This window comes from Pseudomonas sp. Leaf59, from assembly GCF_920984685.1.
Classification (GTDB): Bacteria; Pseudomonadota; Gammaproteobacteria; order Pseudomonadales; family Pseudomonadaceae; genus Aquipseudomonas.
The window spans coordinates 1-47294 of record NZ_CAKLBR010000030.1; the positions used below are offsets into that span (position 1 = coordinate 1).

Annotated in this window: 40 protein-coding genes, 1 tRNA gene and 1 pseudogene; 16 read left to right on the forward strand and 26 right to left on the reverse strand. The window is 60.7% G+C overall.

Features of this window, described 5'->3' with window-relative positions:
• The first annotated feature begins 218 nt into the window (after positions 1–218).
• The 3 genes from LUB09_RS22585 to LUB09_RS22595 are packed head-to-tail and all read left to right on the forward strand — an operon-like array spanning position 219 to position 3784.
• On the forward strand, positions 219–878 hold the full coding sequence (locus tag LUB09_RS22585) for a paraquat-inducible protein A (protein ID WP_209988196.1): 660 nt from the start codon (positions 219–221) through the stop codon (positions 876–878).
• Positions 865–1488 (forward strand): paraquat-inducible protein A, encoded by a 624-nt coding sequence (locus LUB09_RS22590; RefSeq protein ID WP_231423749.1) that lies wholly within the window; start codon positions 865–867, stop codon positions 1486–1488. The genes LUB09_RS22585 and LUB09_RS22590 overlap by 14 nt, the downstream gene beginning before the upstream one ends.
• Positions 1481–3784: a PqiB family protein gene (locus LUB09_RS22595; protein WP_209988202.1), complete on the forward strand. Its 2304-nt coding sequence runs from the start codon at positions 1481–1483 to the stop codon at positions 3782–3784. The genes LUB09_RS22590 and LUB09_RS22595 overlap by 8 nt, the downstream gene beginning before the upstream one ends.
• A gap of 160 nt (positions 3785–3944) precedes the next feature.
• Here LUB09_RS22595 and mksF read toward each other — a convergent pair whose 3' ends face one another.
• The 3 genes from mksF to mksB are packed head-to-tail and all read right to left on the reverse strand — an operon-like array spanning position 3945 to position 8747.
• Positions 3945–6776 (reverse strand): Mks condensin complex protein MksF, encoded by a 2832-nt coding sequence (mksF, locus tag LUB09_RS22600; protein WP_231423750.1) that lies wholly within the window; start codon positions 6774–6776, stop codon positions 3945–3947.
• A complete protein-coding gene (gene mksE / locus LUB09_RS22605) occupies positions 6773–7480 on the reverse strand; it encodes an Mks condensin complex protein MksE (RefSeq protein ID WP_231423751.1) in 708 nt (235 codons plus the stop codon). The genes mksF and mksE overlap by 4 nt, the downstream gene beginning before the upstream one ends.
• Positions 7470–8747: an Mks condensin complex protein MksB gene (gene mksB / locus LUB09_RS22610; RefSeq protein WP_231423752.1), complete on the reverse strand. Its 1278-nt coding sequence runs from the start codon at positions 8745–8747 to the stop codon at positions 7470–7472. The genes mksE and mksB overlap by 11 nt, the downstream gene beginning before the upstream one ends.
• Positions 8748–8934: 187 nt before the next feature.
• Here mksB and LUB09_RS22615 point away from each other — a divergent pair, with 187 nt between their 5' ends.
• Positions 8935–9678: an energy transducer TonB gene (locus tag LUB09_RS22615; RefSeq protein WP_231423767.1), complete on the forward strand. Its 744-nt coding sequence runs from the start codon at positions 8935–8937 to the stop codon at positions 9676–9678.
• Positions 9671–10123 carry a ribosomal protein S18-alanine N-acetyltransferase gene (gene rimI / locus LUB09_RS22620; RefSeq protein WP_005784514.1) on the forward strand — a complete coding sequence of 151 codons (453 nt, stop codon included), beginning with the start codon at positions 9671–9673 and terminating at the stop codon, positions 10121–10123. Before LUB09_RS22615 ends, rimI begins: the two co-directional genes overlap by 8 nt.
• 119 nt (positions 10124–10242) lie before the next feature.
• Here rimI and LUB09_RS22625 read toward each other — a convergent pair whose 3' ends face one another.
• Entirely contained in the window at positions 10243–10647 is a 405-nt protein-coding gene (locus LUB09_RS22625) for a serine kinase/phosphatase (RefSeq protein ID WP_209988211.1), read from the reverse strand.
• 139 nt (positions 10648–10786) lie between these two features.
• On the opposite strand from LUB09_RS22625, the gene can reads away from it, so the two are divergent.
• Positions 10787–11431, forward strand: coding sequence for a carbonate dehydratase (gene can / locus LUB09_RS22630; RefSeq protein ID WP_003232867.1), 645 nt, complete (start codon positions 10787–10789; stop codon positions 11429–11431).
• Here the strand turns inward: can and LUB09_RS22635 are convergent.
• The 4 genes from LUB09_RS22635 to LUB09_RS22650 all read right to left on the reverse strand — a co-directional run bounded on the left by LUB09_RS22635 (position 11428) and on the right by LUB09_RS22650 (position 16654).
• Positions 11428–11958 carry an SET domain-containing protein-lysine N-methyltransferase gene (locus LUB09_RS22635; protein WP_209988214.1) on the reverse strand — a complete coding sequence of 177 codons (531 nt, stop codon included), beginning with the start codon at positions 11956–11958 and terminating at the stop codon, positions 11428–11430. The genes can and LUB09_RS22635 overlap by 4 nt on opposite strands.
• 148 nt (positions 11959–12106) lie before the next feature.
• Positions 12107–13276, reverse strand: coding sequence for a hypothetical protein (locus LUB09_RS22640; protein WP_209988217.1), 1170 nt, complete (start codon positions 13274–13276; stop codon positions 12107–12109).
• Between the two features lie 121 nt (positions 13277–13397).
• Entirely contained in the window at positions 13398–15098 is a 1701-nt protein-coding gene (gene acpA, locus LUB09_RS22645; RefSeq protein ID WP_231423753.1) for an acid phosphatase, read from the reverse strand.
• A gap of 137 nt (positions 15099–15235) precedes the next feature.
• Positions 15236–16654: a short-chain fatty acid transporter gene (locus tag LUB09_RS22650; RefSeq protein WP_209988222.1), complete on the reverse strand. Its 1419-nt coding sequence runs from the start codon at positions 16652–16654 to the stop codon at positions 15236–15238.
• A 185-nt stretch (positions 16655–16839) separates the two neighbouring features.
• Between LUB09_RS22650 and LUB09_RS22655 the strand changes: the two genes are divergently transcribed.
• Positions 16840–18129: an MFS transporter gene (locus LUB09_RS22655; protein ID WP_231423754.1), complete on the forward strand. Its 1290-nt coding sequence runs from the start codon at positions 16840–16842 to the stop codon at positions 18127–18129.
• A gap of 3 nt (positions 18130–18132) precedes the next feature.
• Here the strand turns inward: LUB09_RS22655 and LUB09_RS22660 are convergent, their stop codons facing one another.
• Entirely contained in the window at positions 18133–19503 is a 1371-nt protein-coding gene (locus tag LUB09_RS22660) for a GntT/GntP/DsdX family permease (RefSeq protein ID WP_231423755.1), read from the reverse strand.
• A gap of 298 nt (positions 19504–19801) precedes the next feature.
• Between LUB09_RS22660 and LUB09_RS22665 the strand changes: the two genes are divergently transcribed.
• Genes LUB09_RS22665 through LUB09_RS22675 form a run of 3 tightly spaced genes read left to right on the forward strand, consistent with a single transcriptional unit; the run spans position 19802 to position 25326 of the window.
• Positions 19802–21022: a TolC family protein gene (locus LUB09_RS22665; RefSeq protein ID WP_209988242.1), complete on the forward strand. Its 1221-nt coding sequence runs from the start codon at positions 19802–19804 to the stop codon at positions 21020–21022.
• A gap of 17 nt (positions 21023–21039) precedes the next feature.
• Entirely contained in the window at positions 21040–22152 is a 1113-nt protein-coding gene (locus tag LUB09_RS22670; protein WP_231423756.1) for an efflux RND transporter periplasmic adaptor subunit, read from the forward strand.
• 18 nt (positions 22153–22170) lie between these two features.
• Positions 22171–25326: a CusA/CzcA family heavy metal efflux RND transporter gene (locus LUB09_RS22675; protein ID WP_231423757.1), complete on the forward strand. Its 3156-nt coding sequence runs from the start codon at positions 22171–22173 to the stop codon at positions 25324–25326.
• Here LUB09_RS22675 and LUB09_RS22680 read toward each other — a convergent pair.
• The 3 genes from LUB09_RS22680 to LUB09_RS22690 all read right to left on the reverse strand — a co-directional run bounded on the left by LUB09_RS22680 (position 25232) and on the right by LUB09_RS22690 (position 29012).
• Positions 25232–26677, reverse strand: a complete 1446-nt coding sequence (locus LUB09_RS22680; protein ID WP_209988251.1) for a heavy metal sensor histidine kinase — start codon at positions 26675–26677, stop codon at positions 25232–25234. The genes LUB09_RS22675 and LUB09_RS22680 overlap by 95 nt on opposite strands.
• On the reverse strand, positions 26674–27348 hold the full coding sequence (locus LUB09_RS22685) for a heavy metal response regulator transcription factor (protein WP_209988254.1): 675 nt from the start codon (positions 27346–27348) through the stop codon (positions 26674–26676). Before LUB09_RS22685 ends, LUB09_RS22680 begins: the two co-directional genes overlap by 4 nt.
• A 344-nt stretch (positions 27349–27692) precedes the next feature.
• Positions 27693–29012: an OprD family porin gene (locus LUB09_RS22690; RefSeq protein ID WP_209988257.1), complete on the reverse strand. Its 1320-nt coding sequence runs from the start codon at positions 29010–29012 to the stop codon at positions 27693–27695.
• A 221-nt stretch (positions 29013–29233) separates the two neighbouring features.
• Between LUB09_RS22690 and LUB09_RS22695 the strand changes: the two genes are divergently transcribed.
• Positions 29234–29554: a DUF2790 domain-containing protein gene (locus LUB09_RS22695; RefSeq protein WP_231423758.1), complete on the forward strand. Its 321-nt coding sequence runs from the start codon at positions 29234–29236 to the stop codon at positions 29552–29554.
• Between the two features lie 13 nt (positions 29555–29567).
• On the opposite strand, the gene LUB09_RS22700 is transcribed toward LUB09_RS22695, so the two are convergent.
• A complete protein-coding gene (locus tag LUB09_RS22700) occupies positions 29568–30377 on the reverse strand; it encodes an AraC family transcriptional regulator (protein ID WP_231423759.1) in 810 nt (269 codons plus the stop codon).
• Positions 30378–30508: 131 nt separating this feature from the next.
• On the opposite strand from LUB09_RS22700, the gene ddlA reads away from it, so the two are divergent.
• Entirely contained in the window at positions 30509–31603 is a 1095-nt protein-coding gene (ddlA, locus tag LUB09_RS22705; RefSeq protein WP_231423760.1) for a D-alanine--D-alanine ligase, read from the forward strand.
• 226 nt (positions 31604–31829) lie between these two features.
• Here the strand turns inward: ddlA and ggt are convergent, their stop codons facing one another.
• The 4 genes from ggt to LUB09_RS22725 form a co-directional block, all read right to left on the reverse strand.
• Positions 31830–33641: a gamma-glutamyltransferase gene (gene ggt, locus LUB09_RS22710; RefSeq protein ID WP_231423761.1), complete on the reverse strand. Its 1812-nt coding sequence runs from the start codon at positions 33639–33641 to the stop codon at positions 31830–31832.
• Between the two features lie 54 nt (positions 33642–33695).
• Positions 33696–34475 (reverse strand): PhzF family phenazine biosynthesis protein, encoded by a 780-nt coding sequence (locus LUB09_RS22715; RefSeq protein ID WP_231423762.1) that lies wholly within the window; start codon positions 34473–34475, stop codon positions 33696–33698.
• Positions 34476–34622: 147 nt separating this feature from the next.
• Positions 34623–34699: transfer RNA gene (locus LUB09_RS22720), tRNA-Met, on the reverse strand.
• A gap of 290 nt (positions 34700–34989) precedes the next feature.
• Complete coding sequence (locus LUB09_RS22725) at positions 34990–35541, reverse strand: RNA polymerase sigma factor (protein ID WP_209988276.1); 552 nt, start codon at positions 35539–35541, stop codon at positions 34990–34992.
• A gap of 263 nt (positions 35542–35804) precedes the next feature.
• Here LUB09_RS22725 and LUB09_RS22730 point away from each other — a divergent pair, with 263 nt between their 5' ends.
• The 4 genes and pseudogenes from LUB09_RS22730 to LUB09_RS22745 all read left to right on the forward strand — a co-directional run.
• On the forward strand, positions 35805–36860 hold the full coding sequence (locus LUB09_RS22730) for a TyeA family type III secretion system gatekeeper subunit (protein ID WP_209988279.1): 1056 nt from the start codon (positions 35805–35807) through the stop codon (positions 36858–36860).
• Positions 36857–38950 carry a type III secretion system export apparatus subunit SctV gene (sctV, locus tag LUB09_RS22735; RefSeq protein WP_209988282.1) on the forward strand — a complete coding sequence of 698 codons (2094 nt, stop codon included), beginning with the start codon at positions 36857–36859 and terminating at the stop codon, positions 38948–38950. Before LUB09_RS22730 ends, sctV begins: the two co-directional genes overlap by 4 nt.
• 37 nt (positions 38951–38987) lie before the next feature.
• A complete protein-coding gene (locus tag LUB09_RS22740) occupies positions 38988–39887 on the forward strand; it encodes an FHA domain-containing protein (RefSeq protein WP_209990646.1) in 900 nt (299 codons plus the stop codon).
• A gap of 125 nt (positions 39888–40012) precedes the next feature.
• Positions 40013–40258: pseudogene (locus tag LUB09_RS22745) on the forward strand (EscU/YscU/HrcU family type III secretion system export apparatus switch protein); the annotation flags it as partial.
• An 83-nt stretch (positions 40259–40341) separates the two neighbouring features.
• Here the strand turns inward: LUB09_RS22745 and hrpT are convergent.
• The 9 genes from hrpT to LUB09_RS22790 form a co-directional block, all read right to left on the reverse strand.
• The gene (gene hrpT, locus LUB09_RS22750; RefSeq protein WP_209988301.1) at positions 40342–40545 is read right to left on the reverse strand and encodes an HrpT family type III secretion system protein; all 204 of its coding nucleotides are present in this window, start codon (positions 40543–40545) and stop codon (positions 40342–40344) included.
• Positions 40542–42674, reverse strand: coding sequence for a type III secretion system outer membrane ring subunit SctC (gene sctC, locus LUB09_RS22755; protein ID WP_231423764.1), 2133 nt, complete (start codon positions 42672–42674; stop codon positions 40542–40544). The genes hrpT and sctC overlap by 4 nt, the downstream gene beginning before the upstream one ends.
• A gap of 270 nt (positions 42675–42944) precedes the next feature.
• Positions 42945–43178 carry a hypothetical protein gene (locus LUB09_RS22760; RefSeq protein ID WP_209988308.1) on the reverse strand — a complete coding sequence of 78 codons (234 nt, stop codon included), beginning with the start codon at positions 43176–43178 and terminating at the stop codon, positions 42945–42947.
• A 99-nt stretch (positions 43179–43277) separates the two neighbouring features.
• On the reverse strand, positions 43278–43868 hold the full coding sequence (gene sctL / locus LUB09_RS22765) for a type III secretion system stator protein SctL (protein ID WP_231423765.1): 591 nt from the start codon (positions 43866–43868) through the stop codon (positions 43278–43280).
• The gene (locus tag LUB09_RS22770; protein WP_231423766.1) at positions 43846–44427 is read right to left on the reverse strand and encodes a type III secretion protein; all 582 of its coding nucleotides are present in this window, start codon (positions 44425–44427) and stop codon (positions 43846–43848) included. The genes sctL and LUB09_RS22770 overlap by 23 nt, the downstream gene beginning before the upstream one ends.
• Positions 44420–45193: a type III secretion system inner membrane ring lipoprotein SctJ gene (gene sctJ, locus LUB09_RS22775; RefSeq protein WP_209988314.1), complete on the reverse strand. Its 774-nt coding sequence runs from the start codon at positions 45191–45193 to the stop codon at positions 44420–44422. Before sctJ ends, LUB09_RS22770 begins: the two co-directional genes overlap by 8 nt.
• 4 nt (positions 45194–45197) lie before the next feature.
• Positions 45198–45563, reverse strand: coding sequence for a hypothetical protein (locus tag LUB09_RS22780; RefSeq protein ID WP_209988317.1), 366 nt, complete (start codon positions 45561–45563; stop codon positions 45198–45200).
• 86 nt (positions 45564–45649) lie between these two features.
• Complete coding sequence (locus tag LUB09_RS22785) at positions 45650–45805, reverse strand: hypothetical protein (RefSeq protein WP_209988320.1); 156 nt, start codon at positions 45803–45805, stop codon at positions 45650–45652.
• A gap of 214 nt (positions 45806–46019) precedes the next feature.
• On the reverse strand, positions 46020–46934 hold the full coding sequence (locus tag LUB09_RS22790) for a sigma 54-interacting transcriptional regulator (RefSeq protein ID WP_209988321.1): 915 nt from the start codon (positions 46932–46934) through the stop codon (positions 46020–46022).
• Positions 46935–47294 lie beyond the last annotated feature (360 nt).

The following is a 47294-nucleotide window of genomic DNA, read 5'->3' on the forward strand; positions in this document are numbered from 1 at the left end:
TGAAACGATGCATCGCCGATGGTAGTGTGGGGTTTCCCCATGTGAGAGTAGGTCATCGTCAAGATTAAATTCCGAAACCCCATTTGCGAAAGCAGATGGGGTTTTGTTTTGGGCGGTTGGAAAGTCAAGTAAGCCTTCGCCTATAAAATTGCACAGTTATTTCTGAACCAGACCACTAGAATAGGCGCCTAACCTTTTTTAGAGTAAGAGCCCTATCCATGCCCGAGCCGGTTGATGCCCCACAGGTGGCTGACTTACCACTGGACGATCTGGTGGCATGCCATGAATGCGACTTACTGATGCGTAAGCCTGTGCTCGCACGAGGCGAAAAGGCAGAATGCCCACGTTGCGGTTATGAGCTGTACGCTCACCGCCACAATGTCATTGAGCGCAGCCTCGCTTTGGTGATTGCTGCGCTATTGCTGTACATCCCCGCGAACTTTCTGCCCATCATGCAGCTCAATCTACTCGGGCAGACGTCAGAGGACACAGTGTGGACCGGCGTCGTCGGCCTGTTCGATACGGGCATGCAAGGCGTCGCAATTGTGGTGTTCCTGTGCAGCATGGGTATTCCGTTGCTCAAGCTGCTCTGCCAATTGGCCGTGCTGCTCAGCATTCGCTGGAAGATCGGCCGTAATTACGGGCTGCTGCTATACCGCATCTACCATCACATGAAAGATTGGGGGATGTTGGAGGTCTATCTGATGGGCGTGCTGGTCGCGATCGTCAAGCTCGCCGACATGGCTTCCATCACGGTGGGTGTGGGTCTCGTTTGTTTCATCAGTCTATTAGTGGTTCAGGTTCTGCTTGAGGTGGTGATGTCGCCCCACCAGATCTGGCAGGCGTTGTCAGGAGAGGATGATCATGCGGGCGATTGATGCAGGCATTCTGGTGTGTACCGAATGTCACGAGCTGAATACGCAAGAGCCGGATACCGATGAACAAACGTGCACCCGCTGTGGTGCGTTGATTCATCCGCGTCGGCCCGACAGCCTAACCCGCACATGGGCACTGCTGATCACTGCGGCGATCCTCTATATCCCCGCCAACCTGTTGCCCATTATGACCGTCAACTCACTCGGCCAGGGCGAGCCCAGTACCATCATGGCCGGTGTGATCCAGCTGGTGCAGCATGGGATGTTTCCTATTGCTGCCGTGGTGTTCATCGCCAGTATTCTGGTGCCGACGTTCAAGTTGGTGGGCATTGGTCTGCTACTGTTCTCGGTGCAGCGTCACCAACCGCTGTCCGCACAACAACGCATTGTCATGTACCGCTTTATCGAATTCATTGGCCGCTGGTCCATGCTGGATATCTTCGTGATCGCCATCCTGGTGGCGGTCGTAAACTTTGGGCGGCTCGCCAGCGTTGAGGCCAATCTCGGCGCTGCGGCATTCGCCAGTGTGGTGATCTTGACGATGCTCGCTGCAGTAACTTTCGATCCCCGACTGATTTGGGATAACACGGAGTCGGACGACGACCATGAGTGATTTGCCTAAAGCTAAAACCCGCCCAGCCTCCAACTGGTCAGCCATTTGGGTGTTGCCCCTGATTGCGCTGATCATCGGCGGCTGGCTCGGATGGCGCGCCTATTCCCAGCAGGGCATCGAGATCCAGGTGCGCTTTGAAAGCGGTGAAGGCATCCAGGTCAACAAGACCGAGGTTGTGTACAAAGGCATGCCCGTGGGCAAGGTCAAAGCCTTGGCGCTCGACGACGAGGGCAACAATCGGGGGGTAATTGCCACCATCGAGATGGGCAAGGACGTTGAGCAATACCTTAAGACCAATACCCGCTTCTGGCTGGTCAAGCCCAGCGTAACGCTGGCCGGCATCACTGGCCTGGAAACCCTTGTGTCGGGTAACTACATCGCCGCCAGCCCTGGCGACGGCGAGCCCACCCGCAAATTCAAGGCGCTCTCCGAAGAGCCGCCGCTGTCCGACGCCAAGCCCGGCTTGCACATCACCGTCAAGGCAGATCGCCTCGGCTCGCTCAACCGTGGCAGCCCGGTGTTCTACAAGCAGATCCAGGTCGGCCAGGTTAAAAGCTACCTGTTGTCCGAAGACCAGAGCACCGTCGAGATCAAGCTCTATATCGAACCGACCTACGCCCACCTGGTGCGTAAACATACGCGCTTCTGGAACGCCAGCGGCATCAGCATCGACGCCAACCTGTCTGGCGTGAAGGTGCGCAGCGAGTCGCTGTCCAGCATCGTCGCCGGTGGTATTGCCTTTGCCACCCCCGAGAATCGCAAGGACAGCCCGCCCACCGATCCCAGCCTGCCATTCCGTCTGTACGAAGATTTCGACGCCGCCGCCGCCGGCATCCGAGTCAAGGTCAAGCTCAGCGACTTCGAAGGCCTGCAGGCCGGCCGCACGCCGGTGATGTACAAAGGCATCCAGGTCGGCAGCCTGAAAACCCTGAAGATCGACCCGGACCTGTCCAGTGCCAGCGCCGAACTGACCCTCGACCCATTGGCCGAAGACTATCTGGTCCAGGACACTCAATTCTGGGTGGTCAAGCCATCCATCTCCCTCGCGGGGATCACCGGCCTGGAAGCCCTGGTCAAAGGTAACTACATCGCCATCCGCCCAGGCGACAAAGGTACTGCGCCGCAGCGCGAGTATGTCGCCCGCGCGAAGGCGCCTCCGCTGGATCTGCGTTCCCCTGGTTTGCACATGGTGTTGTTTACCGACAACCTCGGCTCCCTGGATGTCGGCAGCCCGATTCTCTACAAGCAGGTCAAGGTCGGTTCGGTGCAGAGCTACCAGTTCTCGCGCAAGAACAAGCAACTGGTGATTGGCGTACATATCGAGAAAGAATACGAGAACCTGGTCAACGGCTCGACGCGTTTCTGGAATGCCAGCGGCGTCACCCTGACCGGTGGCCTCACTGGCGGCATCCAGGTAAAGAGTGAATCCCTGGCGAGTCTGATGGCCGGCGGTATCGCGTTCGAAACGCCTGAGCCGAATGTGCCGCTGAAAAAACACATTCCGCGCTTCCGTCTGTACCCCGATCGCGAAGCCGCCAATCAGCACGGCACTCTGGTGACTATCAAGGTTGATCGCGCCGATGGCCTGCGCCCCGGCACGGCGGTGCGTTTCAAAGGGCTGGACGTGGGCAAGATCGAAAGTGTCAATCTGAGTGCGGACATGCAATCGGTGCTGCTCGGCGCACGCATCACCCAGGTGGCCGACCGCATCGCACGTGCCGGCAGCCAGTTCTGGGTGGTCAAGCCGGAACTGGGCCTGATGAAAACCGCCAACCTGGAAACCCTGGTGACCGGGCAATACATCGAAGTGCAGCCTGCGACGAAAAACGCAGGCCCGCAGAAAAACTTCGTCGCCCTGGCCCAGCCGCCCGAGGCCGTGCGCCAGGAGCAAGGCTTGAGTCTGGTGCTCAGTGCCGCGCGTCGTGGCTCACTGAAGGAAGGCGTACCGGTGACCTACCGCGAAGTCACCGTGGGCAAGGTCACCGGCTACGAGCTGGGCCAGACTGCCGACCGCGTGCTGGTGCACATCCTGATCGAGCCCAAGTACGCACCGTTGGTTCGCAGCGGCAGCCGCTTCTGGAACACCAGTGGTTTTGGCGTGGACTTCGGCTTGTTCAAGGGCGCGACGGTGCGCACCGAATCCCTGGAGACGTTGGTCGCCGGTGGTATCGCCTTCGCCACGCCGGATGGCGAGCGGATGGGCAATGCGGCGCGGCCGCAGCAGACCTTCCCATTGTTCGACAAATTTGAGGATGAGTGGCTGACCTGGGCGCCCAAGATTCCATTGGGCAAATAAACCGAGGCGCGGCTATCGGGAGCAAGCCCCCTCCCACATTCGACGGTGTTCACAGTTCAAAGTGTGGGAGGGGGCTTGCCCCGATGAGGCCCTCTGCAGCACCACAAAAAAAGGCCGCGATCCATAGATCGCGGCCTTTTTTGCATTTCAACGCACCACGTCAGACTTCATCCAACTCCGCCTGCGCAATCACCGTCGCCTTCACCTCATCATGACGCCGGATGTACTTCCAATCTGCTTCATCAATGTAGATCCCGTTCGGCCCGCTGCCGCCTTCCAGGTCGATGGCCACCTGGGCGGACACCTGCGGCTTCACACTCGCCAGGATCGGCACGAAGCCCAATTGCAAACTGGTCTCCAGCAACGCCGCCTGGTTCTTCTCGTCGATATCGGCTGCCTCGTCGAGGTAGTACGGCAAGCGCACGCGCCCGGCCTGGTCGCGGTCCATCAAGTGCAGCAACAGGTACATGTTGGTCAGCGCCTTGATGGTCATGGTGGTGCCATTGGACGCGGCGCCATCAATGTCGGTGTGAATCACCGGCTGGCCGTTCACCTTTGTGATCTCGAACGCGAGTTCGAACAGGTCCTTGAGGCCCAACTGGTTATGGTTGGCCGCCACCAGGCGCGCCAGGTATTCCTTGGCCTCTTCGTTCTTGTTGTCCTGCTCGGCGCTCTGACTGAGGTCGAACACCGACAGCGTCTCGCCTTCCTCATACTGACCGGCGCTATGGATGATCTGGTCGATATGCTTGAGCGCTTCCTTGTTCGGTGCCAGCACGATGCGGAAGCTTTGCAGGTTGGAGACCTGTCGCTTGTTGATCTCGCGATTGAACAGCGCCAGTTGGTGTTCCAGGCTGTCGTAGTCGCTGCGGATATTGCGCAAGGTCCGCGCGATATCGGTGACTGCCGCCCGCCGCGCCTTGCCCAGCGTCAGCGCCTCATCGGTGCGGTGCGCATAGGCGTTGATCAGCAGTTGCAGACGACGCTCCACGTCATCCTCGCTGTCGAACTTGGCCACGCCCTTGAGCCGCACCTGAGCGTACAACGCTTCAATCTGGCCATCGGCACGCAGCAAGCCCTGCCAGCTGTCCTGATAGTCATTGAGCAGCGGCAGCAGGTTGTCCATGGAATCGTCGACCGGGTCCATGAACGGCGTGCCGAACGGCAAGTCCGCCGGCAACAGCTGGCGACGGCGCAAGGCGTCATCCAGGGTGCGCTGTTTGGCTTCCATATCGCCAATCTGGCGGCCGACCAGTTGCAGCTTGGCCGACAATTGCTGGACACGCTCGGTGAACGCATCGCTGGAACGCTTCAACTCATCCTGCGCCGCCTCCATCTGCGCCAGCTGTTCGAGCTTCTCGCCTTCTTCGGCGCTCAGAGTCTGCGCGCGACGGAAATCTTCCAGGGCTTTTTGCGCATCCAGCACCTGCTGGTACAGCGCCTCGGTCTGGGTCTTGCTGGCTGCGCGATCGGAGGCCACAGCCTGCTGAGTCTTGAGTTGCTTGAGTTCTTTTTCCAGACGATCTTTTTGATCACGCAGTGCCGCGCGATCCGCTAAGGCTTGCAACGCGGGTGGTTCGATGTGCGAGATGTCGATGGACAGCCCCGGCACCTCAAAGCGCTCGCCCTTGAAGCCATCGAGGATCCGCTCCAGGGATTTGACCCACTGGCCGTCTTCATCCAGCGTGATGCCCTGTTCACCCAATGGCAGGCTGAACAGCGAACTGTTGAACAGCCGCATCAGACGCTCGACGTCCTGCTGTGAGAATTCTTCGCGCAGCTTGGCGTAGCTGTTGTTGTCCGCGTGATCAAGCTGCTGCTTGACCGACTTCAGGCGTTTTTCCAGGTCGCGCAGACGCTCGTCCAGATCCTCGGCGCTGAACTGCCGCGACTGCGCCAGCGCACCCGCCAATTCATCGTGAGCATCCTTGGCCGCGAGCAACTGCTGCTCCAGCATCTTCACGTCATCCACCAGCGCAAAGCGATGCTTGAGCACCGACAGCTCGCCCAGCCAGCGCTGGATGCCGCTGATCTCCCGCTCCAGGCGCATCAGCTCCTGGGTGCCGCCGCGCTGGTCATGTTGCAGCGCATCCTGTTCATTGCGGTAGTGCTCGGCCTGGATGCTCAGCTCTTCCTTGCGCGCACTGGCGTAGTCCGACCAGGTGCCCAGCAGCGAGTCCAATAGCGGTGAGAGGCGGTGCAACTTGCCGCGCAACACATCGCGTTGCCGCACGCCATTGGCCAGCGCTTCGACCAATGGCCCGGCAGCCACCAGCGAGTTGTAGTCCTGCTCCATGCGTCGTACGTCGCGGAAGGCCTCTTCACACGCCGCGATGTAATCCACGCTGCCGGAACGCAGGCTGTGTTCGAAGGCATCAAGGAACAGTTGCTTGAGTTTGGCCGCGGTGATTTCGCGCATGTGCAGCAGGTTGATAAACAGCGCGCGGAAAGTCTTCAGGCTCTGCTCACTGGTGGAGCGCAGCGGGATCAGCGTCAGGTCCAGCGGGATCGATGTGTGACCGCCCACCAGCAAACGCCGCAGTTCATCCGGCTTGAGTTCGTAGGCCTTGAGGCCCTCTTTCTCAAGGTTGGTGAACAGCTCTTTCTGCCGCAGGCAGGTGTCGTTCTTCTGGTAGTGCGCCAGGTCCAGCTTGCCGGCATAGGCGAAGAACTGGTGACCGAAACCGCCACCCGGGCCGCGCCCGACCACGCCAATCACATGGGGGCCGTGGGGCAGCGAGACTTCCACGAGGATGTAGCTGGTGTCAGTGGCGAAGTAGAAGCGCCGCGATTGCTCGAGGGTGTACTTGCCGAAACTCATGTCCGACATGCGCGCCAGAATCGGAAACTGCAGGGCGTTGATCGAGGCGGATTTGCCCAGGTTGTTCGCGCCGTATACCGACAGCGGCTCTTCCAGCGGGAACAGGCCCAGGCTGTAACCGGCGGTGTTCAATAGGGCGAAGCGGCGGATGCCGTAGCGTTGCTTGCTCATGCATCGGTCTCCTGTTCTTCGGCAATGGCACGCGCCAGGGCGTCTTCGTCGCTTTCTTCCTCGAAGTCGCTCAAGTCCAGCGGGTCATCGGTCTTCAGCAGTTTTTCATCGCTGTCTTCGTCGATGATCACCGGCGCCGGCAATGGCAACACGCTGTGCACGCTGGCGGCAAGGTCGCGGTCCTGCTGCACCGACAGGCACACGTCGAGGAAACGGTGCATCGGCGGCAGGAAGCGATAGATGCCGTTGTCTTCGCTGGCAAAACCCAGCTGGGTCATGCGGCGCATTATTTTTTCTTCAAGTTCTTCCTGAGTCTGCACTTCGGCCTGGATAAACAGGTCGCGGTATTTATCCAGCAGCGACGGCAGTTCATCACGGCCCAGGCTGCCGCCGTCGAGCACGGCGATCGGGTCGCGGCCCTGGTCGGCCAGGTGTTCGACGATGATGAAGGTGAACAGCGCCAGACGCTGGGCGGTCTTGTTCACCTGTGCACTTGCGATGGCGGAGTCGGGCACGAAGTAATAAAAACCACGGGTGTCGCACACCAGCTCAAAGCCCAGGGCCTTGAACAGCGTGCGGTACTGGTCCTGGAAGTTCGACAGTTGCGCGTACAGCTCCGGGTCGCGGCGGCTGACGTGGTAACCCTTGAACAGCTCACGAAAGATCGGCGCCAGTTGGGACAGTTCGGATAGATCAAGATGCATAAGGTGTACTCGCAGGTTGCTCGGCGGCGTCTGTGCCGGCCGGGAGCAGGGCGAATGAGCGCAGGCTGAGCTGGTGCTCGTGTGTGTGGTAATCGCGGCGTTCCAGGCGTTCGCGCTTGAAGCGTTTTTCGCGCGAGAGGCGGGAGAACCAGTACAACAATTCGTCGGTGGCGCCGTCCGGTTCCTGCTCCAGCAGCCAGGTCATCAGGTCGGGCATCGGCAGTGCGTCTTCGCAGCGTTCGAGCATTTCCTTGACCGTGCGCGGCGCGCGTTGCGCCTGACCCTTGTGGGATGTGTGCGCCTTGGGGAAACGCGCCGGTTTCGGCTCGAAATTCGCCAGGGCATACACGTAGGCCTCGACCTGGCTGGCACTGCCCAGAAAGGTGCTTTGCGGCCGGGTGAACAGCGGCATCGCTGCCTGCGGCACCGCGTCCAGACCTTTGCGGCGGATCGCCGACAGGGCCAGCGCCGCGCCACGGGTCACTGCGTTGTGGCGGCGTGCCTCCTCACGCAACGGCAACAGCAGTTCGCGGGCGTGACGCAGGGTCAACTGGGCGCTGGTCTGCATTTCGAGGATGCGCGCGTGGGTACGCAGCAGCATGTCGTCGTCCACCAAGTGGCCGAGGCGCTGTTGCTCGGTGAGCATGCGCAGCAGCACATTCTCGACCTTGCGCACGCCTTGCTCGAAGGCGCCGTCGGCGTTCACCAACTGGATCATCGGTTCGACGTATTCATCCCAGGTCGCCAAGACCTCGGCGTAACGCTGGCGCAACGGGATCTGCCGGTCGCTGGTCTTGGCGCGGTCGGCCACGGCCGCCAGGGCTTGTTCGTCGTTGGCGAGTTTTTTCAGCACGTCGCGCACGCGCATGTCCAGCAGGCGCAATTGCCGGGCCAGGTCGTGGCCGTCACGGATGTCAAAGGCGTCCTGGATATAGCCGGCCAGACGCTCGAGGTGGCGCAGGTAGGCTTCGATTTCCAGGCACAGGCCAAGCCGGTGCTCTTTGCGCAAATAGGCGAGGAAGTCGTGGATCTGTGCGTTGAGCTCGAAACGGTTCGGGCTCTTGGCCACAGGCACCAGGATGTCCAGGCGAATCCACACATCCAGCAGGCTGGTGATGTCCTGGGGCGTGCTGTCCAGTTGTTGGGCGGCCAATTGCGCGCGCAGCTCGCCCAGGCTCAGGGTGCCTTGGTCGAAGTGTTCGCACAGTGGCTCAAGCAAGGCCCAGTGTTCGGCGAGGGCGCGCAGGACGCGCTTGGGTTCGATCATGGGAAAGGCCGGCTGGTTGGCGATTAAAGGTCGCGATTGTACTGCATCGGGAGTGGGATTTATCCACAGCCGGTCAGCGCGCAGTGGGCGATTGTTGCCGAACAGCGGTAGAATCCCCGCTCTTTACTTATCCACAAGTGGCCGAGCTGTGCTTATCGAGTCCCGACGTCGCGCTTACTTGACCGCCATGCAGGTGGTCAACTGGCTGCCCCGCACCGAACTGCCGTTTGCCGCACCGTCGCGGCCCGCGTTGTTGCAGGCGCCTGAGCCCTATGAGGCGTTCGACGCCTCGGGCGAGGAGGCCGCTGCGCCGGTTGCGGTGGTCAAGCCTGTGCCCGAGGTGCGGCCGGTGGTCGAACGGGCCAAAATCGAAGTGCCGCGCCCCTCGCCAGTGACCAAACCGATAGTGGCCGAAGACACGACGTCGGTGGCCAAGGCGCCAGTGGTGCCGCCGCCGCGTTTTGCCCTGCAACTGCTGCGAGCCGGGCGTTGCCTGCTGCTGGTGGAACTGCCCACCGGCGAGCGCTTCCAGACCCGCGACCCGGCCTACATGCTGCTCAAGGATATGCTGCGCGCCGCCGGCCTGCCCGACAGCCCGCAGATCGTCGGCGACCCGGTGCGCTGGCCGTTGCTGGTGCGCGGCACCATGGATCAGGGCCCGGACGCCGCGCGGGATTTTGTGCAAGGTTTTGTCTCGGCACGCCTGGAAGACGAACCCTGCGTGTGCCTGTGGCTGATCGGCCTGCCCGCCGTGCGCTTTGCCGGCGAGGCCAACGCCGAAGCCTGGTACCGCGAACTGCAGGTCGAAGGCCTGGGCTCGGTGTGGGCCCTGCCGGGCCTGGAATTATTAATGGAAGAGCCACAGCGTAAGGCTGATGTCTGGCAAGCCATGCGCCGGCTGATGGCGCGCTGGAAAACAACCGATGAGTGAGGCTTTATCCTTCCGCCCGATGACCGAGGCCGACCTCGACGCCGTGCTGAAAATCGAATACGCGGCGTTCAGCCATCCCTGGACGCGCGGCATCTTTCTCGATGGGCTGGGCAAGTACCAGATCTGGCTGATGTTCGAGGGTGAGCAGCAGGTGGGGCACGGTGTGGTGCAGATCATTCTGGATGAAGCCCATTTGCTCAATATCACCGTCAAACCGGAGAACCAGGGGCGTGGCCTGGGCTTGGCATTGCTGGAACACTTGATGTCCCGCGCGTATGCCGCCAGTGCGCGAGAGTGTTTCCTGGAGGTGCGCGACAGCAATACCGGGGCGTTCCGGTTGTATGAGCGTTATGGCTTCAATGAGATTGGGCGTCGGCGCGATTACTACCCGGCTGTCGGCGGCCGCGAAGACGCAGTCGTTATGGCCTGCACGCTCGTCGACTGAACACATGGATCAGTGTGGGAGGGGGCTTGCTCCCGATGGCGGTGTATCAGCGACTTATCAAGTAACTGACACCCTGCTATCGCGGGCAAGCCCCCTCCCACATGGCTAACAGTGTCGTATCAGCGGTTGCCGTCGACCGGATCGATATCCGCCAGCTCCGCTTCGTCCAGGCCATTGCCGCCTCCGATCTCATCTTCATCCACAATGCTGAGGTCGAAGTCGGCTGGGTTGTCCTCCCCGGCCTCTCGCGCATCCCGCGCCCCGTCCTCATGGATCAGGGTTTCCGGGCTCATATCATCGTCAGTCGACTCATGGTCATCCGTCGAAGCCCCGGTCATCCCAGCTGCGCGCACCCGCTCATCGGGCATCAGGTGTTCGCGCTCGCCGCGCGGGATTTCATCGCCGATTTCCGCGGTCTGGTCTTCCTGGTCAAAGTCCAGCTCGCGCATCGAACCCATGCGGTCTTCGTTATCGTCAATCGGTTCGGGCTGCGTAGCGCCGTAGGGACGTCGTGATTCAGTCATGGCCAATCCTCATACTGTGGGGCTTATAGTGTGTGGACAGGCTCTGCACCCCAAAGATTCAAGCTAATTTGCGCCAGGCGTGACCCGAACGAGGGGTTGTCAGTCACACAGCTGCGCATCATTCCCGAGGCTTTCCCTGATGAACGAACTACAAGACCTGCTTGATAACAACGAACGCTGGGCGGATGCGATCAAACAGGAAGATCCCGAATTCTTCGCCAAGCTCGCCCGCCAGCAAACCCCGGAATACCTGTGGATCGGCTGTTCCGATGCGCGCGTACCGGCCAACGAGATCGTCGGCATGCTGCCAGGCGATCTGTTCGTGCACCGCAACGTGGCCAACGTGGTGCTGCACACCGACCTCAATTGCCTGTCGGTGATCCAGTACGCGGTCGATGTGCTCAAGGTCAAACACATCCTTGTCACCGGGCACTACGGCTGCGGCGGCGTGCGTGCGTCGATGCAGGACCGCCAGTTCGGCCTGATCGATGGCTGGCTGCGCACCATTCGTGATCTCTACTACGAAAACCGCGAAGTGCTGGCGCAGCTGCCCACCGAAGAAGAACAGGTCGACCGCCTGTGCGAGCTGAACGTGATTCAGCAGGTGGCCAACGTCGGCCACACCAGCATTGTGCAAAACGCCTGGCACCGTGGGCAGAGCCTGTCGATCCACGGCTGCATCTACGGCATCAAGGATGGTCGCTGGAAAAGCCTGAACACCACCATCAGCGGCTTCGAGCAACTGCCGCCGCAATATCGCCTGCGCCCGCTGGGTGACGCCTAAGGTCGCTCGGCGCGCTCGCGCTGCTCCAGGAACAGCCGGCCTTCTGCGCTGAGTTGTTCCTGCGAGCCTTTGATCCAGCCCCGGCAGTCCGGTGCTCCGCAGGTGCAGGCAAACTGTCGGGGCAGGGTGTCGCCGGTGGTGGCGTGATCGATGGTCAGCCAGGTACCGGCTGCGATGGGCATCACTGACCAAAGCTCCAGGTAGGACGTGTCGAAATACGTATTGGGGTGGCAGGCATGCTGCAGTTGACCGCACAACCACGGGTCATATAGCCAGATACGCCCCGAGATCTGAAACGTGTGCTGGCGGCATTCGCCCAAGGCATAGCCGAATACGCGAGCGATGAGGGTGCGGCTGTCGAACGCGACGCGGGATTTGACACCCATGATTTCGCCGGCTTTGTCGTAAACCATTTCAAATTGCCGGTTGGAGGGGTAGCCATACTCCGCCAACGTCGTCGTAAAGGGATACAGACAGTCGTCGTCAGAATTCGCGCGAATCGCCTTATCCATGGCACGAGTTTTCATCACGTTCCTTGAATGGGCTGCATCGACCTGCAGGTGATGTCTGACTGCCAGTCTTGCAGCGAATGGGCCCGGCTCAAGGTTCGCCGATGGGCTGGCTGATATCTACTGTCAAATTTGACAGTAGATATCAGCCAGCCCTGTGTGCTCTCTACAGGCTGGGCGCAGGCAGGAGAGTCGCTGGCGCGGGGTTCTTCAGCTGTTTCAACTGCGCCTTGATCGGTGCAGTGGCGCATTTGGCATTTGCCTGTTCCGGGGTCAGCGAGCGTACCGAGGTGTAGAACAATTCGCAGGTCTGTTCCTTGCGCGTCACTTGCCAAGTGGTGTTGCACGCCTGGAGCAACACATTGGGGTCACTGGCCGGCTTGCGGCCCATGCCGGCTTGCCAGCAGGCCGCGCTCAAATCCTGCCCCATCACCTTCAGGCCGGCCTCGTCGGCTTTCTGCTCGTTACCGCCATAGCTTGCCGGGTCCGCCGCGTACCAGATGTAACTGGGGTGGTTGGCGCCCAGTACCGATACGCTTTTGCCGGCCACCGGGCTGATCTGCGCCAGGCCCATTACGTCAACGGTCTGCCCGTATTGCTGCTTGATCCAGCTGCGCACCGGCGCGCCGAAGGCCACCATGGGCAGCGCACCGTCGGGCCGCAGGCTCAGTTCACTGACCATGCGTGTCTGGTAGTCGGTGAAATAGCCGTAGACGTTTTCAAGGTCCTTGCCCGCATTGGACGGTGCGGCAATCGGGGCGATATCGATGATGGTCTGGTAGGCCGGGGTTTCGCTGGCCGGCACGCCGTTGTCGGTGAGCAGGGCGGCCCAGCGGTCGGTGGTGGCCGATTCCAGGTAGTCCTGGAAGTGGGTCAACGAATAATCCGGCGGAAAGTGCAACAGCTCGACGCTTTTGCGGTTTTCCAGGGCCATGCCCAGCGGCAGGAACAGGTACCAGTTGTAGGCCCATTTACCGTCGCTGTTCAGCTTGCTGGCGCCCTGATAGGCCAGATCGGCGGTGTTGAGCAATTGGGTGAGAGGCTGGCCGTAGGTATCCGGTACCCCGCTGAATGTGGCGGTCAGTTGGTCGCCGTCGGTTTTGACACTTACCTTGGCGCGACTGTAGCCGTCACGTTGCAGGCTCTGGTTGAGGTAGTGCTCGGCAGTCTGTTCCAGCGTCCACGGCTTGAAGCAGATCACGTTGCAGTTATTGGGGAAGGCGAATAATTGCGTGACGCGCTGGGTGTTCCCCAGCGGTACGTTGATGTCGGCCTGTACGACCGCACTGGCCAGCAGTGCGATCAGGGTGCAGGACAGCCTGGTCTGTTTAAACATAGTCGATTCCTTGTCAGCGAAAGCCCGTCTGCGCGGGTGAAAAGCCCACCTGCACACAGTAGCGGCTGGCCAGGAAAATCGCGTGCTAAATCGCTGCCGGTGTCGCTATTGGATAAGCGCCTTAGAGGTCGAAGCGCAATGCATTGCTCAGATCCCCCATCGGCTTCTGGCCCCGGGCACTCATTGCGTCATCGCGCTGCTTGAGGCCGTCCAGTGTTTCCAGTTGGAATACCCGCGTGATCAGCCGCAGGATCGAGGCCGTGTCGTACACCGTATGGTCGACCATGCCCTTGCGCGCAAACGGCGACACCACCAGCGCCGGCACCCGCGTGCCGGGGCCCCAGCGGTCGCCCTTGGGCGGCGCCACGTGGTCCCACCAGCCGCCGTTTTCATCGACAGTTACCACCACCACCATGTTTTTCCATTGCGGGCTTTCCTGCAGCACCTTCAAGGCACGGGCGATATGACGGTCGCCCGAGGCCACGTCGGCATAACCGGCGTGCATGTTGAGGTTGCCCTGGGGCTTGTAGAAGGTCACGGCAGGCAGCTTGCCCGCCTCGGCATCGGCAAAGAATTTATTGGTGCTGGACTCATCGCCCAGGCCGCCGTCGCGCAGGCGCTTGTCGCGTTCGGCGCGATTTTCCGGCCCCTGTTGCTTGAAGTAGTTGAAGGGCTGGTGGTGATACTGGAAGTTCGGGATTTTCGGGATACCGCCCGAGTCCTTGAACTGATCCAGGGTCGCCTGCCACGCGCCGGCGTACCAGGCCCAGTAGACGTTCTTCTTCGACAGCTTGTCACCAATGTGCTCGTGGGTTTGCGGCACCAGCACATTGGGCAGGTCGGGCTTGGAGTAGTCCGGGTTCTGCGGGTCGCGGATCCAGGTTGGCCAATACGGCGGGGCCAGGGTGTTTACGCCGTAGCCGTCCGGGGTCAGGGCGCTGGGGCCGAACTGCGGCGGGCCGGTCATGGCGCTGGCCGGGGATGCATCCAGCGGTTTGAGGCGCGGGTCGGCAGGGTCATCGCTCTGCAACGTGGCGATCTGTGCCTTGGCCACCGATTGGGCAGCGTTCGGATAAAACGGCGCGGTGGCGCTGATCAGGTATTGATGGTTGAGGAACGAGCCACCAAACGCGCCCTGGAAGAAGTTATCGCAGAGCACGAACTCCTTGGCCACGTCCCACAGACGCAGGGCATAACGGCTCTGGGCGTAATGGCCCATCACCAGGCCGCCTGAGTCGGCCCAGGCGACAAAACCGTCGTTCTTGCCGCCGTTGATCTGCATCTGGTTTTGGTAGAACACGTGCCACAGGTCGCGGGTGACCAGGCTCAAAGGCAGGTCCGCGCCATTCGGGCCCTTGAGGGCGAAGGGTGCGTTGGGCAGGTTCTCCTGGAATTGCACTTCGCTGGGATAGGTCACGCCGTCCACGCTTTGCGGGCCGACCTGCAACACACCGCCCCAGATCGGCGGCAGGCTGTTCAACACACTGCCGTCGCGGTCGAGCTGCCGGGTCTGGGCAGCGGACAGTGCGGACAGCGGTTTCTCCACGCCGGGGAAATCCGCAAACAGGTTATTGAAACTGCGGTTTTCGGCGTAGATCACCACCACGGTCTTCACCTGGTCGCGCAATGCCTTGTCCAATTCCTGTGGCGTGAGCGGTCGATCCGCCGGTTTGCCCGGCGCTTCGCTGGTATTGCCGCAGGCACTCAAGGTCGCGCCCACCCCCAGCACCGCCGCGCCTCCCAGGAAACGTCGCCGGCTGGTATCTACCGGCGGTTGTGCAACGGAATCGGGGGAAGGGCGGTCTTCGTGCTCGTCACTCATTGCGGGAGTCCCTGGCGATATGTTGCAAGATATTTCGCAGGACGGTAGCAATGCAATGTGACGGAACGAAGACAGCTGCTGGCTCCTGGCTCCTGGCTCCAAGCTTGAAGCTAAAAACTTGCAACTTATAACTGCTCCTATGGCATCACCGGCGGCACATACGCCAATGTCGTCCCCAGCGCCCACAGCAAAAACAGCACCAGCGGCGTGTGCACCAGCAACTGCACAAACGAAAAACCGATCAAGTCCCGTGCCTTCAGGCCCAGCACCCCCAGCAGCGGCAGCATGTAGAACGGGTTGATCAGGTTCGGCAGCGCTTCGGCCGCGTTGTAGATCTGCACCGCCCAGCCCAGGTGGTATTGCAGGTCATTGGCCACTTGCATCACGTACGGCGCTTCAATGATCCACTTGCCGCCGCCCGACGGGATAAAGAAACCCAGCACCGCCGAATACACGCCCATCAATAGCGCGTAGGTGTCGTGGGACGCGATGGAGGTGAAGAACAGCGAGATATGGTGCGCCAGGGTCTGACCGTCGCCACCCTTGACCAGCGTCATCAGCGCCGCGATCGAGCCGTACAGCGGAAACTGGATCAACACGCCGGTGGTGGTCGGCACGGCGCGGGCCACTGCATCCAGGAAGCTGCGCGGGCGCCAGTGCAACAGCGCACCGACCATGATGAATAGGAAGTTATAGGTATTGAGCCCCGAGATCGCGCTGATTGCAGGCTTGGTCGAGAACTCGTGGAACAGCCAACCGGCCGCCAGCAGCGCCAGCAGGATGGTCAGCAGCGGACTGTGTTCCAGCCATTCGCCGGGGCGGGTCGGCGCCTGGACCTTGGGCAGGTTGAACGCCGGGTCGACGCCGCAGGCCTTGGCATCGCGTGCGCTGTTCGGGCCGGGCGCGGTGGCGTAGGCGATGATCAGCGACACCACGATCAGCGCCAGCAGCAGCACGCCCGATTGCCACAGAAAAATGGTCTCGGTGAACGGGATCATTCCGGTGATCGCCAGAATCGACGGCGGCAGACTGCCCGGGTTGGCCTGCAACTGCGCGGCCGACGACGACAGCCCCAGCGCCCAGACCGCACCAAGCCCCAGATAAGCCGCAGCACCGGCCGCGCGGTAGTCCATGCGCAAATCCGTGCGCCGGGCCAATGCCCGCACCAGCAAACCGCCGAACACCAGGGACAGGCCCCAGTTGAGCAACGACGCGACCATGGAAATCAAGGCCACCCAGGCTACGGCCGAGCGGCCGTTTTTGGGAATGCGCGCCAGGCGGTCGATCAGCTTGACCGCCGGCGGCGAACTGGCGACCACATAACCGCCGATCACCACGAAGGCCATCTGCATGGTGAACGGAATCAGGCTCCAGAACCCATCGCCAAAGGCCTTCGCGGCGTCGGTCGGCGCGGCGCCCATGCCTAGGGTCGCGACGGTGACGACAATCACTGCAAGCGCGGCAAACACCCAGGAGTCCGGAAACCAGCGTTCGGCGAAGTTGGAACAGCGCAGGGCAAAACGGGCATAGCGGCTTTCTTCAATGGCATCGGCCATGGGGGCTTCCTCTTGTAGTTATTATGGCGGCGGCAGCTTTCCGGCATGTTGCTCCACGGCCATTGATTTGGGAATGCAGTTATCTTCATCGATCAATGAGCAAAACAAATGTATCTGTCGTGATTGCCATGATCCGGTTCAGCTCCTAACCTGCACGCCATTTTGTCTGTCTGCCGAGCTTGCACATGACTGCCACCTTTCCTGCACAGGCGCAGCGTTTTTCCCGCTCCGATTACAAAACCCTGGGCCTGGCCGCTCTGGGCGGGGCCCTGGAAATCTACGACTTCATCATCTTCGTGTTTTTCGCGCTGACCCTCAGCCAGTTGTTCTTCCCGCCGGAAATGCCTGAGTGGCTGCGCCTGCTGCAGAGCTTCGGCATCTTCGTCACTGGCTACCTCGCGCGCCCGTTGGGCGGCATCCTGATGGCGCACTTTGCCGATCATCTGGGGCGCAAGCGCGTGTTCAGTCTGAGCATCCTGATGATGGCCTTACCCTGTCTGCTGATCGGGATCATGCCCACCTACGCGCAAATCGGCTATTTCGCACCGCTGATTCTGCTGGCACTGCGCGTGCTGCAAGGCGCGGCCGTGGGCGGTGAAGTGCCCAGTGCCTGGACCTTCGTCGCCGAGCATGCGCCGCCTGCTCATCGCGGCTATGCCCTGGGTTTCCTGCAGGCCGGCCTGACCTTCGGCTACCTGCTCGGCGCGCTCACCGCGACGCTGCTGGCGCAGGTCTTCACGCCGGCAGAAATCCTCGATTACGCCTGGCGTTTGCCCTTTTTGCTTGGCGGCGTCTTCGGCGTGATCGGTGTGTGGTTGCGCCGCTGGCTCAACGAAACCCCGGTGTTCCTCGACATGCAGGCGCGCCGCCAGGCCGCTGCCGAGCTGCCGCTGCGCACCGTGCTGCGCGAGCACCGCGCCGTGTTGCTGCCGGCGATGATCCTCACTTGCGTACTCACCTCGGCGGTGGTGGTGCTGGTGGTCATCACGCCAACGATGATGCAGAAAACCTTCGGCATGAGCCCCGGCCACACGTTCGCCCTCAGCGCGCTGGGCATCGTGTTTCTGAACATCGGCTGCGTATTGGCGGGCCTGCTGGTCGACCGCATCGGCGCCTGGCGTGCGGTGCTGGTGTACAGCCTGTTGCTGCCGGCGGGAATCGCGATTTTGTACACCAGCCTGATCAACGGCGGCCTCTGGCTCGGTGCGGCGTATGCGTTGGCGGGCCTGTGCTGCGGCGTGGTGGGCGCGGTGCCTTCGGTGATGGTCGGGCTGTTTCCGGCGCCGGTGCGGGTGTCGGGGATTTCCTTCACCTACAACATCGCCTATGCACTGTGGGCGAGTACCACGCCGCTGTTGCTGATCGCGCTGATGCCGACCAGCCCGTGGGTGTGCGTGGGGTATGGCGTGGTGATGGGGGCTGTAGGCGTGGCGAGTGTGGCGTTGTTTGGCAAGCGCCACACGCTGGCGGGCTGAGGCTCAGGTCAAAAAGTGCCAAAGCACCAACGTACCGACCAACCCCACCACCGAAACAATCGTCTGCAGTACCGACCACACCCAGATCGTCTGCTTTAACTGCAAGCCGAAATACTCGCGCACCATCCAGAAGCCAGCGTCGTTGACGTGGCAGAAGAACACCGAGCCTGCGCCAATCGCCAGCGCTACCAGTGAGCTTTGTGTGGCCGCCAGTCCCGCCATCATCGGCGCGAGGATGCCGGCCGTGGTAGTGGTCGCGACCGTCGCCGAACCGGTGGCCTGACGCAGCGCTACGGCGATCAGCCACGCCAGCAGCAGATAGGGCATGTGCGCGCCTTCGGCGACCTTGCTGATGGTCTGGCTCACGCCCGCGTCGAGCAGGGTCTGCTTGAGGCCGCCACCGGCGCCGATGGTCAGCAACAGCACCGCGATGGGGGCGATGGCTTTGCGCAAGGTGTTGCCGACGTCGGCGCGAGGCATGCCGGCGGCCCAGCCCAGGCAGATCACCGCGGCGATTACCGCCAGGGCGAGGGCGATCAGCGGCTCGCCGAGGAACTTCAACGTCAGGCCCAGGCTACTTTCCGTCGGCAGGGCGACTTTGGCCAGCGTGCTGCCCAGCATCAGAATCACCGGCAACAGAATGATCAGCAACGACACTGCAAAGCCGGGTTGGCGCGGTGCCTTGGGCGGTGCGCTGAACAACGCGCCGATGTCGGCCGGTGCATCCACGTGCAGGCGCCTGGACAGCCAGTTGCCATAGATCGGACCGGCAAATATCACCGCAGGCACGGCCAGGCAAAAACCCAGCAACATGGTCAGGCCCAGGTCGGCGTGCAGCGCACCCACTGCGATCAGCGGTCCCGGATGCGGTGGCATCAGGGCGTGCAGGGTGGTCATGCCGGCCAGGGCCGGAATGGCGATTTTCAGCAGCGGCTGGTTCGAGCGTTTGGCCATCACCAAGATGATCGGCACCATCATCACCAGGCCCACTTCGAAGAACAGCGGCAAGCCGATCACCATCGCCACCAGCGCCATCACCCACGGCAGTGACTTGCCTTTGCCCAGCCCGAGCAGGGTGGTGGCGATACGGTCGGCCGCGCCGGATTCGGCCATCAACGCGCCGAGCATCGCGCCCAGCGCAATGATGATCCCGGCCTCGCCAAGAATCGCCCCGGCGCCTTTGCTGAAGGCCTTGGCAACCTCCTCCGGCGGCAGGCCGGCGCCGACGCCGGCGATAAAGGTGCCGATCAGAATCGACAGGAACGGCGGCAGCCTGGTCGCGCTGATCAGCACGATAATGCTGGCGATGGCGAGCAGGACGCAGAGCATGAGGCGTGTGTCGTGGAACATCCACGCGGCAGTCGATAACTCCAAAACGGGACTCCTTGGCGAACGGCTTGGCTGATATGTTTCTTTATGTTTCTGATGGCGAGCATACCTTATAAGGGGGCCGCTATCGGTTTCCGGGTGTGGCCGCGCGAACAGTTGATATTTCCCACGTCACCTTGCAGGTCGAAAGCACGTGGCCCATTACGATGAACATGACTACGTGTATGCCCGACCGCTTGCCTGTCAGGTTTGTAATCCTGCCTCCACCCCCCTGATAAGTCGCGATAGCTACATTGCCCTCGCTGGGAACCCTCAGCGACTTCATGGGCGTGGAACTGTCGTTATGTACATTACCGTTGGAACATTGTTGGGGGCTGCGGCGTTGTGGATAACCGCAAGTGTTGCCCAGGCGCAAACCCTCACCCTCGATGCAGCGCTGCAGACCGCCTTTGCCAACAATCCGGATCTGGCAGCTGCGCAATGGGAAATCGATATCGCCCGCGGCGGTCGCCAGCAGGCCGGGTTGATCCCCAATCCGGTTGCCTCCTGGGACGTCGAAGACACGCGCCGTAATGCCCGTACCACCACCGTCAAGCTCAGCCAGACCCTTGAACTGGGCGGCAAGCGCGGTGCGCGGATTGACCTGGCGACCCAGGCCCAGGTCGCTGCGGCGCTGACGTTGGAGCAGCAGCGCAACAGCCTGCGCGCCGATGTGATCGACCGCTACTACGGCGCCCTGCGTGCCCAGGAACGGCTGGATCTGGCGCAACGCTCCCTGGCGCTTGCCGAGCGCGGGCTGGTGATTGCAAACGGCCGGGTTACCGCCGGCAAGTCGTCGCCGGTGGAAGCCACCCGAGCACAGGTGCAATTGTCGGAGATTCGCCTGGAGCTGAATCGTGCGCAGGTCGGCCTCAACGATGCCTACCGCCAACTCGCCGCCAGCACCGGCAGCGCCGCCCCGGACTTCGACGCTGTCGCCGCGCAAAACCGGCCCGTGCCGTCGCTGCCGCCCCGCGCACAACTGCTGGCACGGGTCGAGCAAACTGCGCAATTGCGACTGGCCGAACTGCGTATCCGCGAGGGCGAAGCCAGCGTGACGCTGGAGAAAGCCCAGCGTATTCCCGATCTGGATGTGTCCATTGGCAGCCAGTACGACGCCAGCACGCGCGAGCGCGTAAATCTCGTTGGCGTCTCGATGCCGATCCCCGTGTTCAACCGCAACCAGGGCAACGTGCTCGCCGCCAACCGCCGCGCCGACCAGGCGCGCGACCTGCGCAACGCCGTCGAACTGCGGCTGCGCGCGGAAACCCTTCAGGCCCTGGCCTTGTGGCAAACCGCCAATACCGAAGTGCACACCTTCAACCAACAAATCCTGCCCGCCGCGCAAAGCGCCGTGGACAGCGCGACCCGTGGCTTCGAGATGGGCAAGTTCAACTTCCTCGACGTGCTCGACGCCCAGCGCACCTTGATTGCCGCCCGTACCCAGTACCTGACGGCCACCGCCCAGGCGATCGACGCCTGGGTGCGCCTCGAACGGATATACGGCGATCTCGTCCAGTTTTGATTTTTCAGGAGCAACCCATGAACAAACCACACGGTGTGGCGCTTGCCATCGCCCTGATACTGGCCTGGCCGGTAGCCGGCTTTGCCGATGGCGACGAGGAGGAGGGCACGCTTGAACTCACCGAACAGCAGGTCCAGGCCGCCGGTATTCAGCTTGCCAGGGCCCAGCCCCGCCCGATCAGTACGCTGCTGACACTGCCGGGCGAAGTGCGTTTTGACGAAGACCGTACCTCGCACATTATTCCGCGGGCGGCGGGTGTGGTGGAGTCGGTGAGCGTCAACCTTGGCCAATCGGTGAAGCAGGGGCAGTTGCTGGCGGTGATTGCCAGCCAGCAGATTTCCGATCAACGCAGCGAGCTGGCCGCCAGTGAGCGGCGGGTCGAGCTGGCGCGCATAACCTTCCAGCGCGAACGTCAGTTGTGGCAGGACAAAATCTCTGCCGAGCAGGACTACCTGCTCGCACGCCAGACGTTGGCGGAGGCCGAGATCGCGCGCAATAACGCCCGCCAGAAGATGACCGCCCTCAGCGGCAACGCGGGCTCGGCCGGCGGCAATCGCTATGAACTGCGCGCCCCGTTCGCCGGGGTGGTGGTGGAAAAACATCTGGGTGTCGGCGAAGTGGTCAGTGAGACCAGCAATGCCTTCACCCTCTCGGACCTGTCCCAGGTGTGGGTTACGTTCGGGGTCTTTCCCAAGGACTTGAACAAGGTCCGCGCTGGCAAGCCGGTGATCGTCAGCTCCACGGAAATGGACACTCGGGTGCAAGGCACCGTGGCCTATGTGGGCAACCTGCTGGGCGAACAGACGCGTACCGCCACTGTGCGTGTCAGTGTGCCCAACCCTGACGGCGCGTGGCGCCCGGGCCTGTTTGTGAGCGTGCAATTGGCCACCGACACCACGCAGGCCAGCGTCACCGTGCCACAGGAGGCGATCCAGACGGTCGAGGACAAACCTTCGGTATTCGAGCGTACCCCGAGCGGCTTCATCACCCGCCATGTGGAGCTGGGCATGCGCGAGAACGGCTACGTCGAAGTGCGCCAGGGGCTCGACGCAGGCACGCAGGTGGCCACGGTCGGCAGCTTTATCCTCAAGTCCGAACTGGGCAAAGGTTCGGCCGAACACGGCCATTGATTCCGCGAGTGATTTTTCATGTTTGAGCGCCTTATTCAATTCGCCATCGAGCAGCGCATCATTGTGCTGTTGGCGGTACTGTTGATGGCCGGTGTCGGCATCGCCAGCTATCAGAAATTACCCATCGACGCCGTGCCCGACATCACCAATGTGCAGGTGCAGATCAACTCGGCGGCGGCGGGCTTCTCGCCGCTGGAAACCGAGCAGCGCATCACCTTTCCCATTGAAACCGCCATGGCCGGGTTGCCGGGCCTGCAGCAGACGCGTTCGTTGTCGCGTTCGGGGTTGTCGCAGGTGACGGTGATTTTCAAGGACGGCACCGACCTGTTCTTTGCCCGGCAATTGGTCAACGAGCGTCTGCAAGTGGCCCGCGATCAATTGCCCGAAGGCATCGAGAGCACCATGGGGCCGATTTCCACCGGGCTTGGGGAGATCTTCCTGTGGACCGTGGAGGCCGAGGAGGGCGCCCGCAAGGAGGACGGCACGCCCTACACGCCGACGGACCTGCGCGTGATCCAGGACTGGATCATCAAGCCGCAACTGCGCAACGTGCCGGGCGTGGCGGAGATCAATACGATTGGCGGGTTCGCCAAGGAATACCAGATCGCCCCGGACCCCAAGCGCCTGGCGGCCTACAACCTGACATTGAACGACCTGGTCACGGCGCTGGAGCGCAACAATGCCAACGTCGGCGCCGGCTATATCGAACGCAGTGGCGAGCAGTTGCTGATCCGCGCACCGGGGCAGGTGGCGTCCATCGAGGATATTGCCAATATCGTCATCACCTCGACGGAGGGCACGCCGATTCGCGTGCGCAATGTGGCGCAGGTCGAGATCGGCCGCGAACTGCGCACCGGCGCAGCCACCGAGAACGGCCGCGAAGCGGTGCTGGGCACGGTGTTCATGCTGATCGGCGAGAACAGTCGCAGTGTGTCCCAGGCGGTGGCGAAGAAACTCGAGGAGATCAACCGTTCGCTGCCCGCAGGCGTGGTAGCGGTTACCGTCTACGACCGTACCAACCTTGTCGAAAAAGCCATTGCCACGGTCAAGCGCAACCTCTTCGAAGGGGCGCTGCTGGTGGTCGCGGTGCTGTTTCTGTTTCTGGGCAATATCCGCGCGGCGCTGATCACTGCGATGGTCATTCCGCTGGCGATGCTGTTCACGTTCACCGGCATGTTCACCTACAAAGTCAGCGCCAACCTCATGAGCCTTGGCGCGCTGGATTTCGGCATTATCGTCGACGGCGCAGTGGTGATCGTCGAGAACTCGATCCGCCGCCTGGCCCATGCGCAACATCGACACGGCCGCCTGCTGACCCGCAGCGAGCGCCTGCACGAGGTATTCGCCGCCGCGAAGGAAGCGCGGCGGGCGCTGATCTACGGGCAACTGATCATCATGGTGGTGTACCTGCCGATTTTTGCCCTCACCGGCGTGGCCGGGAAGATGTTCCACCCGATGGCGTTCACTGTGGTCATCGCCCTGTTGGGCGCGATGATCCTGTCGGTGACCTTCGTGCCGGCGGCGATTGCGCTGTTTGTCACCGGCAAGGTCAAGGAAGAGGAAAATCTGGTGATGCGCAGCGCGCGTCGGGTGTACGCGCCAGTGCTGGACTGGGTGATGGCGCGTCGGCCGCTGGTCTTCGCACTGGCGGCGCTGACCATTGTCGGCACCGGTCTGGTGGCCAGCCGGATGGGCAGCGAGTTTATCCCCAGCCTCAGCGAAGGCGATTTCGCCCAGCAGGCCCTGCGCGTGCCCGGCACCAGCCTCACGCAATCGGTGCAGATGCAGCAGCAACTGGAAAAGACCTTGCTGGCACAAGTGCCGGAAATCGAGCGGGTGTTCGCGCGTACGGGCACGGCTGAGATTGCGTCCGACCCGATGCCGCCGAATATTTCCGACAGTTACCTGATGCTCAAGCCAAAGGAGCAATGGCCCGACCCCAATAAATCCCGTGAGGCACTGATCGCCGATATTCAGCGCGCCAGTGAAATAGTGCCGGGCAGCGCGTATGAACTCTCGCAACCGATCCAGCTGCGCTTCAACGAGCTGATCTCAGGCGTGCGCAGCGATGTAGCGGTGAAGGTGTTTGGCGATGACATGGCGGTGCTCAACAGCACCGCCGGCGCGATCGCCGGGACCCTGCGCGGGATTGATGGCGCTTCGGAAGTCAAAGTAGAGCAGACATCCGGCCTGCCGGTGCTGACGATCAATATCGACCGCGAAAAGGCGGCGCGTTTTGGCCTCAATACCGGTGATGTGCAGGACACCATTGCCGTCGCAGTCGGTGGTCGCAAGGCCGGTACGCTGTACGAAGGTGACCGCCGATTTGACATGGTCGTGCGCTTGTCCGACACGCTGCGCACCGATATCGACGGGCTGTCACGCCTGTTGATCCCGGTGCCGGCGTTGGCGGGCAGCCCTTCCGGGCAACTGGGATTTATCGCGTTGTCACAGGTGGCCAGCCTCGACCTGCTACTGGGCCCCAATCAGGTAAGTCGCGAGAACGGCAAGCGCCTGGTAATCGTCAGTGCCAACGTGCGCGGGCGCGATATCGGTTCGTTTGTGGAAGAAGCCGAGGCCGCAATCAGCGGCGAGGTGAAAGTGCCCGCAGGTTACTGGACCTCCTGGGGCGGCCAGTTCGAGCAACTGAAGGAGGCCTCCGAGCGGCTGCGCATCGTGGTGCCGGTGGCATTGCTGCTGGTGTTCGGCCTGTTGTTCATGATGTTCAACAACATCAAGGACGGCTTGCTGGTGTTCACCGGGATTCCGTTTGCGCTGACCGGCGGGATCATGGCCCTGTGGCTGCGCGATATCCCGCTGTCGATCTCGGCGGGCGTGGGGTTTATCGCGTTGTCTGGCGTGGCGGTGCTCAATGGCCTGGTGATGATCGCCTTTATCCGCAATCTGCGCGAAGAAGGGTATTCGCTGGCGCTGGCGATCAACGAAGGTGCGCTGACGCGCCTGCGCCCGGTATTGATGACTGCGCTGGTGGCGTCTCTTGGGTTCATCCCCATGGCCCTGGCCACCGGCACCGGTGCCGAGGTGCAGCGGCCGTTGGCCACGGTGGTGATCGGAGGGATCATTTCATCAACGTTGCTGACATTATTGGTGCTGCCGGCGCTGTATCAGTGGGCGCACCGCAAGGACGAGGAAACACCAGTCGAAACTGCGTAAATCCACTTGGCTGGCTGTGTACGTCGGCCTGCCCCTGGTGCAGGGTCATGATCGACTGCACGATGGCCAGGCCCAGGCCAGTGCCGCCCTCGGTGCGCGCGCGGCTGCTGTCGGCGCGGTAGAAACGCTCGAACACATGCGGCAGGTGATGGGCTTCGATGCCTGCCCCCGCGTTGCTAACCAATACGCAGATGCTGTCGGCGCCTGCTTCTACGCTCAGAGGCACGTACCCACCCTCCGGGCTATGGCGAATTGCGTTGGACAGCAGGTTCGAGAGCGCACGTTGAATCATCAGGCGGTCACCCTGTACCTGGGCATTTCCGCTCAGGGAGAGGCTCAGGTGCTTTTCTTCGGCGCTGAAGGCGAACAGTTCCATTACCCGCTCGGCTTCCTGCGCCAGCGACACCGTGGTGAACGACGCGCGGGCGGACGGATGGCTGACTTGCGCCAGAAACAGCATGTCGTAGACGATGCGTGCCAGGCGCTCCAGCTCTTCCACGCTGGACTCCAGCGCCGCTTTGTAGGCCTCTGGCACTCGCGGGCGCGAGAGGGTTACCTGGGCCTTGCCCATCAGGTTGGTGAGCGGCGCGCGCAATTCGTGGGCAAGGTCGTCGGAAAACTGCGACAGCTGCTGCACCCCCGCGTCCAGCCGGTCGAGCATTACGTTGAACGCCTGCGCCAACTCCGCCAGCTCCTTTGGCAGGTTGTCCACCGCCAGACGATGCGTGAGGTCCTGGGTGGTGACTTTGGCCGCGACGTGGCTGAACTGCTTCAAGGGTGCCAACCCGCGCTGTACCAGCCACCACGCACCCAGGCCGATCAGCACCAGCAGCAACGGCAGCACGAACAGGGTGGAGCGCAGATAGGCACTGAGCAGCGCTTGGTCATCGGCACGGTCTCGCGTCAGCAGCACCCGCACATTTTCGCCGCTGCGCAGGCGCATCAGGCGTGAGGCACCGAGCTGCTGGTTGCCGCGCCCGTCGGCCCATGTCAGGTAGCCGAGGGTTTCACTGGCAGTAAAGTCTGTCATCAAGGGTGCCTGAACCCTGGTGCCAACACTGAGCAACACGTCGGTGGTCGGCAATGGCCCGACGATGGTCAGGTAGAAATTATCGTGGCCCATCACCAGGTCCGGCAGAGGATGGTTGCGCGTTGCAATCTCGCGCGTGTTGAGGTTCATGGTCAGGCTGTGCTGAATCAGTTCCATCTTGTTTTCCAGACTCTTGCGCGCCATTTTTTCCAGTTCGTGATCGAGCACCAGAAAGGCCAGAGTCGCCAGCAGCAGCACCAGACCCGCGCCCATCAGGCTGACCATCAGCCCCAGACGCGTCGACAAGCTGCTGGTTTTCATTGGCGTGCCTCCAGCACATAGCCCACGCCGCGAATGGTATGAATCAGCCTGACCTCGCTCTGGTCATCGACCTTGGCGCGCAGGCGGCTGATGGACACTTCCACCACGTTAGTGTCGCAATCGAAATTCATGTCCCACACCAGGGAAATGATCTGCGTGCGGGTCATCACCTCGCCGGTCTGGCGCATCAATACATGCAGCAGGGCGAACTCCTTGGTGGTCAGGTCGATACGTCGGTTGCCGCGGTACGCTCGATGCCTTCGCGGGTCCAGCTCCAGGTCCGAGACGCGCAGCACCTCCGGCAGCGGGATGTGTTCGCTGCGGCGCAACAAGGTGCGCACACGGGCCAGTAATTCAGGAAATTCAAAGGGCTTGACCAGGTAGTCGTCGGCGCCCATGTCCAGGCCCTTGATCTTGTCTGCCAGACGCCCGCGTGCCGTCAGCATCATCACTCGCTGGTTGCCGTCGCGGCGTAATTGCTCAAGCACGCCCCAACCATCGGTGTTGGGCAAATTGACATCGAGGATCACCAGTTCGTAGCTGTGTTGCCGCGCCAGGTGCAAGCCATCGATGCCGCTGGCGGCGCAGTCGACGACGTAACCGCTTTCGGTCAGGCCTTGCTGCAGGTAGTCGGCGGTTTTCTGCTCGTCCTCAACAACCAGGATGCGCATAGGGATTTTCCTTCAAGAATAGGGAAATGATATGGCCTCACAAAAGGCTCTGAGTAAGCTGTAGGGGAAGTCTCAAACGTGAAGAGGCTTTAGGGTCAAGCGATGTAAGGCCGGTGTGACATTTGGCCGCTGAAGTTCAACGCAAAAAAAACGCCCCGGCGGGGGCGTAAATATTCATCTCTGTTCCAAAGGAGCTATACAAAAGCCGCAGAGATGAAGGATGTCGAGTAAGCGAGTTTAAAAATTACAACTTAACGAGAAGGTGAGTCCGATATTACAGTTCTGACAGAACTTTAGCGCGTCAGCAGATATAGGGTATCGGTAAATGAATGTAAGGCGCCGGTTCAGAGTATGGCTAATGGGTATTCGACGATAAGGCGAACTTCTTCCAGGTCTGCGTCGAACGCACTTGAACGGATGGTGGCCTGACGCAGCCTGAGGGATAAATCCCTCAAATTGCCGGTTTGCACCACGTACCTGGCTTCCACATCCCGTTCCCAACGGCTTTGCCCGGTCAGCGGGTTGCCTGCCGCATCATTGCGCACATAGACCGAATTGGCGTTGCTATAGTCGGCGCCCGAGCCTCTGCCGTAGCGGGTCATGAACGACAGGCCGGGGATGCCGAAGGGTTGCATGTCCAGGTCGTAGCGCACCATCCATGAGCGCTCCTTGGGCGAGTTGAAGTCGCTGTACTGCATGGAGTTTTCGAGGATGTTGGAATCCGACTGACGCAGGTAATCGAAGTCGTTGTCGCCGTTGTTGCGCTGGTGAGAAACGGTCACACGATGGGCGCCGACCCTCACCCCCAGGCGCGCGCTCCAGATGTTGTTGTTCAGTTCCCCTCGCAGTTTGCGGCCTTCGTCTTTCACGTTGTAATAGTTGAAATTGCCAAACAGCGACACGTCCTCGCCCAGTGGATAGCTGGCGGTAGTGCCGAAGTAGTACTGGTCCCAGGCATCCTTCAGGCGACTGCCATAGACGCTCGCGCTCAGGTGCGGATTGAACTGGTAATCGCCGCCGAAATAGCCAACCCAGGGTGAATCGACCTTGCCCGCGTAAAACGTGGCGAACTCTTTGTTCCGGCCGCTCTGGGAGGGCTGGCTCATGCCACTCAATTGCCCGCCCTGCAGGCTCAGGCCTTCAATACTTGTGTTCTGTACGGTGACGCCGCGAAAGCTTTCCGGCAACACGCGCGAGTCGCCGGCCGCCACGACGGGCGTGTAGGGGAACACATCGCCGGCCTTGATCACGGTGTCCAGAAAGCGCAGTTTCGCCGCACCACCCACCTTGTTGTAGGTGCTTTCCGGGCGGTTGCTACTGTCTACCGGCATTACGCTGAATGAGCCCTTGCCGCCACTGCGGCCCCTGCCCGAATCGAGCCTGAGGCCATGCATGGCAAACGCGTCCAGGCCAAAGCCCACGGTGCCCTGGGTAAAGCCGGATTCGAATTTGCCGATCAGGCCCTGGGCCCAGGCTTCGGAATAACCATTGCCGGTAGGGCTGGATCGACCGTTGCGATCATCGCGGTTGAAGTAAAAATTACGCATCAACAGCTTGACGCTGCTGCCTTCGATAAAGCCTTCGGGATGCTCCTGTGCCGCCACCGCTGCCAGCGGCAACGCGGCGCATAACGAAAGAGGCAGAGTCATGTTGAGGATATTCATGTTCGCTCCTGGGTCTGGCAATAACCAGCTTCTTATTTATGAGAGTGGGCGTTGTAGTGCCCAGAGCGATAGTTGCAAACGACGAATAACGGCTGAGTGGCGCAAACATTACGATCTTGGAAAGTTACTGTTATCTATCAAATAAGTAATCTTGCAGCGAACCTGTCGCAAGGGTGATCTGGATAGTCTCGACGCTGAACTTTTCAGTCGAGGGACGTGTGATGAACTTACAGACAGTTGGCCTGGGATTGCTCGTTGCAATGCTGTCATTTGGCGCAGTGGCGGACGGCAAGCGCACTTATGCGTTGCTTCTGGAAGGTAACGAGGACGCCATGGCGGCTTACGCTGAGAAAAGAGGCCTGCCGGCACCTCAGGTGCAGGTGTACCGCTACGGCATGAATCTGGATATTGCCAAGGTGGTCAACATCTCGCCGCCAATTCGCTCGTGCAACGCGGTGCCGTCACGCATGACCTATTGGGATTCGGTTGGCAAGCTCAATACCCTGGAGTATCAAGTGATGGGCGTATGCCGCATGAAGTGATGCCGCTTGAGTCTCAGCGGCCCAGCATCTTCACCCAGCGCGACGGCGGCATGCCGTAGGTGCTGCGAAATTGTCGGGTCATGTGGCTCTGGTCGGTGAAGCCTGCCGTCAGCGCCGCATCCACCAGCGACTGGCCCTGGGCAAGCAGGTTACGCAGCAGATCGAGTCGACGCATGGTCAGGTAGCGATAGGGGCTGGTACCGAACAGCAGGCGAAAATCCCGCGACAGGGCCCAGCGGTCGCGGCCGGCATGGTCGGCCATTTCATCCAGGGTAATGCTGCGGCCCAGGGCCCCGTGGATAAATTCCCGGGCCCGCTCGGCGGCGACATAGTCGAAGGACTTGCGGCTGATGATCGCGCCCGACGCAGCGCTCAGCGCATGTGCCAGGTCGAACAGGGCATCCTGCTCCTGCATCGGGTCAATCGGGCAGTCCAGGCCTTGCAGCAGCACTTCGCTGGCACGCAACAGACGCGGATCAGTCGACAGGCCGCTGTGGATAAACGGCAGTGGCCGGCCGCCGAGAATCTGCTGGATCAGCGCAGGCTCCACGTAAATCATGCGGTACTTGAAACCTTCCACACTGCTGGCGCGGCCGTCATGGGTTTCATCGGGATGAATCACCATGGTTGTGCCCGGCAGGCTGTGGATCATGCAGCCGCGGTAGTGATAACTCTGCACGCCAAACAAGGTACGCCCGATGGCGTAGGTGTCATGGCGATGCGGGTCGAACGCAAAGCCGGCAAAGTATGCCTCGATACGGTCCAGGCCGCTGCCGTGCGGCGCGCGGTGAAGCCAGTCAAGGGGGCCGGTTGATTTACCCATGATGATTGCCACGAGAAGAGATGGAATGACGTTAACCCAGTCTGCCGCTGCTTGTCTGTGCGGGTCTTGAACGATTGTGCAGGGGCAGAGCCCATGGTAAGAAGCCCTACGTTCAACACTGAGGCCGGGTCATGAGCAAGTTGCGGGTAGGTATTATTTTTGGTGGCCGATCGGCTGAGCATGAAGTGTCGCTGCAATCGGCGCGCAACATCGTCGATGCCCTGGACCGGTCGCGCTTCGAGCCGATCCTCATTGGGATCGACAAGGCCGGGCACTGGCACCTGAACGACACCTCGGACTTTCTGATCAATCAGGAAAACCCGGCCCTGATCGCCCTCAACCAATCCAATCGTGAGCTGGCGGTCGTGCCTGGCAAGGCCAGCCAGCAAGTGGTGGAAACCTCCGGCCAGGGGCTGCTGGCACCTATCGATGTGATTTTCCCCATCGTCCACGGCACCCTTGGCGAAGATGGCTGCCTGCAAGGCTTGTTGCGCATGGCGGACCTGCCCTTCGTCGGCGCCGACGTGCTTGGCTCGGCCGTGTGCATGGACAAGGACATCAGCAAGCGTCTGCTGCGTGACGCCGGCATTGCCGTCACCCCGTTCATCACGCTGACCCGGCGCTCCGCGGCGCGTACATCCTTTGCCACGGCGGTGAACACACTCGGCCTGCCGATGTTCGTCAAACCCGCCAACCAGGGCTCGTCGGTGGGCGTCAGCAAAGTTGCCGACGAAGCCGAGTACCACGCCGCGGTAGAACTGGCGCTCGGGTTTGATGAAAAAGTGCTGGTGGAATCCGCCGTCAGTGGCCGTGAAATCGAATGCGCGGTGCTGGGTAACGAACACCCGATTGCCAGCGGTTGCGGCGAGATCGTGGTGAGCAGCGGCTTCTACTCCTACGACAGTAAATACATCGACGAGCATGCCGCGCAGGTGGTGGTGCCGGCGGATATCAGCGTTGAAGCCTGCGAGCGCATTCGCAGCCTGGCGGTCGAGGCGTTCGAGGTGCTGGGTTGCGCCGGGCTGGCGCGAGTTGACGTGTTTCTCACGGACGACGGCGAAGTACTGATCAACGAAGTCAACTCACTGCCCGGCTTCACCCGCATCAGTATGTACCCCAAGCTGTGGCAGGCTGCCGGGATGAGTTACAGCGAACTGGTGAGCCGGCTGATCGACCTGGCGCTGGAGCGGCATGCGGGACGCAAGGGCTTGAAGATCAGTCGCTGACAGCTGTGTGGCGAGCGGGCTTGCCCTAATGCCGTTCAGTTAAGCGCAGATTCCCTGTGGCGAGTAGGCTTGTCCTGCGTTGGGCTGCGCAGCAGCCCCAAAGCCAGGCGCTGAGCCGTATCAGGTACACCGCGTTTTGCTCGATTGGGGGCGCTTCGCACCCCAACGCGGGACAAGCCCGCTCGCCACATGGGGGAGCAGGTTTTGCACAGTTTATGGCCTTAGCTCAGTCACCCAAGGCTTCACCCTCACGCCGAGGGTCCGCGCCGCCGCTCAGCGACACTTTTCCCTGGGCATCGCGCGCGCGAACAATCGCCTGCACGCCGCTGGTCATGTCGATCTCGCTCAGTGCATGGCCTTTTTCCTTCAATGCCTTTTTCGTGCCTGGGCTGAACAATCCGGCCTCCAGTTCCGTCGCGCCATTGCGGCTGCCGAAATTGGGCAGGTTAATGGCGGCTTGCGGGTCAAGGTTCCAGTCGAGCATTGCCACCAGCGTCTTGCTCACATATTCGATGATCTGCGAGCCGCCGGGCGAGCCCAGCGTGGCCAGCAATTCACCGCTCTGGCGGTCGAATACAAGTGTGGGCGCCATGGCCGAGCGCGGACGTTTGCCAGGCTGCACACGGTTGGCAACCGGCTGACCGTGCTCTTCGGGGATGAACGAAAAGTCGGTCATCTGGTTATTCAGCAAGAAGCCCTGGACCATCACATGGGAGCCAAAGGCCGCTTCCACCGTGGTGGTCATCGATACGGCGCCGCCCAGGTCATCCACGGCCACCACCTGTGAGGTGGAAATGCGCAGCGGCGACCGGTCCGGCGCGTAGGCCACCTGGATGCCCGCCGGCTGTCCCGGTTTGGCGATCCCCATGCTGCGCTCACCGATCAGGTCGGCACGCCGCGCCAGATAATCCGGCGCAACGAGACCGGCAACCGGCACCGGCACAAAGTCCGCATCGGCCACATACTGCGCGCGGTCGGCAAACGCCAGGCGGCCGGCCTCGGCAAGCAGGTGCACGGCCTGCGGCGTGGGTTCGAACCCGGCCGGGGTGGCAAGCTTGACCGGGGTCATCGGCGCGAGGGCCTGGCGCGGGTCGCGGGTTTCCAGCGCCTGCAAGGTGCCGAGGATCTGCGCCACCGCAATCGCGCCGGACGACGGCGGCGGCATGCCACAGATTTTCCAGCGCTTGTAGTCGGTGCACAGCGGCGCCCGCTCCCTGGCGACGTAACCCGCGAGGTCGGACTTGGACAAGCCACCTGCATTACGGTGGCTCTGCACCTTGCGCGCAATTTCTTCGGCAATCGGACCACGGTACAGCGCGTCCGGGCCTTCCTTGGCGATGCGTTTGAACACAGCGGCCAGCGCCGGGTTTTTCAGCACAGTGCCGGTATCTTTCGGCGTGCCATCCGCCTTCAGGAAATAGGCGGCCATGTCCGGTGACTGCGCAATAAAACGGTCGGCCGCGATCAGGCTGTGCAACCGTGGGGAAATCGCAAAACCCTGTTCCGACAAACGAATCGCAGGCTCGAACAGTTTGGCCCATTGCAGGTGCCCGGTCTTTTTGTGCGCCATCTCCAGCGCGCGCAACACACCGGGTGTACCGACGGAGCGCCCGCCGATCTGGGCATCGGTGAAAGCCATCGGGGTGCCATCGGCGTTCAGAAAAAGACGCTCGGTCGCTGCGGCTGGCGCGGTTTCGCGACCGTCATAGGCGTGCACGTTTTCGCCGTCCCACAGCATGATGAATGCGCCGCCGCCGATGCCGGACGACTGCGGCTCCACCAGGGTCAGTACGGCTTGCATGGCAATCGCCGCGTCAATCGCCGAGCCGCCCTGGCGCAGCATCTCCCGCCCGGCTTCGGCGGCCAGCGGGTTCGCGGCGGCCGCCATGTGGCGTTCGGCATGGCGCAGGGTGAGGTCGTTGCGATAACCCGATCCCGACTCCGGTGCGGGAGGCGGTTCGTTGAGCGCGGTGTGACAGGCCGACAGGGCGAAGGCTGCGGCGATGATCGACAAAGGGCGGCGGGAAATTGAAAACACGTGTTGAACTCCGTTTACGTTGAGAATGCTCGACCGTCCTTTGGGTCGTGCGTTTTACAGGTAAATCGTGCCTTGCATGTACAGCACCGCCTTGCCGGAAATAATCACGCGCTCACCCTCAAGCTCGCAGCGCAACTGGCCCTTGCGCGCACCGCCCTGCTCGGCAGTCAATTGCGATTTGCCCAGGCGTGCCGCCCAGAATGGCGCCAGTGACGTGTGCGCGGAACCCGTGACGGGGTCTTCATTGACGCCCACATTCGGCCCGAACCAGCGCGAGATGAAATCAAACCCCGTGCTTTTGGCGGTCACGGCAATGCCGCGTTTGGGCAAGCCCTTGAGGCTTGCAAAATCCGGCGTCAGTGCAGCGACTTGAGCCTCGTCGCTCACCAGCACAATGTAGTCATCGGTGCTGAATACCTCGGCGTGCTCAATCCCCAACGCGCTCAGCAGTCCGGCGGGCGGCTCACAGCGTTCGGGTTGCCGGGCCGGGAAGTCCATTGCCAGTTCTTCGCCCTGGCGCGTCACCCGTAGCTCGCCGCTGCGAGTGGCGAAGCGCAGCACCTGCGGCGCATCCGCCAGCACATGGAACAATACCCAGGCTGCCGCCAGCGTGGCATGGCCGCACAGGTCGACTTCAACTGAAGGGGTAAACCAGCGCAACTCATAGTGCTCGCCACGGGGCACGAAATACGCGGTTTCCGAGAGGTTGTTCTCAGCGGCAATGTTCTGCAGTTGCTCGTCGGGCAGCCATTCGGTGAGCGGGCAGACGGCTGCGGGGTTGCCGCCGAACGGATGCTGGCTGAAGGCGTCGACTTGGTAGATGTCCAGTTTCACCGTGGGGCGCTCCATGTGGGGGAGGCAGGACACTAACAGTGGGGTTGGAGGGCGTCAAAATACAGTTGGGAAGTTTTTGTGCGCTTCAGGCACTTTTCTCAAGGCATAAAAAAACGGCCTACCTTTCGGTAAGCCGTTTTTAGTACTTGGTGGCTACGCAGGGACTTGAACCCCGGACCCCAGCATTATGAATGCTATGCTCTAACCAACTGAGCTACGTAGCCAAGTGGCGCGCATTATTCGCGCAGAACGAGAATGCGTCAAGCACTTTTGTTGAGATTTTTTCTACGCTTTCAATTGTTTAACCGGGGCTGGCGCCGCTGAAGACGGGCGATCAGGTGTGCGCGGCGATCGAGCAGGGCGGCTGACGCGCTTTGATTGGCCGGTAGTTTCGAGTTGGGCATCTTTGAAGACGAGGCGAGAGAGGGGATCGTTGCAGAGGCGTTATTAAAGAAATTCGTTTTACATTCGGTTGGGCAGATATCCCTGCCGCCCAACGCTTGCTCCCAGGCGCTTACGGTTGCAGCGGGTTATACGTGACGCGTTTAAGGTGTTCGCGCGCCCGAGACAGGCGTGAACGAACGGTACCGATGGGGATGTCCAACGCGTTGGCAGTGTCCTGATAGCTGCCGTCGGTCTCCAGTGAGGCGTACAGCGTCTTGCGCATTTCTGCAGGCAGGTGGTCGATGGCGCTCAGGGTTTTCTCCAGTCTGCGGTTGATTTCGAACTCCCAATCCAGGTTTTTGTTTTCCTCCTGTCCATGCCACAGCGACTCATCGAATTCGCAATGCACCGGTTTGGCATAGAGGCGTCGGAAGTGGTTGCGGACCAGGTTCTGCGCAATGCCGCACATCCAGGTGCTGAGGCTCGCCTGACCACTGAATCGTTCCCTGTTGCGCCATGCCTCCAGGTAGGTGAGTTGCAGGATATCGTCGGCATCTTCGGGGTTAAGCACGCGTTTGTGAATAAAACGTCGGAGTTTTTTCTGCTGTTCGTCCGTCAGTTGGAGCATGAATTGAGGCGAGTTACCAACGAGCTGCGCTAAAGCTTCAATAGGGATATTCACGATTTTTTCCTCAGGGTAAACGCGATCGAAAAAATTTCGATGGAAACCCCTTTAGCACTGGCTGTGCCAAACGGAAAAAACATGCAACATCATGATTTTTATAGGTAAATATATTGAAATGCCGCGTTTTTACGCAGCAACTTGCAAAAAGTACCGATGGCGCGTGCCAGTCTTGTCAAACGCATCGATAGACGCGTTTTGATGGAACTGCATCGGCGGGCGTAACCACACACGAAGCACACTCTTCCTGTATTGGCATGCCCATGAAAGTCGAATCTCCCAACGATGTGTCATCTGCCCGGCATCTGGATCAGTCCGCCACTTCGCTTGTCTCCGCGTCCGCGCTGGCGAAAGTCGATGAGCTTGTCCAGATCTTCAACCATGAGGTTCTTGCCGTTAACCAGGCCCAGCAGGCCATGGCGATACGCATACCTCCCTCCGCGCAGTTGACGCAGCTTTACGATCAGCTGGGTTATCCGGCCCAGGAGTCGTTGGCAGCCATTTCGCGGCGGTTCAGGCAGCAGTTGCAGCACAACGTCAGTGTCGACAAGTGGGTGGAACTTGCCGAGGGGGATCCCGCGCGTGCGTTCGTGGTGCTCAAGCATCTGGAAGTGCATTTGGACAGTGAGGCACGCCCCTCCGAAGCTGCGAGGGCGCGGGAGGCCATTGCCCTGTTGTCGGTGGGTTTCAAGGGGGAAATCCAGGCGGGCCTTACATTCGCCGGTGCGCTGCTGAAGGCAGGTGGCGATCCGCAAGAGCGCCAGGCGCTGCGTACGCTCTATTATGCCAGCATCTCCACGCGCCAATCCCTGGCGACGATAATGCAGGCCTTGCTGGGCGAGTACGGTGGCGACACGTTTTCCGCCAGGCTCGGCAATATGCGCAAGGCTTTGGCTGACGACATCGCCACCCTGGTTTCGGCAATGACCACGCCCCGATTGCGCACCTTGTTACTGGCACTGCAAAGTTGTGGACAATTAGGCACGGTATTAGCCAGTTGCAATGCGGTGATTGAGCGGCTGGGCCTCGATTGCGACGGCGTAAGTCTTCTGCAGCGCCTGCTGGGATATGCCGGCAGCGGTATCGATGCAGGTGAAATCCTGCGGCTTGGGCATGATCTGGGAGGTCATCCGACGCTTCGGCAAGTGGTGCTCCTCAACGCACTTTATCCGCTGATGCGCGATTTGCCCCTTGCGTTGTGGCCGGACAGTCGAGTGCGGCAGGACGCCCTGGACTGCTTCCTGGCGGTAATGGGCGAACTGGAACGCAGTGAGCGCAAACCCTCGCGCTTTGCCGGTGACCTGGGAGCGCTGGCGTGACGGTACTGTCTACCATCAACCTGGCGTTGCTCAAAGTGGCACAGCGTGCTGAAGTGCTGGGCGCCGTGGTGGTCCTGGGCATCGTATTCATTTTTATCGTGCCGCTGCCGACCTGGCTGGTAGACATCCTGATTGCAATCAACATCTGCATATCATGCCTGTTGATCGTACTGGCGCTGTATTTGCCAGGGCCTTTGGCGTTCTCCTCGTTTCCTTCGATTTTGCTGCTGACCACCATGTTTCGCTTGGCGTTGTCGATTGCCACGACGCGTCTGATTCTGCTGGAGCAGGACGCCGGCCATATCGTCGAGGCGTTCGGCAACTTCGTGGTGGGGGGGAATCTGGCCGTCGGCATGGTGATCTTTCTGATCCTCACCCTGGTCAACTTTCTGGTGATCACCAAGGGCTCGGAGCGGGTCGCCGAGGTCGCCGCGCGGTTCAGTCTGGATGCGATGCCGGGTAAGCAGATGTCCATCGACAGTGACCTGCGTGCCGGTCTGATCGACGGTATGCAGGCACGCGATAAACGCGAGCAGTTGTCCCGCGAGAGCCAGTTGTTCGGTGCCATGGACGGAGCCATGAAGTTCGTCAAGGGGGATGCCATCGCCGGTTTGATCATCGTTGTGGTCAACCTGCTGGGCGGCTTCACCACGGGTATGTTTCAACACGACCTGAGCGCGGCCGAATCGATACAGCTGTATTCGGTACTGACCATCGGCGACGGCCTGATTGCGCAGATTCCAGCCCTGCTGATCTCCCTGACGGCCGGCATGATCATCACCCGTGTGGCGCCGGACGGACGCAACGGTGCGAGCAATATGGGCGCTGAAATCGCCCGGCAAATGACCAGTGAACCCAAGAGCTGGATGATTGCATCGGTCGGCATGCTCGCGTTTGCAGTGGTGCCCGGCATGCCTACCCTGGTGTTTATCCTGATCTCGGCGGCCACCGGCTCCCTGGGCTATTTCCTGATGCGTCAGCGTCAACGCGAAGAAAAGCCCAAGGAGGACGTTGCCAATGTGGTGCGCCCCGAAGAGAACGGTAATGAGGACTTGCGTGGGTTCGATCCATCGCGGCCTTATTTGTTGCAGTTTCCTCCGTCCTTACGGGGGACGCCTGAGGTTACGGACCTTATTCACGGGATCCGCCAGGCACGAAATTCGCTGGTCGCCAATATTGGCCTGACCTTGCCGCCGTTCGAAGTCGAGCTCGACGACTCGCTGGCCGCCGATGAAATGCGTTTTTGTGTGCACGAGGTACCGATGGTCAAGGCCTCGGTGGTCACGCTCGTTGCCGTTGAACGTAAGGCGCTGGCGGTCGAGCCGGAGCACGCGATACCAGGACTGGCCGAGCGTGATGAGCAGGATTGGCTCTGGTTGCCACCTGATGATCCGCTGCTTGCCGACCCCGCGCTTGAACGCTTTACCGCGACAAGCCTGATCCTTGATCGCATGAGGCAGGCAATGATGCTCAGCGGACCGCAGTTCCTGGGTATTCAGGAGAGCAAGGCGATCCTCAGCTGGCTTGAGCACAACCAGTCGGAGCTGGTGCAGGAGCTGCAACGCATCATGCCGCTGTCGCGGTTTTCGGCGGTTTTGCAGCGGCTGGCCAGTGAGGGCGTGCCGCTGCGTGCGGTGCGGCTGATTGTCGAGTCGCTGATCGAGCACGGCCAGCATGAGCGCGAACCCGACGCGCTCGCCGACTATGCGCGCATTGCCCTCAAGGCGCAGATCTTCCAGCAGTACAGCGAGGACGATGGTCTGCATGCCTGGTTGTTGTCTCCCCATACCGAGAACATCCTGCGCGAGGCGTTGCGCCAGACCCAGACCGGGGTGTTCTTTGCGCTTGATAACGAAAGCAGCGCCGCGTTGGTCAACCTCCTCAACCAGGCATTCACCGTGCGCGCCAGGAGCAAGAGCGTGATGTTGGTGGCGCAGGACCTGCGCAGCCCTCTACGCGCCTTGTTGCTGGAGGAGTTCAACCACGTACCTGTGCTGTCGTTTGCCGAGTTGGCAAGCACGTCCAAGGTAAAGGTCCTGGGGCGTTTTGATCTGGGGCAGGACGAATTGATGCGCGGTGCGGCGGCATGATTTTTCACCCGGGTTCAACGCACGGGAGGGCTCGATGATGTTTGAGCTGCGAGTGCTTAATGGTCAGCGCCAGGGGGCTGCGTTACCGCTATTTGGCGAGCAGTGGAGCATCGGTGCTCACCCTGATGCCGACCTGATGCTCAACGACCCCGGTATCGCCGAGCAGCATGCGCGGCTGCGGTTGGCTGACTCGCAATGGTCGGTGCAGGCTGAAGCCGGACTGCTGCACGACGCCCAGGGGCAAGTGCTGGCACAGATTGCGAGCCTGGCGTTGAACGTCCCTTTTTCGGTAGGGGCCATTCGACTCTACGTCAGCCTGGCCGATCAACCCTGGCCTGAAACACCCGCCCCGGCCCCTGCGCCCGCGCCGCGAGCAAGCGAGGCATCACCGACGCTGCAGTTGTCCTCCATCTCCAACAGGCAGCAAAAACGCCTGATCAGCGCGGTGCTGTTGGTGGCGGTCATCGGTGTGGTGGTCAGCATGGTGTCCTCCGGAGAACGTGATGCGCAGGCTTCCCTGATGCCTCCCGTGGCGGTTAAACAACAACTGGCCTCGCCGTTTGAAGTCCGTCAGCAATTATTGAAAATGCTCAGCGAGCGCGAGTTGAGCCAAAGGGTCAGCCTGGAGGTGATCAATGGCCAGATCGCGCTCAATGGCGTTGTATCCCCGGACGATATGGAACTGGTCGCGCGCATGCTCAGCCGTTTTGGCGAGCTGTTCGACAGTGCGGTCCCGGTGATCAGTCGTGTACGCGCCCGCGATGGGGCGCTGCCGTTCAAGATCGTGCAGATCGTCGGCGGGCCGAACGGCCACGTCGTTCTCGAGGAAGGCAGCCGGCTGTTCGTGGGGGACGAGGTGGATGGTTTGCGCCTGGTGTTGATCGACAACACCAAGGTGGTTTTCGATGGCGCGCAGCGCTATGAGGTGCGCTGGTGAGTACGGAACTGCAGGCGCGTCTGGCGGCCTGGGAGCAGCGCCAGACGCGGTCGCTGGCCAACTTCACGCCGGTGACGATGCGCGGTCGAGTGCAGCGCGTGAATGGCATGCTGTTGCAATGTCGTTTGCCGGTGCTGGTCAACAAGGGGACGGACGACGAGGCCCGCGAGTTGATCCGCCAGGCGAAGGCGGCCGAGGTGCCGGTGATCCAGTGTGTCTGGCTGGCCCGTACACTCTATACACACAAACTGGGCGCTGGTATTCCCCGCGAGACCTTGCAGGCGGTGGCCTTGATCTACCGCACCTTGCGCGAGCTTGACGATGACGCCAAGCGCGAAACCCTGGAGTTGCCGGCGCTGGAGTTGCGCTGATCAGCGCCTTGCGCGCCGTCAGGCGACGCTCTTATCCATCTGCAGATCAGACGCCCGGTAACACCGGGCGTTGATCACTGAGCTTATCGTTCCAGCGAGATCGTCTGGTAGTCCGCGCGTTCGCCGGACGGGCCGGGCTCGACGCGCATCTGCGGTGGCCACCAGATCACCAGCGTGTCTTTGGTCGATTGCGGACGCGAGCAGGAGTCGCCTTTACACGTGGGGCTGCAGCCGGTGATGAGCAGCACAGCGCTGATCAGAGTGACGCACAACAAGCGGTGTTTCATGGCGTGGCCTTTTTGGCTGGAGTGAGCAAGGAGGGGCGCGGCACGCTGAGGTGTTCATCTTTAACCACCGGGCGCATGGCAATGAATACCTCGGCTTCTTCACCTGGTTTGAGCCAGGCTCGCGGCCACACGGTCACGGCCAGGGTTTGCGAGGTGCTGCATTCCTTTTCGTCGATACGCACATTGCGCTTGAGCTGGTTGCGCAGCACGACCACGGCCACATTGAACTGCGGGCCGGCGTACCACTGGCTGCGTTCGGTATTCATGGCCAGTAAGTCGCGGGTGCTGCACAAGATGTCCAGGCCCAGGGGCATTGGGGCCGGCTTGAAGGCCAGGGGCACTCGCCCGGTCACCAAATTCGCCAGCGTGCTGGTGATGTCACTGCGGTTGATGACGGGCGCGTGTTCGGCATAACGCCTGGCCAGCGGCTTGAGGGCTGCCTGCAGTTCGGCCTGGTCGTCCTGCGGCAGGTAACGTGAGGGATCGGCCTGATCACCGATCACGCGCGGGGTCAGGATGAACAGGCGTTCGCGACGATTGTTCTTGCGTTCGCTGGAGGAGAACAACACCTTGCCCAGTAGCGGTATATCCCCCAGCAAAGGGATCTTGTTGCGCCTGTCGGTGCTTTCGGTGACATGGAATCCACCGACCACCAGCGAGCGTTTTTCCGCCATCACCGCCTGCGTGCTGACATTGCCCCGGCGCACATCGGGGCCCAGGCGATTGGGGTCCGACTCGTCGAAGTTGCCGTCCTCGATGTCCACCAGCAGGTGAACCTGATGAGTGCCGCGGGTGGTAATCACCCTCGGCACCACTTGCAGGCTGGTGCCCACAGTAATGGGCAGTATAGTCGCGACCTCGGTGCCTGCTGTCAGGTACTGGGTGCGATTGAAGTCAATCACCGAAGGCTGGTTTTCCAGGGTGAGGACCGAGGGGTTGGAGACCATGGTTGCCAGGCCGCGTTGCTCCAGCGCCCGTATTTTGGCAAAGAAACGGTCACGGTTTTCGATCGACAGCTGCGATGAGCTTCCCGGTGCCAGCCTCATGTCGCTGCTGAAACGACTGTTGCCCCAGTTGACCCCGAATTCGCGCAATTGACTGCGTTCTATGTCCAGGATGATGGCGTCGATTTCCACCATTTTTCGCGCGACGTCGAGCTGGGAAATCAGCTCGCGGTACATCGCTTGCCGCTCCGGCAGGTCATAGATCAGCACGGCGTTGTTACGCACATCGGCTTCGACGCGGATTCGGCCGGACGACACGGGGGCTCGCGGGGTAAGCGTTGCGCCGGTCTCCAACGGCCCGCCGTTCGCTGTCTGGCCGAGCATCTGCCCCAGCATCGGATTGTTCAACCTTGGATAACTCGGCGTGATGGGCGACGGCTTGGATGAAGAGGACCGTGGACTCATCGTCGACAGTGTGGAAGGCGACCGAGGCTCCAACAACCCGCGCAGCATGCTGGCGACGCCAGGAATGGATATTTTCTCGCCGCGATAATCTATCTGGCGATCTCCTGCGTTGGCGAATTTCAGCGGATAGCTGAGCACGCTCTGTTTTTCGTCGGCTGATTTACGCTGGCTACTGAATTGCTTGATCTGGTCGATGTAACGCTTGGGACCGGAGACCAGCACCACGCCGTCATCGGGCAGTTCGCCCCAGCCGAAACGGCTGTCGAGCAGGCCGATATCGGTCAGGGCTCGCTTGAGGTCGGCGACGGTTTCGGCGGAGACTTCAAGGCGTGCGGACTCTTGCAGGTCCAGCGTGCTGATATAAAGCGTGTTGTTGTAGAGGTACCACTGGAAGCGGTGTTCCACCCCCAGTCTGTCGAGTAATGACTGCGGGGTATTGGCGCGTATCTTGCCATTTACGATGCCGTCCAGTAGGCCATCGATCTGCAACTGTGTGCCAAATGTCTGAGCGAAATCTTCCAGCACATCCCGCAGGGGCTTATGTTCGGCCTCGTAGGCGTAAGCGGTGTTTTTCCAGTCGGAGGGAATAGCGGCGACGGCGCTGTGAAGCGGTGCCAATAAAAAGGGCAGCGCGAGCAGGAGGCGCCATTGAGTGCGCTTAGCCTGGTGTGCGGGCGAATTTAAACGCAAGCGGGTGTGCTTGTGGGTCTTGCTATGCATGACAGGGTCTCTGTTTCAGTGCGCGAGCGCACTTGATGAAGTGAGCGTTGATTCGCACCCGGCCTTCGTCAGGCGCGCCGTTACGCTGCGCCAGGTCTCGTCTGGGTTGCATTGCGATTAAAGGGGGTTCAACCGCTGCAGCTGACTGCAATCGCGTAGCAGGGATTGCAGCAAGCAGAGGTGACCGGCGCCCGGCGAAAAGCCCGACGCGCCGTGCGGGGGGCCCGGGCTGAACTGCCCTGGAGGCTCCCGTGACGTTGCTGCCAGTCACTAGGCGACGTTGATGGCGTTTTTCAGGGTTTCGTGTTTGTAATTGACATAGACCGAGGTCACGGCGTAGCTATTGGCAACGACGATCTTCTCCTGCATAAGCTGGTCGAAGACTCTTGAGAGTTCCTCGTCGTCACCTCCAGCGGAAATATCCTCGTCGATCTGTCCAAAAGCCTTATCGGAGCGGCTCCGCTGGCGGTAGAGGCTATCAAGTATGCGGGCGTCATTATTCATTGCTTTAACTCCGGTGGGGGTCTACTCCTGTGTGGCAACTGATAGGTGTCCAGTTCCTTCGGCGGATTAATTTGTTAACAAAAAAGCAGAACAGAGTGATCATTTGATTTGGCCCTGGGGCGGGATCGGCACCAGGCTGTCCACCGCATCCGTCCAGTTGATGTGATACCCGCCATCGTCTGTTTCAACAATCAGCGACTGGGCGGCAAGCCCGGCTTCAACCCGAAGCGTCCAGGGCACATCACAGTGTTGGATGAGCCAGAGCTCGACGGATTCGCGGTCCTGCGGATTGCACAGCAAGTTGGCCTCGACCGGCGGCAATCCGGCTGCCAGTAATTTATCGAGCAGTGCACTGATGCGTTGGGCAGGTGGGGCCTCATCGAGCAAGCTTCTAATGGCCGTATTGATGACTGAGGTGGCAACGCGCTCAAGATTCTCGGCCATTGCCAGGCGTTCTGACTCCCAACGATGAAGTTGGGCATTGGCGCGTTGCCAGAACTCACTGCTGGCGTTGTCCAGCAGCTGTTGGCACTTGGCTTGGGCCTGATTTATGAGCGCCTGTGCCTGAGCTTCGGCCTGTTCAAGCATCTGACGGGCGTGGGTATGTTCGACGAGCATTTCCCTGGATATCAGCGCTGTCGGCAGGTCGTCGGGGCGGGTGTGCAGCTCAATCTTGCGGGCGCAAAACATGCTTGGCGTTCTCCGGGGGGACGTGTAGCGCATCAACGGTGGGGGTCGAGGTCGCACGCCAAATGGCGGCTTGCCATAAAATACCCAGCCGGCCTTGAGTGTCCTCAAGCTTTGGGTATTGCTCCAGCTCAAGCACCCTCTGACAGGCAAAGCTCAGGCGCAGCCGCTGCCACACCGACGGTGAAACCCACGCCCGCAGGTAGTGCAGCGGGTCGTCGATGGTTGCCGGTGTCGGGTCAGGCGGCAGTGCCTTGGCCAGGCGCTGGCACCAAAGCAGCTGTTCCTGATTGAGCCGACTGTGGTGAGGTGCGTTGTAGACCTCATTGACGAGTAGGAGTATGAGATCTCGTGATTGCGCGTCGATTTGCGCCAGTTGCAGCAGGGCCGGACTCATGGGTGGAGGAAGCTCGGGTTGGATATCGAACATCCTGCTCACCCGACCATGGTGGCTGCGTGAAAGCGCTGCTGTGTCCACAAAACCGGTTTGTGTGAGCCAGTCGATGTGGGCTTGCTGCCACGGGAAGGCCCACCACCTGACCCAATTGAGATCGTCACTCATGAGTGCGTGTTATCGCAGGGTCGTACCTTGTCTTTCGTCGCCACAGCAACCAGGCGACACCGCCCGACACGAGGACGACCAGCGGCATGAACAGGCTTATACGCCAGAATGCGAGATCGTGCTCGGGTAGCAGGAAAGGGCCGAGGTAGGCGAGTTGTTGTGTTTCCTTGTAAGCCGTGGCCGGTACGAAAACGACGGTAAGCTTTACCGTATTGTCTATCGCTGAGGCCATGCCGGGGAGGCTGCTGGCCACCATCCTGCGCACGCGCGCATTGATGTTGTCAGGGTCCAGCCGAGGGTCGTGCTTGATGAATACTGAGGCGGATGCCGGTTGTACGGGCTCGCCTGGCGCTATGCGTTCAGGCAACACCACATGCACCCGTGCGACGACTACACCGTCGATATTCGACAAGGTCGCCTCCAGCTCCTGAGACAGCGCATAGATGTAGCGTGCGCGTTCTTCCAGTGGGGTAGAGATGACGCCTTCCTTGCGAAAGATCTGCCCCAAGGTCGAGCGTGCCACCTTGGGAAGTCCCACGGCGTCCAGTGTCCGAACCGCGCGATTGATGTCACTTGCTTTGACACGAACGGCGACGCCGTCTTTTCCCTGAATCTTTTGAGCCCGGATTTGTTTATCCGCCAGTTCAGCAATGATTTCATTGGCCTCCTGTTCGGAAATATTGCGATGAAGTTCGACGCTTTCACCGCAGCCCGTCAGCATCAGCGCCAATGAAAGAAATAACAGGGTGCTTAGACGGCGGAACATACCTCTACCCCATGCTTGAAATTTTGTCGCAGGCTTTTGCGATGGCGCCAACGACCTTGATCTGGGACATCACGTTTACCTGCGACTCGGCAAGAAGTTGCGGAAACTTGCTCGCGTCCGTTGTCTGCTTGTTCTGGCTTGCGTCACGAAACCCTTTGGACAGTTGTCTCGCTATCGTCGTCGACCCCGTAGCGGCCCACGTGGAGTCGGAAGATGCGACGGCGTGCACGGTTCGTTTATCGATTTTGTCGGTCTGGTGTATTTCAGAGAGAAAAAAATTAATGTCAGACGCACGATCGTTCAGAGCAGGCGTGTCCGAGCGAGTGGTGATTTTTTCGCTTGTTGTAAACGCTGAGGGGGTGATGAACATTCGTTTCTCTCTTGTGGGTGTCGAGTGCGGCAAGCACAATTGGGAGGAAAGTCCCCTCAACGGTTGAGTTGAGAGGACCGCACCGCTTAAAAACGAATAGATTTGATATTGGTTATCGCGGCAGAGAATTTTTCATTCTCGGCGCCTTCTTTCGCTTTCTTCACCGCTTCCCACTTTTTTTGCTCTTCGATGCCTTTTGCTGCGACATCTTGTGGGCTTGTACCCAGGCCACCTACAGACATAGTTCACCTCTTGAATAGTAATAAAGTCTGATAGTTTTTTTCACTATCTCATTTTTTTTGAGCGATTTTTTAAGTGCTCATTTCATTCGTGGTGGGAAAGAAGTGAAGCGTTCCAATTTGTCTCGGAGGTGATGCGTCTAAAATTATTTCGGCGTAATGGATTACGATTGGAAAACTAAAAATTACCGCGAGAAGGGAAATTCCTTACGCTGATTTAGATAGCGAGTTGCTTCATCCGGTGGTAGAGCGTGCGCTTGGCAATGCCCATCTCAATGGCCACGCGATCCACGCAGCGGTCGTTGCGCAGCAATGACTCTTCGATCAGTGCTTTTTCGATTTCCTGCAGACGCGCTTTCAGGCTCATTTCATGGCCTTGCGGCTTGCTCAGGGGCAGCGAGAGCGGTGGCAGGCCCAGTACGAATCGCTTGGCCGTCGAGCGTAGTTCACGGATATTGCCCAACCAGCCTTGGCACAACAGCTGTTGCAACAGCTCGGCGGTAGGTGTCGGAGCAGCGCATTCGAAAAGCTCGGCTTCTTGCTGGACCATCTGCAGGAATAACGGGACGATCCTTTCTCGCTTGTCCCGCAGGGCCGGAAGCTGAATATTGACGACATTCAGGCGAAAGAACAGGTCACGCCTGAAAGTGCCCTGTTCGACCATCTCGTGCAGCGAACTCTGGGCCGAGGCGATGACTCGCATGTCCACGGGGATGAAGCGCGTCGAGCCCAGGCGTTCCACACCGCGCGACTCCAGCACACGCAGCAGTTTGGCCTGCAGGCTCAAAGGCATGCTGTCGATCTCATCTAGGTAAAGAGTGCCCAGATGGGCGGCCTCTACAAAGCCGGCCCGGGACTGCATCGCCCCGGTAAAGGCACCGCTGTTGACTCCAAACAGTTGGCTTTCTGCGAGACTTTCGGGAATGGCCGCACAGTTCACGGCAACGAAGTTACCTCGTCGCCCCGACAAGTAATGCACTCGTTGCGCCAGCGTGTCTTTGCCTGTGCCGGTTTCTCCGAGTAACAGGATATCTATATTGAGTGGCGCAGTACGATGAAGCGTGCTTTCAATGTCTGAGCCTTCCAGGAATGAAAAATCGTTTTCAATTTCCCCAGGAAAGGAGTCCGGCATCGAAAGAGTGCTCCATTATTTATATGCAATTAAGAAAGCAGTCATCAACTGCTGGTCTGTGGCGTGTAAATTATAGATTCCGCGCGTGAGTCTTAAAGTAGGAACTTGCGCGAGTGATGTAGGATAAATTAGATAGGGGGATGTTTTATTTTTACCCGATGCTTACACGTTAAACGTTTACCTGAAGAGCCGCCCACAAAAAAGCCGATGCAGTGCATCGGCTTTTTTATTTGCGGTGTCCCGTCCTGAATAAGGTTTACACCTTCTGACCTTTCTTCAGGAGGACTCAATGGATACGGGAAAAAGGCGCAGCCAACGCGATTACACGCTAGCTTTTAAATTGTCGGTCGTAGACCAAGT

Excerpts from the sequence above, each read along its gene's own strand:
- mksF (WP_231423750.1), bottom strand. The coding sequence starts at position 6,776 with ATGAGCAAGCAACGCTACGGCATCCGCCGCTTCGCCCTATTGAACACC.
- LUB09_RS22780 (WP_209988317.1), bottom strand. The coding sequence starts at position 45,563 with ATGTTCATCACCCCCTCAGCGTTTACAACAAGCGAAAAAATCACCACT.
- LUB09_RS22700 (WP_231423759.1), bottom strand. The coding sequence starts at position 30,377 with ATGGGTAAATCAACCGGCCCCCTTGACTGGCTTCACCGCGCGCCGCAC.
- mksE (WP_231423751.1), bottom strand. The coding sequence starts at position 7,480 with ATGCATCTTGATCTATCCGAACTGTCCCAACTGGCGCCGATCTTTCGT.
- LUB09_RS22625 (WP_209988211.1), bottom strand. The coding sequence starts at position 10,647 with ATGACTGAATCACGACGTCCCTACGGCGCTACGCAGCCCGAACCGATT.
- LUB09_RS22650 (WP_209988222.1), bottom strand. The coding sequence starts at position 16,654 with ATGGCCGATGCCATTGAAGAAAGCCGCTATGCCCGTTTTGCCCTGCGC.
- LUB09_RS22790 (WP_209988321.1), bottom strand. The coding sequence starts at position 46,934 with ATGCCGGACTCCTTTCCTGGGGAAATTGAAAACGATTTTTCATTCCTG.
- LUB09_RS22595 (WP_209988202.1), top strand. The coding sequence starts at position 1,481 with ATGAGTGATTTGCCTAAAGCTAAAACCCGCCCAGCCTCCAACTGGTCA.
- LUB09_RS22770 (WP_231423766.1), bottom strand. The coding sequence starts at position 44,427 with ATGAGTGACGATCTCAATTGGGTCAGGTGGTGGGCCTTCCCGTGGCAG.
- LUB09_RS22690 (WP_209988257.1), bottom strand. The coding sequence starts at position 29,012 with ATGAATATCCTCAACATGACTCTGCCTCTTTCGTTATGCGCCGCGTTG.
- LUB09_RS22665 (WP_209988242.1), top strand. The coding sequence starts at position 19,802 with ATGTACATTACCGTTGGAACATTGTTGGGGGCTGCGGCGTTGTGGATA.
- LUB09_RS22680 (WP_209988251.1), bottom strand. The coding sequence starts at position 26,677 with ATGAAAACCAGCAGCTTGTCGACGCGTCTGGGGCTGATGGTCAGCCTG.
- LUB09_RS22640 (WP_209988217.1), bottom strand. The coding sequence starts at position 13,276 with ATGTTTAAACAGACCAGGCTGTCCTGCACCCTGATCGCACTGCTGGCC.
- LUB09_RS22730 (WP_209988279.1), top strand. The coding sequence starts at position 35,805 with ATGAAAGTCGAATCTCCCAACGATGTGTCATCTGCCCGGCATCTGGAT.
- LUB09_RS22685 (WP_209988254.1), bottom strand. The coding sequence starts at position 27,348 with ATGCGCATCCTGGTTGTTGAGGACGAGCAGAAAACCGCCGACTACCTG.
- sctL (WP_231423765.1), bottom strand. The coding sequence starts at position 43,868 with ATGTTTTGCGCCCGCAAGATTGAGCTGCACACCCGCCCCGACGACCTG.
- LUB09_RS22670 (WP_231423756.1), top strand. The coding sequence starts at position 21,040 with ATGAACAAACCACACGGTGTGGCGCTTGCCATCGCCCTGATACTGGCC.
- LUB09_RS22585 (WP_209988196.1), top strand. The coding sequence starts at position 219 with ATGCCCGAGCCGGTTGATGCCCCACAGGTGGCTGACTTACCACTGGAC.
- LUB09_RS22615 (WP_231423767.1), top strand. The coding sequence starts at position 8,935 with ATGCAGGTGGTCAACTGGCTGCCCCGCACCGAACTGCCGTTTGCCGCA.
- hrpT (WP_209988301.1), bottom strand. The coding sequence starts at position 40,545 with ATGAAACACCGCTTGTTGTGCGTCACTCTGATCAGCGCTGTGCTGCTC.
- LUB09_RS22590 (WP_231423749.1), top strand. The coding sequence starts at position 865 with ATGCGGGCGATTGATGCAGGCATTCTGGTGTGTACCGAATGTCACGAG.
- LUB09_RS22695 (WP_231423758.1), top strand. The coding sequence starts at position 29,234 with ATGAACTTACAGACAGTTGGCCTGGGATTGCTCGTTGCAATGCTGTCA.
- ddlA (WP_231423760.1), top strand. The coding sequence starts at position 30,509 with ATGAGCAAGTTGCGGGTAGGTATTATTTTTGGTGGCCGATCGGCTGAG.
- LUB09_RS22760 (WP_209988308.1), bottom strand. The coding sequence starts at position 43,178 with ATGAATAATGACGCCCGCATACTTGATAGCCTCTACCGCCAGCGGAGC.
- LUB09_RS22675 (WP_231423757.1), top strand. The coding sequence starts at position 22,171 with ATGTTTGAGCGCCTTATTCAATTCGCCATCGAGCAGCGCATCATTGTG.
- acpA (WP_231423753.1), bottom strand. The coding sequence starts at position 15,098 with ATGAGTGACGAGCACGAAGACCGCCCTTCCCCCGATTCCGTTGCACAA.
- LUB09_RS22655 (WP_231423754.1), top strand. The coding sequence starts at position 16,840 with ATGACTGCCACCTTTCCTGCACAGGCGCAGCGTTTTTCCCGCTCCGAT.
- mksB (WP_231423752.1), bottom strand. The coding sequence starts at position 8,747 with ATGATCGAACCCAAGCGCGTCCTGCGCGCCCTCGCCGAACACTGGGCC.
- can (WP_003232867.1), top strand. The coding sequence starts at position 10,787 with ATGAACGAACTACAAGACCTGCTTGATAACAACGAACGCTGGGCGGAT.
- rimI (WP_005784514.1), top strand. The coding sequence starts at position 9,671 with ATGAGTGAGGCTTTATCCTTCCGCCCGATGACCGAGGCCGACCTCGAC.
- LUB09_RS22785 (WP_209988320.1), bottom strand. The coding sequence starts at position 45,805 with ATGTCTGTAGGTGGCCTGGGTACAAGCCCACAAGATGTCGCAGCAAAA.
- LUB09_RS22740 (WP_209990646.1), top strand. The coding sequence starts at position 38,988 with ATGTTTGAGCTGCGAGTGCTTAATGGTCAGCGCCAGGGGGCTGCGTTA.
- LUB09_RS22635 (WP_209988214.1), bottom strand. The coding sequence starts at position 11,958 with ATGAAAACTCGTGCCATGGATAAGGCGATTCGCGCGAATTCTGACGAC.
- sctJ (WP_209988314.1), bottom strand. The coding sequence starts at position 45,193 with ATGTTCCGCCGTCTAAGCACCCTGTTATTTCTTTCATTGGCGCTGATG.
- sctC (WP_231423764.1), bottom strand. The coding sequence starts at position 42,674 with ATGCATAGCAAGACCCACAAGCACACCCGCTTGCGTTTAAATTCGCCC.